At 38.4% G+C, this 57,671-nt stretch carries 44 protein-coding genes, 1 other RNA gene and 1 pseudogene (2 of these 46 cut by a window edge); 23 read left to right on the plus strand and 23 right to left on the minus strand.

All coding sequences use genetic code 11. From position 1 onward, the window contains the following. On the minus strand, positions 1–314 hold the beginning of the coding sequence (locus QMA08_RS05945; RefSeq protein WP_182696038.1) for a GGDEF domain-containing protein. The gene continues 583 nt to the left of window position 1, outside the view; the window shows 314 of its 897 coding nt (coding positions 1–314); it begins with the start codon at positions 312–314; its stop codon lies off the left edge, out of view. 133 nt (positions 315–447) lie between these two features. Here QMA08_RS05945 and QMA08_RS05950 point away from each other — a divergent pair, with 133 nt between their 5' ends. Beyond that, a complete protein-coding gene (locus QMA08_RS05950; RefSeq protein WP_024596261.1) occupies positions 448–2,421 on the plus strand; it encodes a monovalent cation:proton antiporter-2 (CPA2) family protein in 1,974 nt (657 codons plus the stop codon). Between the two features lie 15 nt (positions 2,422–2,436). Here the strand turns inward: QMA08_RS05950 and QMA08_RS05955 are convergent, their stop codons facing one another. Beyond that, positions 2,437–3,582, minus strand: coding sequence for a patatin-like phospholipase family protein (locus tag QMA08_RS05955; protein ID WP_002958292.1), 1,146 nt, complete (start codon positions 3,580–3,582; stop codon positions 2,437–2,439). 239 nt (positions 3,583–3,821) lie between these two features. Between QMA08_RS05955 and QMA08_RS05960 the strand changes: the two genes are divergently transcribed. From QMA08_RS05960 to QMA08_RS05970, 3 genes are all read left to right on the plus strand, one after another. Then, on the plus strand, positions 3,822–4,697 hold the full coding sequence (locus QMA08_RS05960) for a DUF3014 domain-containing protein (RefSeq protein ID WP_290173924.1): 876 nt from the start codon (positions 3,822–3,824) through the stop codon (positions 4,695–4,697). Between the two features lie 139 nt (positions 4,698–4,836). Continuing rightward, an RNA gene (gene ffs / locus QMA08_RS05965) (signal recognition particle sRNA small type) lies at positions 4,837–4,933 on the plus strand. 677 nt (positions 4,934–5,610) lie between these two features. Next, complete coding sequence (locus tag QMA08_RS05970) at positions 5,611–8,370, plus strand: response regulator (protein ID WP_290173926.1); 2,760 nt, start codon at positions 5,611–5,613, stop codon at positions 8,368–8,370. A 26-nt stretch (positions 8,371–8,396) separates the two neighbouring features. Here the strand turns inward: QMA08_RS05970 and QMA08_RS05975 are convergent, their stop codons facing one another. Beyond that, entirely contained in the window at positions 8,397–9,086 is a 690-nt protein-coding gene (locus QMA08_RS05975) for a DUF1826 domain-containing protein (RefSeq protein ID WP_024594779.1), read from the minus strand. Continuing rightward, the gene (gene zigA, locus QMA08_RS05980; protein WP_290173928.1) at positions 9,086–10,285 is read right to left on the minus strand and encodes a zinc metallochaperone GTPase ZigA; all 1,200 of its coding nucleotides are present in this window, start codon (positions 10,283–10,285) and stop codon (positions 9,086–9,088) included. Before zigA ends, QMA08_RS05975 begins: the two co-directional genes overlap by 1 nt. Positions 10,286–10,508: 223 nt before the next feature. Here zigA and QMA08_RS05985 point away from each other — a divergent pair, with 223 nt between their 5' ends. Beyond that, entirely contained in the window at positions 10,509–12,644 is a 2,136-nt protein-coding gene (locus QMA08_RS05985) for a TonB-dependent siderophore receptor (RefSeq protein ID WP_290173930.1), read from the plus strand. A gap of 34 nt (positions 12,645–12,678) precedes the next feature. Here QMA08_RS05985 and QMA08_RS05990 read toward each other — a convergent pair whose 3' ends face one another. The 5 genes from QMA08_RS05990 to QMA08_RS06010 all read right to left on the minus strand — a co-directional run bounded on the left by QMA08_RS05990 (position 12,679) and on the right by QMA08_RS06010 (position 17,752). Further along, positions 12,679–13,773 carry a mechanosensitive ion channel family protein gene (locus tag QMA08_RS05990; protein WP_290173932.1) on the minus strand — a complete coding sequence of 365 codons (1,095 nt, stop codon included), beginning with the start codon at positions 13,771–13,773 and terminating at the stop codon, positions 12,679–12,681. Positions 13,774–13,867: 94 nt separating this feature from the next. Beyond that, complete coding sequence (locus QMA08_RS05995) at positions 13,868–14,269, minus strand: DUF6691 family protein (protein ID WP_002958285.1); 402 nt, start codon at positions 14,267–14,269, stop codon at positions 13,868–13,870. 3 nt (positions 14,270–14,272) lie between these two features. Then, positions 14,273–14,686: a YeeE/YedE thiosulfate transporter family protein gene (locus tag QMA08_RS06000; RefSeq protein ID WP_021032090.1), complete on the minus strand. Its 414-nt coding sequence runs from the start codon at positions 14,684–14,686 to the stop codon at positions 14,273–14,275. A 2-nt stretch (positions 14,687–14,688) separates the two neighbouring features. Beyond that, positions 14,689–15,948 carry an outer membrane protein transport protein gene (locus QMA08_RS06005; RefSeq protein ID WP_290173936.1) on the minus strand — a complete coding sequence of 420 codons (1,260 nt, stop codon included), beginning with the start codon at positions 15,946–15,948 and terminating at the stop codon, positions 14,689–14,691. Between the two features lie 379 nt (positions 15,949–16,327). Then, a complete protein-coding gene (locus QMA08_RS06010) occupies positions 16,328–17,752 on the minus strand; it encodes a sugar porter family MFS transporter (protein ID WP_290173938.1) in 1,425 nt (474 codons plus the stop codon). 410 nt (positions 17,753–18,162) lie between these two features. Between QMA08_RS06010 and QMA08_RS06015 the strand changes: the two genes are divergently transcribed. Beyond that, a complete protein-coding gene (locus QMA08_RS06015; protein WP_290173940.1) occupies positions 18,163–20,703 on the plus strand; it encodes an RNA-binding domain-containing protein in 2,541 nt (846 codons plus the stop codon). 189 nt (positions 20,704–20,892) lie between these two features. Beyond that, positions 20,893–21,186, plus strand: coding sequence for a hypothetical protein (locus tag QMA08_RS06020; protein ID WP_290173942.1), 294 nt, complete (start codon positions 20,893–20,895; stop codon positions 21,184–21,186). Between the two features lie 97 nt (positions 21,187–21,283). Here the strand turns inward: QMA08_RS06020 and QMA08_RS06025 are convergent, their stop codons facing one another. Beyond that, a complete protein-coding gene (locus tag QMA08_RS06025; RefSeq protein ID WP_290173943.1) occupies positions 21,284–21,772 on the minus strand; it encodes a dual specificity protein phosphatase family protein in 489 nt (162 codons plus the stop codon). Between the two features lie 89 nt (positions 21,773–21,861). Here QMA08_RS06025 and QMA08_RS06030 point away from each other — a divergent pair, with 89 nt between their 5' ends. The 3 genes from QMA08_RS06030 (at position 21,862) to QMA08_RS06040 (ending at position 26,097) form a co-directional block, all read left to right on the plus strand. Next, positions 21,862–24,063 (plus strand): exonuclease domain-containing protein, encoded by a 2,202-nt coding sequence (locus tag QMA08_RS06030; RefSeq protein ID WP_290173944.1) that lies wholly within the window; start codon positions 21,862–21,864, stop codon positions 24,061–24,063. A 136-nt stretch (positions 24,064–24,199) separates the two neighbouring features. Further along, positions 24,200–25,081, plus strand: coding sequence for a hypothetical protein (locus QMA08_RS06035; protein ID WP_290173946.1), 882 nt, complete (start codon positions 24,200–24,202; stop codon positions 25,079–25,081). A 62-nt stretch (positions 25,082–25,143) separates the two neighbouring features. Further along, the gene (locus QMA08_RS06040) at positions 25,144–26,097 is read left to right on the plus strand and encodes a hypothetical protein (RefSeq protein ID WP_290173947.1); all 954 of its coding nucleotides are present in this window, start codon (positions 25,144–25,146) and stop codon (positions 26,095–26,097) included. Here the strand turns inward: QMA08_RS06040 and QMA08_RS06045 are convergent. Further along, positions 26,081–27,427: a S8 family serine peptidase gene (locus tag QMA08_RS06045; protein WP_290173949.1), complete on the minus strand. Its 1,347-nt coding sequence runs from the start codon at positions 27,425–27,427 to the stop codon at positions 26,081–26,083. The genes QMA08_RS06040 and QMA08_RS06045 overlap by 17 nt on opposite strands. A 130-nt stretch (positions 27,428–27,557) precedes the next feature. On the opposite strand from QMA08_RS06045, the gene QMA08_RS06050 reads away from it, so the two are divergent. From QMA08_RS06050 to QMA08_RS06060, 3 genes are read left to right on the plus strand one after another with little or no spacing between them, the layout of a single operon-like run. Further along, on the plus strand, positions 27,558–28,049 hold the full coding sequence (locus QMA08_RS06050) for an RNA polymerase sigma factor (protein ID WP_182737156.1): 492 nt from the start codon (positions 27,558–27,560) through the stop codon (positions 28,047–28,049). Beyond that, on the plus strand, positions 28,046–28,786 hold the full coding sequence (locus QMA08_RS06055) for a hypothetical protein (RefSeq protein ID WP_290173951.1): 741 nt from the start codon (positions 28,046–28,048) through the stop codon (positions 28,784–28,786). The genes QMA08_RS06050 and QMA08_RS06055 overlap by 4 nt, the downstream gene beginning before the upstream one ends. 25 nt (positions 28,787–28,811) lie before the next feature. Further along, positions 28,812–29,324, plus strand: a complete 513-nt coding sequence (locus tag QMA08_RS06060; protein ID WP_290173952.1) for a hypothetical protein — start codon at positions 28,812–28,814, stop codon at positions 29,322–29,324. A gap of 32 nt (positions 29,325–29,356) precedes the next feature. On the opposite strand, the gene QMA08_RS06065 is transcribed toward QMA08_RS06060, so the two are convergent. Then, positions 29,357–30,241 (minus strand): DMT family transporter, encoded by an 885-nt coding sequence (locus QMA08_RS06065; RefSeq protein ID WP_290173953.1) that lies wholly within the window; start codon positions 30,239–30,241, stop codon positions 29,357–29,359. Positions 30,242–30,343: 102 nt separating this feature from the next. On the opposite strand from QMA08_RS06065, the gene QMA08_RS06070 reads away from it, so the two are divergent. Both QMA08_RS06070 and QMA08_RS06075 read left to right on the plus strand, forming a co-directional pair. Beyond that, positions 30,344–30,481, plus strand: a complete 138-nt coding sequence (locus QMA08_RS06070; RefSeq protein ID WP_290173954.1) for a hypothetical protein — start codon at positions 30,344–30,346, stop codon at positions 30,479–30,481. A gap of 145 nt (positions 30,482–30,626) precedes the next feature. Continuing rightward, positions 30,627–31,031: pseudogene (locus QMA08_RS06075) on the plus strand (sel1 repeat family protein); the annotation flags it as partial. Between the two features lie 2 nt (positions 31,032–31,033). Here QMA08_RS06075 and QMA08_RS06080 read toward each other — a convergent pair. From QMA08_RS06080 to QMA08_RS06110, 7 genes are all read right to left on the minus strand, one after another. After that, on the minus strand, positions 31,034–31,186 hold the full coding sequence (locus QMA08_RS06080) for a DUF2496 domain-containing protein (RefSeq protein WP_076915489.1): 153 nt from the start codon (positions 31,184–31,186) through the stop codon (positions 31,034–31,036). Continuing rightward, positions 31,170–31,451 (minus strand): late competence development ComFB family protein, encoded by a 282-nt coding sequence (locus QMA08_RS06085; protein WP_002958257.1) that lies wholly within the window; start codon positions 31,449–31,451, stop codon positions 31,170–31,172. Before QMA08_RS06085 ends, QMA08_RS06080 begins: the two co-directional genes overlap by 17 nt. Positions 31,452–31,502: 51 nt before the next feature. Then, a complete protein-coding gene (locus QMA08_RS06090; protein WP_290173956.1) occupies positions 31,503–32,396 on the minus strand; it encodes a histone deacetylase in 894 nt (297 codons plus the stop codon). Positions 32,397–32,409: 13 nt separating this feature from the next. Beyond that, positions 32,410–33,018, minus strand: coding sequence for a primosomal replication protein (locus tag QMA08_RS06095; protein ID WP_002958255.1), 609 nt, complete (start codon positions 33,016–33,018; stop codon positions 32,410–32,412). Between the two features lies 1 nt (position 33,019). Continuing rightward, the gene (locus tag QMA08_RS06100; RefSeq protein WP_002958254.1) at positions 33,020–33,796 is read right to left on the minus strand and encodes a TSUP family transporter; all 777 of its coding nucleotides are present in this window, start codon (positions 33,794–33,796) and stop codon (positions 33,020–33,022) included. Beyond that, the gene (gene dinG / locus QMA08_RS06105; protein ID WP_039484246.1) at positions 33,796–35,871 is read right to left on the minus strand and encodes an ATP-dependent DNA helicase DinG; all 2,076 of its coding nucleotides are present in this window, start codon (positions 35,869–35,871) and stop codon (positions 33,796–33,798) included. The genes QMA08_RS06100 and dinG overlap by 1 nt, the downstream gene beginning before the upstream one ends. 84 nt (positions 35,872–35,955) lie before the next feature. Beyond that, complete coding sequence (locus tag QMA08_RS06110; protein WP_182721042.1) at positions 35,956–37,689, minus strand: tetratricopeptide repeat-containing sulfotransferase family protein; 1,734 nt, start codon at positions 37,687–37,689, stop codon at positions 35,956–35,958. Positions 37,690–37,797: 108 nt separating this feature from the next. On the opposite strand from QMA08_RS06110, the gene QMA08_RS06115 reads away from it, so the two are divergent. From QMA08_RS06115 to QMA08_RS06125, 3 genes are all read left to right on the plus strand, one after another. Further along, positions 37,798–40,137, plus strand: coding sequence for a DNA polymerase II (locus QMA08_RS06115; protein ID WP_182721043.1), 2,340 nt, complete (start codon positions 37,798–37,800; stop codon positions 40,135–40,137). 278 nt (positions 40,138–40,415) lie between these two features. Next, a complete protein-coding gene (locus QMA08_RS06120) occupies positions 40,416–43,280 on the plus strand; it encodes a TonB-dependent receptor (protein WP_182721044.1) in 2,865 nt (954 codons plus the stop codon). A 58-nt stretch (positions 43,281–43,338) separates the two neighbouring features. Then, positions 43,339–44,991 carry a tetratricopeptide repeat-containing sulfotransferase family protein gene (locus QMA08_RS06125; protein ID WP_024597658.1) on the plus strand — a complete coding sequence of 551 codons (1,653 nt, stop codon included), beginning with the start codon at positions 43,339–43,341 and terminating at the stop codon, positions 44,989–44,991. Positions 44,992–45,037: 46 nt separating this feature from the next. On the opposite strand, the gene QMA08_RS06130 is transcribed toward QMA08_RS06125, so the two are convergent. The 3 genes from QMA08_RS06130 to QMA08_RS06140 all read right to left on the minus strand — a co-directional run bounded on the left by QMA08_RS06130 (position 45,038) and on the right by QMA08_RS06140 (position 49,260). After that, complete coding sequence (locus QMA08_RS06130; RefSeq protein WP_139015382.1) at positions 45,038–46,231, minus strand: DUF547 domain-containing protein; 1,194 nt, start codon at positions 46,229–46,231, stop codon at positions 45,038–45,040. A 5-nt stretch (positions 46,232–46,236) separates the two neighbouring features. Next, positions 46,237–48,033, minus strand: a complete 1,797-nt coding sequence (locus QMA08_RS06135) for a putative 2OG-Fe(II) oxygenase (RefSeq protein ID WP_182724943.1) — start codon at positions 48,031–48,033, stop codon at positions 46,237–46,239. A 63-nt stretch (positions 48,034–48,096) separates the two neighbouring features. Next, a complete protein-coding gene (locus tag QMA08_RS06140) occupies positions 48,097–49,260 on the minus strand; it encodes a DUF547 domain-containing protein (protein WP_182721045.1) in 1,164 nt (387 codons plus the stop codon). A gap of 314 nt (positions 49,261–49,574) precedes the next feature. Between QMA08_RS06140 and QMA08_RS06145 the strand changes: the two genes are divergently transcribed. From QMA08_RS06145 to QMA08_RS06155, 3 genes are all read left to right on the plus strand, one after another. Beyond that, positions 49,575–52,391, plus strand: coding sequence for a TonB-dependent receptor (locus QMA08_RS06145; protein WP_024597662.1), 2,817 nt, complete (start codon positions 49,575–49,577; stop codon positions 52,389–52,391). 168 nt (positions 52,392–52,559) lie between these two features. Further along, positions 52,560–52,862, plus strand: coding sequence for an H-NS histone family protein (locus QMA08_RS06150; protein ID WP_002958250.1), 303 nt, complete (start codon positions 52,560–52,562; stop codon positions 52,860–52,862). Between the two features lie 124 nt (positions 52,863–52,986). Then, positions 52,987–54,735 (plus strand): DEAD/DEAH box helicase, encoded by a 1,749-nt coding sequence (locus tag QMA08_RS06155; protein WP_290173958.1) that lies wholly within the window; start codon positions 52,987–52,989, stop codon positions 54,733–54,735. A 44-nt stretch (positions 54,736–54,779) separates the two neighbouring features. On the opposite strand, the gene QMA08_RS06160 is transcribed toward QMA08_RS06155, so the two are convergent. Beyond that, positions 54,780–55,115 carry a ribonuclease E inhibitor RraB gene (locus QMA08_RS06160; RefSeq protein ID WP_007378192.1) on the minus strand — a complete coding sequence of 112 codons (336 nt, stop codon included), beginning with the start codon at positions 55,113–55,115 and terminating at the stop codon, positions 54,780–54,782. A gap of 214 nt (positions 55,116–55,329) precedes the next feature. Between QMA08_RS06160 and QMA08_RS06165 the strand changes: the two genes are divergently transcribed. Both QMA08_RS06165 and QMA08_RS06170 read left to right on the plus strand, forming a co-directional pair. Beyond that, entirely contained in the window at positions 55,330–57,057 is a 1,728-nt protein-coding gene (locus QMA08_RS06165; RefSeq protein ID WP_290173959.1) for an autotransporter assembly complex family protein, read from the plus strand. Beyond that, on the plus strand, positions 57,057–57,671 hold the 5' end (the start) of the coding sequence (locus QMA08_RS06170) for a translocation/assembly module TamB domain-containing protein (protein ID WP_290173960.1). The gene runs 3,075 nt beyond the window's last position; only the first 615 of its 3,690 coding nucleotides appear in the window; its start codon is at positions 57,057–57,059; its stop codon lies beyond the right edge, outside the window. The genes QMA08_RS06165 and QMA08_RS06170 overlap by 1 nt, the downstream gene beginning before the upstream one ends.

A 57,671-nucleotide genomic window follows, 5' to 3' on the forward strand; every position in this document is an offset into this window, starting at 1 on the left:
CTAAAATAAATTAGCTGCCCTAAGTGGTCTTTATTAATCGCTAAATCAAAAATATAGGGTGTACTATTTGTATCACTTTGTGATGTTTGAGCAGTACCTAAAGTTGATTGAAACTGTAATCCAGAAAAATTGAGCAATTGTTTTGCAAATTTAGCGTAAATAGCCAGAACATCCTCGATCACTAAGCTTGTTTGTAGCTCTGCGACGAGTTCATGCGTTTCAGTTATTTCATTTGTAGGTGAGTGTTCAGCCGAAAACGGCAAAAAATCACCGCGACCAGACACACGCTGCGTCAAAATATGGACGTTTTCCATTAAATTCTCCCCCGAGGGTGTTACTTTGCAATAACTAAGCTATTTTTGTGCCATATTTTAAAATTGCATGAAAAACATATGGTTGTTATATTTACTTACAAGCTACTAGTTTAATTTAAACGCGAGGCTGCATTTGCAAAGTATTAATGCTCAAATTTTTGGCTTATTAGTCGCGGCAGTTCTTTTTGTGTGGTTTTTTAAGCGCATTGGCTTGCCGCCTATTTTAGCGTACCTAGCAACGGGGGTTTTAGCCGGTAGTCATGGTATTGGCTGGCTTGCACAATCTCACGAAATAGAGTTTGTAGCTGAATTGGGTATTGTGTTTTTGTTATTTAGTTTAGGGCTAGAATTTTCTATTTCTCGACTAATGGCAATGCGAAACCTAGTATTTGGTTTGGGCTCATTACAAGTAGGTATAACCAGTTTACTCTTCATTATTATTCTATATTGCTTAAACTTTTCATTACTCACCAGTTTTACCATCGGCACAATTATGGCGCTTTCTTCAACCGCTGTAGTAGTTAAGCTATTAAAAGAAACGGGTGAGCTTAATCAGCGCCGTGGGCAATTAGCCGTTGGTGTTCTACTTTTTCAAGATATTGCTGTCGTTCCTCTATTAATAATACTTCCTTTATTTGCATCAAGTGACTCTCAAAGTATTGGCTGGGCTTTAGCGTTTGCCCTAAGTAAAGGCGCATTTGTATGTGTGCTTCTTTGGGCAATTGGTAAATGGGTATTGCCCATTGTGTTTAAAGAAATAGCGCAAGTACGAACCGATGAGTTATTTGTACTTACCACCATATTAGTCGCGTTGTTTGCAGGCTTTTTAACGTATATGTTTGGCTTGTCTATGGCGCTAGGTGCTTTTTTAGCCGGAATGATGTTAGGTGAGAGCCATTACAGGCATCAGTTAGAGGCCGATATACGCCCATTTCGCGATATTTTAATGGGGCTATTTTTTGTTACTGTAGGTATGCAGCTGGATATTTTATTTGTACTGGGGCATATCGTAATAATTATTGGCGCCTTGCTGGGTTTACTGGTGTTAAAAATTGCAGTGGTAGCCTTTAGCGCGCGGCTAATGCATGAGCGAAACCAAGATTCACTCGCCTGTGGCATTATGCTGTGGCAAATGGGGGAGTTTGGCTTTGTACTTATTGCACTTGCTGGCCAGCATCAATTATTAAATTCAGAGCAAGCTTCATTTTTAATTGCCCTTGGTGTGCTTTCAATGGCATTTACCCCATTTTTGATTGATAAAACGCCATTTATTTTAAAGCGTTTAGGCATACTCGATCGCCCAAGTTTGGCGCTCGAGAGTGAGCCACAAAGTAGTACGCTTTATAGTGACCATGTTGTTATTTGTGGTTTTTCGCGAGTTGGGCAAACTATAGCGCGTTTTTTAAAGCCCGAAGCAATAGACTATGTTGCGATTGAAAGTAACCCAATTTTAGTACAAGAAGGCAAAGCGGCGGGTGAGCCTGTCATATTTGGCTATGTTAAACAAAAAGATATTTTAAAGTGCGCAGGAGTAGAGCGAGCTCGCTTGGTTATTATTACTTTTACAGAGTTTGATCATGCACAAGTTGTTATTGATGCCATAAAGCAAATAGCACCCAATGTTAAAATACTCATTCGTACCCGTGACGATAGCCAGCTAGATTATTTAAAAGAGCTAGGTGTAACCGAAGTAGTACCTGAGTCGTTAGAGGCAAGCTTAATGCTCGTGTCGCATGTGTTGTCTATGTCGGGAGTACCGATGACGCGTATTGTACGAAGAGTAAGTAAAGAGCGTCGTAATCGTTATCCGTTAATGCAAAGCTTTTATGCAGGCTATTTTAAAGATAACGAAGATACATCAAGTGACCGGTTAGAGTACTTACATGTGGTTGCTCTGCCTGATAAAGCTTATGCAGTTAATAAAACAATCGAAAATCTAAATTTAGAAAAGCGTCGGGTACTGGTAAAAGCGCTGCGCAGAGAAGGAGCCGAAATAGACACGCCATCAGCACAAACAACCTTATTGGCTAATGACGTTTTAGTGTTACAAGGTAAACCAAGGCGTGTTGAGCGGGTAGAGCACTACCTGCTCGACGGAATAGAATAACGTTTCTGTTTGAGCTTAATCTAGTTCTAAAAACTTGCGTATCTCCGGTAATTTTTTCATACCGTCTTCATAACCAATTTGCATTAAATGTTGGGTGTAGCGTTTTTCAAACAATAGATAACTGGTTAAGCTCGATTGCGAATGTTTTTTAACACCTATGGTACGTAGCAATACTTTAATAGCCCAAGGCATATCGTCGTAATACTGTGCTGCAATAGCATTAAAGTTTTGCGATGGGTTAATTACAAAGGTATCTATTTGTTTAAGTTCTTGATGTTTGTCACGCGCGGGTAATAGCCCTAATGTTCGGTTAACACGAGCCAAACGCTCTAAATCCGATTGCATAGTGTCGGTAAATACACTGTCTAGTAAATGCCCCGCAACAGCAGAGAGTCCAGGATAATGTGGCGAATAACCCGGCGGGTGTAATTCTTTAGGTTGATCGACCCCAATAATAAATATTTTTTCAGCGCCTAAATGAATCGACGGACTCAGCGGAGAAAGTTGATGTATAGAGCCATCACCAAAGTAATGGTTATAAATATTTACACTTGGAAACACCATAGGAATGGCACTTGATGCCATTAAGTGCTCAACATTAATACGAGTTGCGCGGCCTTCGCGTTTAGCACGTTGCCACGATGTTTGCGTATTAGATTGAAAAAATGCAACCGAGTCACCCGTTGTATAACTTGAGGCTGTAATAGACAGCGCATCTAAATAATTACGGTGTAAATTGCGCTCAATGCGGTGTAAATCTAAAATCTCGTTTAATAAACTACGCAGAGGGCGGTTATTTAGTAAGCTCGCTGGTGGGTGGTTAATATGCTCTGACTGAAAGCTCGTTAAGATATTGCGAGCAATATGACCAAACACGCTTAAAAAGTCACTTTTATAGACCATAGAGGTTGAAAAGTTTTTCCAAACTGATTCGAGCTTTCGTACAGCCAAATGCGCACAAGAAGCGTAACATGCCAATGCAGCAGAGTTAATAGCGCCAGCGGAGGTGCCATTTATTACTCTAAATGGCAATGGAGCAGTACGAGGCATACTATGAGCTAGCGCTTTTAGCACACCGACTTGATAAGCAGCTCGTGCGCCACCACCTGTAAGTAATAAGGCAGTTTTAGGTTTTTGTGGGTCAACTTGCTTGATTTTCATATTGGTGGTTAAACTGTTCTACGTCTTTACTTTATTTATTAACTGTAAGTCTTTAAGCTAGAAGAATCAAAGGATAACTGCCCTAATGCTTATTACATTATTTAATCACCCAATTTAGTAGGTAACTTACTTTGCTATAATTGCCGTATTATAAAATGTCATAGTATTTGTGTAAGAATGAATTTAATCCACTTAGCGTACTCTAAGTGATATCGCATTTTAATTTTTATGGAGTTCGTATGTCAGATAAACCAGAAGCATCAGATGTTCAAAAACGTCCACCTAATAACAATATTCTTTTCGCCGTTATTATTTTAATAGTCGTAGCATGTGCGGCTGCCTTCGTATTGCTCACACCAAGTGACGAGCAAGAAACACGCACTGAGGTAGAGCCCGCAGTTAAAGAGCAACCTATGATGGAGCTTAAACCCGAGAACGACCCAGTGGTAGACGCGCCATCTGTAATGCCAGAAAAACCAGCCGAGCTTGAAGTACCAGTACAAAGCCCGAGCGAGCCGGAGCCTGAAGTGGAGCCACTACCAACACTTAACGAAAGTGATACAGTTGTGGTTGCTAAAATGGATGAGTACCTAAGCGACTCAGTAATGAGCCTAATGGTGACCGACGATGTAATTCGCCGTGGTGTTGTATTTGTAGATAACCTAGCTAAAGGTAAGGTAGCTAAAAAGCACACGCCTGTTGTACAGCCAGAAGAGAAATTTAGCGTTAATGAAGGGGATATCCTCACAATTAACCCTAACAGCTACGAGCGTTATACCCCGTATGTGAAAATATTTACCAGTATGAGTGCAGCGCAAGCCGTTCGCATGTACGAAGAGTACAAGCCACTTATAAATAATGCATACAGTGAAATTGGTTATGGAGATGATGAGTTTAATCAAACGCTAACCGATGCAATCGATTTATTACTTGATACGCCAGAGCCTGAAGGTGACTTGCCGTTACTTCGCGATTCAGTGACGTATCAGTATGCGTTTTCGGAGTGGGAGCAATTACCTGCTGCGCAAAAACAGCTTTTACGTATGGGTCCAGAAAACATGAAAAAAGTAAAAGCAGCACTTCGTAATATAAAAGCGCAGTTAGAGAACAATTAATACGCACTAAAACAGCTAAATACGTCGCGATTGTATATGAAGTATGCAATCGCACTTTCTTTTTAGATTATCCCTTGAATAACAGAGCAAAAGTAGAGATAATCCTTCCCGCGCCAACCAAGGCCCTCAATGGTAGTCTTATTGGTCCTCTCGCAACACTAGCAGGCGAACCTGGTCAGGCCCGGAAGGGAGCAGCCACAGTTTGTGACGTGTGTGCCGAGATGTGGCTGGTAAGACTGCCACCCAAATTCCTCATTTGGGTGTTGTTTGAAGTATAAGTTGACATATTTGTACTAAAAGATTGCATAAACCAGAAGCATAAGATGACATAATTTAGCATTAACCAAATTGTTAAATGGCTCACTCATATTTGCACTTCGGCTTTTTGCCTTTTCCAATAACTTGATAAAGGCTACCACTGACTGTTTTGATTAGCTGGTTCTGAGGTGATATTTCCACTATTCTTGATGTGCTAATATAATCGCTTGTTGCGAATCGGTACGTCATGTCATCGACATAGATATCCCATAAAATTTATCCAATCATTTTCTTCACCATCAAAAATTGAAACTTAAGGGTGTTTAAGTCTTAATGAGAAATATCTATTTCTACTAAATTAATCGGAATTTTTTAGCATTAAAAAACTGGCTTTGGTATCAGGAGCTTTTAATTTAAGAAAACCAGTCACTTTATGCCATTTTATGATTCAACTCTATGCCAACTTATACTTCAAGCAACATTGGGTGTATATCGCTAACTCCTTAATTTTTATATTTTTTCACTAAATTAATCCATAATACCTAATAGTTTCCAGCTCCTTTTCTCGCTAGACAACTTTTAACTTGTACGCAATAATGTAGCAATTATATTAATTTAACACTGCGTGTTAACAAAGTACTCTAGGGTTGAAGTAATGCCTCAAAGAAGTAAGTGGACACTCGCTGTTTTATTAGGGTTGCTAGGGGGTTTAGTTAACCTCTCGCCGTTATATTTTTTCGACAGTTCTGAGTTTTTATTTGGGCAAGTATTTGTATTATGTAGCTTAGTGTTTATTGGGCTGCGTTATGCGTGCTTAAGCCTTGCGATTGTATCTGGCTTTTTACTTTATAGGTGGGGGCATTGCTGGCCGAGTATTGTTTATTTACTCGAGCTTTTTTGGCTTTACACTTCTTGTTTACGCCGCTCTAAACCCATACTCCCTCTTGGTACTGTTTTTTGGCTGTTAGTTGGTTTACCTATAATTTGGGGAATAGGGCAGTTTCTTATTGGTCTGCCATGGTTAACGCTAGTTGTTGCAATATCAAAGTACCTCATAAATGCGTTAATTAGCTTAGCTTTAGTTGATTTATTTAGTGTATTTGTACCCCACGCCAGCCGTGCCTATCAGGGCAGGCCTCTTGCTCGCATTCTTAGCTATGTTGTAAGCGTTATTATTATATTGGTTATACTGCTTACCAGTGTAATTTTAGTGAACGATCACCACTCTCGGTTAGAGTATGAGGTAGACGCCCAGCTTGAAGAAAAAGCCAAATATATAAGCACTCAATTAAGTGATTATTTAACGTTTCATAAAAATGCCATTGTAATGAGTAGCGACGCCATAAGCGCGGGCACAGATAGTGAGCAGCAGTTAAAAAGGCTAATGAATCTATTTCCAGGGTTTGCTACAAGCTTGTATGCAAATCCTAGCGGCTACGTCGAAATAACGTCGCCTAATAACCTTATAGCGGGGTTAACTAAGGCGCAGCGTAATGTCACTGATCGCGAGTACTTTAATCAGGCTAAGCAATATCCTCTCGGTTATAGCGGTGGTGTGTTTCAAGGGCGAGGGCTTGGCAATGAAGCCATTGTTGCGCTGTCGGCACCTATTTATCGTGATGGTGAGTTTTTCGGCGTAGTAGAGGGGTCGTTAAAGCTTGGACGATTAGAGCAGTTTATTCCTAATTTATTTGAAAATACTGGCGAGTTAGTTGTACTGGATGATAAACAAAAAGTGGTTTTTAGCTCGCTTGAGCAGTTTAAAATATTAACCGACTTTAACGAAGATGGTTTTAATACGCGTAATATGGGCGATAAAAATTTATTTCGCTCCAATAATAATGAGGTTTACCATAGTTCTAGATATGTTAATCCGCAGAGCAAATGGCAAGTAATCACTTTTTATAATCGTAAACATTTGAGTATGGCTGTAGCCAAAGCATGGCTGCCAAGTATCTTGCTAGGCGCTATGCTAATTATTATGGTGGTGCTGTTTGTACGCCAACTTGCAAACTTATTAGTGCAGCCAATTAGTGGTTTAACTAATTTAATGCAAAGCTTTAATAAATCAAAAAAACATACTTTTAATACAGATTCAAGTTGGCAAGAAGTATTGCAACTACAACAGCAGTTTGAAATGCTAGCCACTGCGCTGCAGCACTCAATAGAAAACCTACAAGCGTCAAATATAAAAAACCAAGACCTAAACAAACAACTCAGTGAGTTTAACCAGCAGCTAGAAAAACAAGTTGCTGAGCAAACTAACAAGCTTAAGCAAGCAGTAGAGCGTGCTAATTTAGCTAATGTGGCTAAATCGCAGTTTTTAGCAAATATGAGTCATGAACTACGCACCCCAATGAACGGTATTTTGGGCATGGGTGAAGTATTGCTGCGTGATAGTTCGTTAACCGACGAGCAAAGAGATCTTTTAGATACGCAACAAAAAAGTGCTCAAAACTTATTAAAAATCTTAAACGATATTTTAGATTTTTCTAAAATTGAGGCTAATGCAATGCAAATTAGCCCGCGCCCAACAAACTTAGCGCCGTTTATCGAAAATATTAAATCGTTGTTTTCACCCATTGTAAGCTCTGACGATGTGCAGTTTATAGTTCAGTGTAGTAACACCTTGCCAGATTGTATTAACGTAGATGATTTACGCTTAAGCCAAGTTATTATTAATTTATTATCTAACGCGTATAAGTTTACTGAGCGCGGGTTTGTGCGTTTATCGTTTGATTACAGTGGCCAGCAATTATTTGTGAGTGTGTCTGATAGCGGCATAGGCATAGAAAAAGATCAGCAATCGTTATTGTTTATCGAGTTTACACAAGCTGATGTAGGTGTTGCACGTAAATACGGTGGTACCGGGCTTGGTTTGGCCATTAGCCAAGGGTTAATTAAAAAAATGCAGGGTGAAATATCTTTAAATAGTCAGCCCGGTAAAGGCAGCATGCTTAAGTTTTACATTAATGCGCCTAAAGCTGAGTTTATAAAGCCCACAGCCGCAGTACAGTCGCAATCAGTACCTAACCTTGGTAGCAAAAAATTACTCTTAGTGGAAGATAACCCCATAAACCGCCAAGTAATTGCAAAAATGTTAGAGCCAACTCATGTACAACTTACAATGGCTAACGATGGAATTGAAGCGTTAAAAGTGCTTAAGGGTAATACCTTTGACTTAATTTTAATGGACTGCCAAATGCCAAATATGGATGGTTACGAATGTACCCAAACCATACGTGCTAACGAAGCAAACACTAAGGCACATGTGCCCATTATTGCAATTACCGCTAATGCCTACGAAGACGATAAACAGCGCTGTTTAAGTGTAGGTATGGATGACTTTGTATCTAAACCTGTAAATACACAAGGTTTGTACGAAGTAATCGCTAGGGTGATAAACGCGCACTAGCTTAGCGTTTATCACCACAACAAATTTTAGATAAAATCGAGCGTAAGTAATAAGCGTTGCTCGTTTGCAGCCACCGCTGGTGAGCGATGTACAAGCCCTGCACCTTCGTTTTCATCCCAGTACTCGCCTTTAAGCAGGGCAACATCACCTTGCTTGAGTTGATTAATATTATTTAGGCTTTTAAATAAGCCAGACTCTTCATCGGGTTTACCTAAATTACCAGTACCTAGCTTTGAGCGGTTTACATCGCTGTGATTTAACCACTGCGTAGCAACACCTTGATAGGTAGTAACTAGCCGGCACGGAATTTTGTCTACATGAAAACGCGGGCACATGGGTTTATCTAATATTTTTAGCCTTAAACCGGCGCGTTTTAAATCAAACAGGCAGCAAAACATTTCAACCAACAGTGCGATATCTTCACACAGCGCTTTAACTTCATCGCGGTTATTATCTTCTGGCTTAAGCGTTTTTATTAATTGATCAAACGCATCATCGGGCGATACCGCAAGCTCTAGTGGCTTTAAAGCATTTGCGCTAATGAGAGTATTAACTGCATTTGTTAATGTTTGCTCAAGGTCTCTTTGCCAAATAACAATGTTAGTGTCTTGGTTATAAATTTGTGGCAATACATCGGCGTCACACTCTTTAGCTGCTTTTCGGTACAGCGGTTCCGCAGGCTTTATTTGCGCAGTTATTGGGGCTAGGGCATTCATTACTCTTCCTCCCAAATAGGAAACGGGTCGTTATAGGTTCTCCAAAAGTCCTTTCCCTTAAGTACCGCATCTTCTGGTAGTAGGCAGTCATCAAGCGCTTTAATCATCGCTTGTTTATTTAATGATTGACCAATAAACACAAGCTCTTGGCGCATGTCACCAAAGGGTTCTACCCATTTATTATTTATGTCAGCAAGCAGTTCAGGCTCTGTAGGCCAGTCTTTTTGGGGGATAGCTTTAAAAAACATACCAGCAAATCCGTAATGAGCTATACCGCCTGCTTGGCTCCACTGCGCGCAAAATAAAGGGCGTGTTGCTAACCAAAAATACCCTTTTGATCGAATAAGTTTGCCAAATTGTTCGGTGCTATGAAGAAAGTTATAAAACTTTTCTGGGTCAAATGGGCGGCGCGCAGTGTAATTAAAGCTGCTAATACCATACTCTTCAGTCTCGGGAATATGTTCACCACGCATTTCTTTAAGCCACCCCGGTGCTTGTTGGGCACGTTCAAAATTAAATAAACCGGTGTTTAGCACTTCGTTAATATTAATATGGCCGTTTGAAATAGGAATAATGTTAGCTTGAGTATTAAGCGTATTTAAAATGGCAGTGAGTTTATTTAATTCATCGTTTGTAATTAAATCAGTTTTACTAATTAAGATTACATCGGCAAATTCAACTTGGTCAACAAGTAGGTCGGCTACGCTTCGCTCGTCGTCTTTTCCTAACGATTCGCCAGTATCTTGTAAATCATTTGCTTGTTCGTAGTCGTTTAAAAAGTTAACGGCATCAACCACCGTTACCATAGTATCAAGGGTGGCAATATCACCCAGTGAGACGCCATTTTCATCGGAAAATGTGAAGGTTTCGGCTACAGGTAATGGCTCAGAAATACCGGTTGATTCAATAACGAGGTAATCAAAACGCCCATCTTTGGCAAGTTTGCCCACTTCAACAAGTAAGTCTTCTCGTAGGGTGCAGCAAATACAACCGTTGCTCATTTCAACGAGCTTTTCGTTACTGTGATTGAGCGATACATCGTTTTTAATAGTGGCTGCATCGATATTTATATCGCTCATATCGTTAACTATAACAGCCACTTTTTTACCTTGTCTGTTATTAAGAATATGGCTAAGTACAGTGGTTTTACCAGCCCCCAAAAAACCTGATAACACTGTGACGGGCAGTTTATTTATCATTTAATAATCTTACTAAATTACAATTAAAGGTATGTTATATTATATCAATTCCGTATTCCAGTAATGCTAATTAATTTTTTTAATGCTGAGCTGCAAATTTAGTGTGTTACTCAAAAACTCTTCATTCGAAAAATAAGGATGAATATGAAATTATTTACATTGCACATGTTAATGATAGTCGTTATCATTCGCAGCGTTTTATAAACCTCTTCTTTGGATCAATATGTTTAACCAAAAATATTTGGCGCTCAGTATTGCTGCGTCTTTTTCTGCTTTTTCTAATGTGGCATTTGCCGAGCAAAATAACGATATTGAAAAAATAGAAGTAACTGGCCGTGCCCAGCAATTTTACCTAGAAACCGAAAGTAAAATTGGTACCAAAACTAATTTAGATCTTATTAAGCTTCCGCAATCGGCTCAGGTGTTAACCGAGCAACTTATTATTGACCAAGCCGCGCGCGACATTACCGATTTATACCGCTCTATTGCGGGTGTGAGTGAATACAGCTACTCAGGTGTAACTTTTCGTGGTTTTAGAGATGACGCCAATGTATTTTATGATGGTGTGCGTGGCGACCCATATTCGGGCTTTGGTGTACCGCAGTTATTTAATGTTGAACGTGTTGAAGTATTAAAAGGGCCTGCCTCTGCTTTGTATGGCGGGGGCGAACCTGGTGGGATGATTAATTACGTAACCAAAAAGCCAAGCTACACACAAAAACGCGAACTAAAGCTTACTTTGGGTAACTACAACACCCGTGGTGCATCACTCGATATGACAGGTGGTTTAAGCGATACAATGGCTTATAGATTGGGTGGTTACTATGAAGAGCAAGACAGCTTTCGTAACAATGCAGACTCAAAAAACACCGAGCTGACAGGCGGATTGTTATTTGATTTAACAGATTCAACAACCTTAACCACAAGTGTTGACTACATTAAACAAGACCTAGGCGGAAACCGCTTACGTGGCGTACCGGTAGATGACAACGGTAACTTTTTAGTTGACCCAAGTTATAACGCCAATGAGACGTTTGATTATCAAAATATGGAAGCTTTGGTGCTTCAAGCAGAACTTAGCCATTATTTTAATGATGATTTTTCGTTAAGTACTACGTTTCGTTACATGGATAACGAGCGAGACCAAGCCTACCATGAGTCGCAAAGCTGGGTAGATGTAAATGGTGATGGCGTTGCCAATATTGACGATGAAACGATTAAGCGTGAATACCGTAAGCAATTTCGTGCCAATAAAGAGGCAAGTGTAACCACCGACTTTGTTTATAACTTTGGACAAGGACAATTAACCCATCAGTTTTTATTTGGTGGTGATTACCACACCGTTGATACCGAATATGACTACTTTCGTGCTCGATATGAGGCCGATGGCGTCGCTAATTTAAATATTTTTAATTTAAACTACGGTGAAACCGATCCAAGTACTTATAACCTTACCGACATGAACCGCGATGGCGTTGATACCGACCGATTTGGTGTATACGCGCAAGACGTAATTAGCATAGGCGAGCAGTGGACAATAATTGCAGGTTTGCGCTATGACCATTTTAAAGAGTTTAATCAAGAAACTGGTTTTAGTTACTCAGATAACGACATAACGCCGCGTGTTGCTGTTACTTATCAGCCAGTAGAAAACACATCGGTATATATTAATTACTCAGAGAGCTTTAACCCTACATCATCAGCGGACCAAGAAGATGTAGCAGGCGAAGGTAATTTAGAACCAGAAACCGGCAAGCAAACCGAGCTAGGTATGAAAAACCAATGGCTCGACGGCAAAATAATGAGCACCTTTGCAATTTACCAAATTAATAAAGAAAACGTGGTAATGAGCAACCCTGACGATACGGGAGCGGGGGATGGCATTGCTGCACTTTTAAATATAGGTGAAGTAGAAAGCCGAGGATTTGAAACAACTTTAGTCGGTGATTTATCAGCGCACTGGACCGTAACGGCTAACTACGCATACAACGATACACAAGTGGTAGACGGCGTAACGGGTGATACGCTTTCAAATACATTTGGAGATGGTTCGCGCTTTGCTAATGCACCACGCCACCAGGCAGGTTTATGGACTCGCTACGCTATTGATTCAATTGACTCATCAATTGCATTTGGTGCAAATTACGTAAGTGAGCAACTGAGTACCAGTGGTCAAAAAGTAAAACCATTTACCGTATTTGATATGAGCTGGACGAGTCGTTTTGACGACGTATTACTGAGTGTAAATATTAATAACCTGTTTGATAAAGAATATGCTGTAAGTGGATTTAGTGAACGAAATGGCCATTTTCCTGGCAGCCCTCGTGAAATTATTGGGCAAATAACCTACAAGTTTTAATACTTATTAGCGCGAGAGTTACTCGCGCTTTTTTTTAAGTGTCGCCTTGCACCTTTTTATCACTATTAAATTTAGCAGCTTCTTGAGTCGTGTTAATAGCCGTAATAGGGAAGGGGATTACAATACCTTCTTTTTTATAGCGTTTATGCAGGGCTTTTATAAAAGCAGATTTAACCCAAAAGCGATTAAAGTATTCTTTAGCTCTAAGCATTACCGTAAAGTTAATGCTTGATCTATCAAAGGTATGAAAAACCACAAAGGTATTGTAATCATCAACGCCCCATTCGTGTGAAATAAGTATTTCACGAGCCACTTCGAGTGTTACTTGCTCAACAAATTCTAAATCTGAATTGTAATGCACGCTTATATCAACAGGTACGCTTAGCTCTTTTTCAGGGTAAAAGTAATTAATAATACGCGATTTAGATAATTGGCTATTAGGTATAATAATCATATTGTTGGGTAGCATTTTAACCCATGTAGATCGCCAGCCTATATGATCAACAAAGCCTTGCTCCTTAGATTCAAGCTCAATAAAATCACCCACCCTTATAGGTTTATCTATTACTAGCTGCACGCCAGAAAAAAAGTTTTCAAGGGTAGGTTGCAAAGCAAGGGCAACAGCTAGTGATGTAATACCTAACGAGGCAATAATAGGTGTAATAGAAATACCTAACGTGCCCATTAATACCAGTAATCCCACTGACGATAATGTAACGCGTATCACGCCTTTAATTATGCTTTTTGAATTAAAAACCACGGCAGATTGTTTACCATAGTAATTAATAGTGCCAATAATAAAGCGGTCTAAAAACATAATAAGTGCAAGCAGCGCTAATACAATATTAATGCTATTAAAAGGGAGCTGTTGAGAAATAGAAGTACTAATAATGAAAGTGTCGTGCTCTAAAATGGTGAGTAGCACAATAATTGTGCACAGTGTTAGCGGCTTAGATATTGACTCTATTAGTAAAGTATCGAATATAAATTTGGTTTTTGAAGTCCATTTTTTTAGCCAGTACATTACAAAAAAACGAATTAAAAACAGTAGTATAGCTATAAGTAAAAGGGAGGACGCTGCGCCTAACCAAGGTGTGTTGTTAGAAAATTCCAGCGCTTTATTTAGCATAACTTAAACCTGTTCAATATAGTTTTATATGTTGCAGCAAGTTATGTACCTTTGTTTGGGTAAAGTAGCTGCCGAGTTTAGTCGGCAGCAAATATTATACTTTTTTGGCTAACCACATACCGCCTAGCACGGCTGCAAAAAATAATAAAAACTCCATTTTAAGAGATACCAATTGAACCAAACCCGGGCCTGGGCATATACCACTTAAACCCCAGCCTAAACCAAAAAGTACCGAGCCGATAATTAAGCGCGCATCAATTTTTTTTAAATCACTTAAATTAAACGTTCCTGAAAGAAGTGGCTTCTCTTTTTTTGCAACCCATAACCATGTAAGCATCATTATTAGCATGGCAACAGCCATCACTATAATTAAGCTTGCGTCCCATTGGTTTCCATAAGTAAGAAAGTTAATCACTTTAGCGGGGTTTGTCATCCCGCTAATAATAAGTCCTAAGCCAAATATAAAGCCTATAACAACCATCATAATTGCTTTCATTATTTATCCTACAAGGTTTGCTGTAATGAAGGCGACAAGCATAAATGTGCATGTTGCAACCCAAGAGCGAGTAGAAAAGCGCGACATGCCGCACACACCATGGCCACTTGTGCACCCATTAGCTAACGTTGTACCAGCGCCAACTAAAAGCCCTGCAACAACAATAAGCCAAGGCGGTAATTGCAATTCGCCTTCTAATAAAGAAGGCGCAAATACCCTTACAGCCACTCCTGCCAACAACAACCCTAAAATAAAGTATAACTGCCAACGAGAGTCTGAATTTGCTTTAGCGAATACAGATTTAACAATGCCTGATATACCCGCAATTTTTCCGTATAAAACCAGTAATAACGTACACGCTATACCTATTAATGCCCCGCCTATTGCAGCCGATACTGGGGTGAATTCTGTTATCATTTTTAAATTTCCCAAACAATAGAAACGCCTAAACCGGTTTGTTTCATTTCGATTGATAATTGTTGATTAGGCGCTAAGTAGTTAGCACCCGTTACTTTTTTTGCTGGCGAATAAAAAACCATAGCGTTTAATTGTACCTTGTTGGTAAAAGAATGGCTAAGGCCAGTTGTAAAATGCCACTCTTGAACACCCGGCGCTAAAATATTTAATATAACTTGAGAAGAAGGAATCGGTTGCTCGGTATAAGACACCCCAAAACGAATTTTTTGTTGCGATGTACGCTGCCACTGATAGCCAAGCTTATAAATAGTCATATCGTTCCAGCCAAACCCAGCTCCTGCATCAGCCCCTAAAGGCGCTGACATCAAGTTATTAACTGGATTTGCAATACTTTTTACTTCGCTGTAATTTATTTTTTGCCAATCAAATACAACTTGATTACTTGGGGTAAGCTTATAGGCAGCACCAAGTTGAAACGAACTTGGCAGATCAAATCCGCCTTGCTCTGCAAACAAACCTTTATAGCTATCAAACTCTTGCATAGACACTGAAGAGCGGTAACTCGCCCCCCAGCTTAATGACGAATTTATATCTTGGCTAATACCTAGTTGAATGCCTAAGCCTGTGCTTGTATCGGTGCCATTATTTGTGAGCGCTTCTGGTGATTGCGAAAAAGGAGCAAAGTTTCCAAGCCCTTGCGCTTCAAACTGTTGCACCACGTAAATAGGGGATACACCAAGGCGTGTTTGTTCATTCAACTCATAGCTTACTGTTGGGCTAATAAAGAGTTGTTTTAAATCAACGCCCGTCGTACCAGCGTAAAAAGTCCCCTCAGGAGAGGATTCTGCGCCGTACTCGGTATTCATACCGCCGTTGCCATACACTAATAAGCCAATATTTACTTTTTCATTTAATTGATGGCCAATAGCAAACTCTGGAATTGCAAATACAGTGTTGTCGCTTTTTTGTGTTTTTGCTTCAAGATAAAATGCGCCAGGGTAAAAAGTATCTACTTTTGATGCAGTATATTTTCGTTCAGGTGAAAAAAGCTCTAAGCCCAGAGATAGCTCTGTTCCGTTAGGTAAAAAGGTTGCTGGATTATTAGCACCAGACATTAACTCTTCTGACAGCGCTACACCTGCGCCAGCCATGCCTTTGTGGGTCATGCCATAGCCGTGAGTAAAATAACCATTAGTAGCAAATGCACTGAACGAACCTAACGTACACGTTAAAGCTAAGCCTGAAATTAACTGTTTTTTCATTTTAGTAAATACATAAAGTTGGAATGGGCGGACAATAGCTAATTTTTGATATTCTAAAAAGGAATTTAAATAGATTAGTTATAATAAAAGGTAATACGGCAATGGTTATAAAGTTAAAATAAATGAGCGTATATTGCTATTCAGCCTTAACTTAAGTTAAAAGTTTCGCTAACGTATTGAGCTGTAGTGATATTTAAGTATGCAATCGGTAGCTATAAACTTTGGTAGTAAAAGCTTGCTGGTAAAAGGAGCGTTTACGTATTAACAGCAGTTTAAAATATATTTATTAATTAACGTTGAGCTCATCCAAACAATCACTCTTAAATAACGCCATTGTATGTAAAAGCAAAGCGGTGATTAATATCACCGCTTTTAAAAATTACATAGATTCGAGCGTTTTACCGCGTGTTTCTTTTATGTATTTAACAACAAAAAATATGCTTATAAGTGCCGATAACGCATAAAAGCCATAAGCACCGGCAAGGCCAATGTTAGCCAGCATAATAGGGAAGGTCATGGTAATGGCAAAGTTAGCAATCCATTGTGCGCTAGCTGCAACAGCAAGGGCTGCACCACGAATACGGTTATTAAACATTTCGCCTAATAATACCCATACAACAGGGCCCCAACTTAAGCCAAAAAATACCACAAATAAGTTAGCCATAATCAGTGCAAACGTACCCATGTTATCGCTAAGGGCAAGTTTGCCTGCTTCATCAAGGCCTGCACTACCAAATATATAAGTAAGCGCGCTTAAGCTGATAAACATACCAATACTGCCTACTAAGAGCAGTGGTTTACGGCCAATTTTGTCAACTAGGGCAATGGCAATAAAGGTCGATACAATATTAGTAGTACCTGCGAGTACATTTATAAATAGCGATTGCGACTCGTCAAACCCAGCGGCTTGCCAAAGCTCAGAGCCGTAATAAAACACCACGTTAATACCCACAAATTGCTGAAATACACTCAGCGCAACACCCACCCAAACAATTGGGTGTACTTTTTTACTGCCATCAATAAATAAATCGCGAATACTTGGCTTTGTATCGCTATGCAATGAGCGTTTAACATCGCTTATTTGCGCATCAACGTTGTCGTTCGAAATTTTACTAAATACCGCTTTAGCATCGCCTACTTTACCTTGCGCCACTAAATAACGAGGTGACTCAGGAATAAACAAAACACCGACTAAAAACAACACAGCAGGCACAAGCTCAGCCCAAAACATCCAGCGCCAAGCCGCTATATCAAGCATTAAAATATTTTGCGCGCTGCCTGCAGCATCAGCAATTAAGTAGTTACTTAAAAACGCAGCAAATAAACCCAATACAATAGCGAGTTGTTGTAATGTAGCCAAACGACCACGTAGTGCTGGTGGCGCAACTTCTGCAATGTAAGCTGGCGCTAATACTGACGCAGCACCAATACCTAAACCACCAAATAAACGGTAAAAAATAAACTCCGCAGAGCTTTCGCTAATGCCCGACCCAAATGCACTAATGGCAAAAATAATCGCGGTGATGATCATAATTGCACGGCGACCAAACTTATCAGCCAGCGGCCCCGCAGCAAGCGCACCTAGGGCGCACCCTAATAACACAGACGCTACATTAAAGCCCGTAGCTACACTGCTAGAATTAAATGCATTACCGAGTGCCGACACTGTGCCGTTAATAACGCCCGAGTCAAAACCAAATAAAAAGCCACCAATAGCAGCCACAGCCGATATAAATATTACGTAAAAAAGAGAGGTGTTTTCAGCTGTGTTGGCTGAGTGGGAAGGCGGTGTGTGCGTTGTCATTATATGCCCTGAAAGTTAATTTAAATATAAAGGGGCATAATATCGTAAAGCGTTATGGTTGAATACATTTGTGCAGGTATAACGATTTAGCGGGTATAAATTAAGCCGTTTAAAGGTTTTAGTTTAAAGGCTTTAAAACTAGGTAATCGCTCTTTTAAATAACACAGACTGAATTTCAATAAACAATGTGCTTTGTATGGAAAGTGCCTGTTTTTCAATATGACTGATTTCTACCTCTAGTTTTTTGTAATTACATAATTTGTTCTGAAGTTAGGTAATTGTTTACAGGTGGTTATTTGGTGGTTAAAGTGAAGACATTATAAAATAGGGACATCTATCGGTCTAAAGCGACAGATGTCGTAGACTAAGTTGTTGCGTGTTAATAATTCAGAGTGTATCTAGAGACCTATATGGATGTAATTAAAATTAAGCAGGAAATATACGAGTCAATACTGTGTGGTGATGTTTCCGCATCAGTAATTGAAAAACTTGTAAAGAGCGACGGCACATGTCTTCCGAAAGAATGCGAGCTTTGGGATTATAAAAAGACATTTGAGGACTCCAAAGATGCATACCTAAAAACACTGAAATCAATTATCAGTTTCCACAATACTTTTGGTGGGTATATGATTTTTGGTGTAGACGAGGTTGAGAAAGATACAACGTTTATTCTTACTGGAGTCGAAAAGAACTTAATTGACCAGCAAAAGCTAAGGGGGCAGTTTGACCGACACTTTAACCAAAGACTCGATCTTACATACGTAGAGTTACTTATTCCTTCGCCAGAAAATGATGTCCTCGTTGGTTTGCTACATATTCCTAAAAGAGAAAAACGAATTCATTCAATAGCAGCTATCAATGATGGTTCCAACTCTAAAGGTAAGGTGATATTAGAAAAAGATGCTGTTTATATAAGAAAAATGGATGAGTGTAAAAAAGTTGTTTCTCAATCTGATTTTGAATTCCTAGTGTCTGAAAGAGGCTTTAATGTTGAAGAAACTGAATCTAAGAATATAAGAAAAAATATAATCGAACATAACCTACCTGATAAAAACTTCATATGTCCACATTTTATCGGGAGATTTGAAATAATTCAGGAGTTATGGTCTTGGCTCTCAGATGATTTTCAATACACCAAGGTTTTAGCCGCAGATGGTGGTAAGGGGAAAACATCAATTGCGTATGAGTTTTCTCAGCTGATAATCAAGTCAGGAACTGAGCTGTTCGAACAAGTTATCTGGCTAACTGCAAAGAGACAGCAGTTTAAAGCCGCATATGATCAATACGTTGGTACACCAGAAACACACTATAAAGATCTTGAATCACTTCTTAAAGAAGTTTGTTTAAGAACAGGTTTTTTGCCTGAAGAAGTAAAAGAGTTTACTTTGCAACAATTGCAAAGATCTGCCAGAGATGGCTTACATTTAATTCCATCGTTTATTGTTGTAGACGACATTGACTCAAACTCTCCCGAAGAGCAAAAGCGTATCATGGAGATCGCTCGTTCTATATCAAATACGTCATCTAGAGTTTTGATGACAACACGAGCCAACAATATTTATTCAAACGATTCTTCAATCATAGTGCCAGGACTAACTGGAGGTGAATATAAAGATCTTGTTGAATCTATGTGTGATTCTATTGGCCTTCAAATATTTAATGATAAAAATACTGAGAAGCTAAATATAGCTTCTGAGGGGTCACCATTATTTACCGAATCAATTCTAAGATTATGCAAGTTAGGACTTTCAGTAGATAACGCAATTATTGATTGGTCGGGAAAGAGTGGGGATGCGGTACGAGAAGCAGCATTGAGGAAAGAAGTTACTGAATTATCACCTGAGGCAATAAAAATTCTACTAACTATTAGTTATGTTGGCTCCTTGTCACGCAGCGAACTGCATCAGTATACTGATTTTGAAAATGCAGAAATCAATACATCAATTGAGCAACTAGGGAATCTCTTTCTTATTAGTAGTATAGAGTTTATCGAAGAAGAACCAAGATTTGAGAGTACCTCATCTATAAGTAAATTAGTTCTTTCTATAGCAAATGATATAGTGCCAAATGCAGATGAATACATCGGTAGAATTAGAGAGATTTGTGAGGGTTTAGAGGCAAATTCACAGACTCACATACCAGAGGTTGGAGCAGCGGTTAGGCAATGCAACTCTCTTTTAAATGAAAAAAGGTATGATGATTCAAGAAATACGGCACGTTCACTGATAAGAAAACCACGATACAAAGAAAATAGTGACCTTTTCTTTATTCTTGCAAAGACTGACTATGAAGATCCTAGCGTTACTAATGAGGTTGCTAGAAAATCATTCTCTGGTGCATTCATTAAGGGCCAAAGAAAGCTCGCATTTTTTGAAATGTGGTATCAAACAGAAGTTAATTATGGAAGTAGTAGCGCAATATTAGATGTTTGTAAAAATGCTCTTCATAGTTTAGGTAAATTTGATGCTCAATGGGGAGAGCGGTATGTGTATGCAAGTTACAATCAAGCGAATAATGCTACAAGTTATGAAAATAAAATTCGCCATTTTGTTACCTGTTATGATCATCTGTCAAAGTTAATAAAGATATCTAAAAAAGAAAAATGGGAGCAGTTTAAAGATCTGAGTATTGAGGTTGTTGATGCTATATGGGAAGAGTCTGTTAATAATTCTATGTATGAGGTCGCTGGTCGAGCAATCATAAATTCTGTAAACGGTGGAGATATTAGAAGTATAAACTTTAATAGAATGATTGAGGTATCTGAATTTTTTATGGACGATAAGTTAGTTTCAGAAGAGGCGTTTCGAGAACTTAGGGACAATCTTGAATGGGCATCTAAACTTATACGTGGCGGCTCTGGGAGCCGTGAGACACTGGCTTTAAAGTTGGAGCAAACATATCGAAAAATTATAGCGTCGACACGTAACAAGAAAATGCGGGTGTCAGCGTAGCTGCACCTGATTTTGGCATTCAGGCTGTAGAATTACTCTTTTCAAAAAAAACAGTCTGTTTTATGGATTCCAAAGAATGCATAACTTAATGTTTTGAAAACGTTTTGAGTTAATTACAGAAACGCATTATTTAATTGAATTTGGCTGTTGGAGTTATTCTACGGCTTCGTTATGTTTAGGTGACACTACGTGAGAATAATTGATGAAAAACCTTGGAGTTGGACTCTATATAAGCATAATGATGAGTATTTCTTATCTGTGATGTGTGGTTCTGTCGGGTTATATAGTCGAGATATCATTTTAAGCATTGATGAAACTGAGCGTTATCTAACCCGAGGAATTGACGAGATAATTAAAATGGCAAAGTTAATTTCTTTTAGCCCCCAAAAGTTTAAATCCAGGCATATTGTTGGTTTTCATGAAAAACTCGCTGCTATAGTTGCAGATGAAAAACTTCGAAATTATTTTGAAAATAAAACCTAATAAGTTGTTCGCTTATCAATCGCTAATCCATAGCTAGCTTAAAAGTATTTTTAGCACTATTTATAGTGCTAAATCCTCCCCAGCCTCTCCCTCACACTTAAAAGTTATTAAAGTACTCTTTTTGCAATTCTATAGTAAGCGCTTTAGGGCGAATGCATTGTACTAGGCTGTATACTTCTTCTTTTGTGTAACCTGCCGAATTTAAAATAAGCGCAGCGACCAACCCTGTGCGGCCTGTACCGCCTTTGCAATGTATGGCAATGGTTTGTTTGTGTTGTATGGCCTGTAATATGTCGGTTTTGTGGGTGTTCCAGCTTGATGTAAAAGGCTGTTTGGGTGCTTCGTCGTCATTTATAGGTAAATGAAACCAGGTTATATCGTGCTTATTGCACTCACTATTAATTGTTTGTACGTTGTTTTTTTCAAGCTCTTTTTGCGGCATAAGCGACAGCAGCACGTTAGCGCCAGCTGCTTTTAATGTATTGATTGAATCCGCTAGGTTTTGCGTTTTTGTACCAGGGCAGGGCGTAAAAATAATATTTGCGCCGTTATTGAGTGATAAAACATCGTACGGATGCGCGCTCATGGTAAGTCCTTTATTTTTAATGAATTTGCTTTAATAAGCTCACTATAGCGTGTTTTAGTTACAAGTTTAAGATTGAATAATAAGCATAAATGCTGGATACTGTTTTTATATACAGTTATGGCGATATTATGAAAAAAGAATTACCAGCAAAATACTATTTAGCGCATTTTAGAGAGCTTATTGAGTTTGTAACTAGTAAATGTATGCATTTACTTGAGCCCAAACACAGCGAATTTATTAGTAAAATTAACCAGCTAGATGAGCAAAGCCAATGCATGTTGGCGCGTGTGTACTCGCGAAAGCCTTATTTAGTGCAGGCGCAATCGCTTAATTATGAAGAAATAACCTCGCCGCATCAGGCTATTTATACGCTAAAAAAAGCCGGTATTTTATTTGAGCCAAACGAGCAGCATTATTCGCAGCTTTTAGCGCACTTAACTAAGCCTTCTTTGGTTGAGTTGCTAAGTAATTACAGTGAGCAAATAAGTTTTAAAAAGAGTGCCGCTAAAGGCGCGCTGGTGGATATTGCGCGTGAGTTTTTTAAAGCACGCCCACAAGAGCTTGCGCCACTTTATAGCCAGTATGTAATTAATAACCGCAGTGATTACTACGAGTATTTTGAGTTTTTATTTGCAGGTAAACTAAGCAGTGGAGATGTGAATCATCAAAACCGTTTTGTAATGCGAGACTTAGGCTTAACCGTTACGCGCGAAGGACACAGCGAGAGCTTGTCGCGTTTTGAAACACTTGACGAAGCGCAATCAAACTATTTATTAAACCGTTACCGGTTAGCATTTAAAAATATTACAGATGAGAGCGACTATGTTGCTTTAGCGTCGCAGGTTTTAGTGCAAGCTGCACATGGTGCAATTGCCGTTGTATTAAAAAACAAACTATTAGTTAGGCTTTATAGGCAGCTAAAAACAGTTGATAGCGAACTTGCTTTTAGTTTACTTGAAGGGTGCGTGGATGATAGCGAAGCACAAGAAATTCAAATAAGAGAGCAATACAGGCTTGGCAATAAAGAGTGGGTAAAAGCTCGATTAGAAGCCATTATCGAAAACCCACTTACTGATGATTTACTTTATTTTGCTGACGATTTTTTAATGCGTAAGTTTAATAAAAAAACACGTTCGCGTTTAAGTGCCATGCTTGCCGACACTCAGTGCGTGCTAGAAATAGATGAACTGTACCGAGGTGAAGTAGAGCAGGGCGTAAACGATTATTATACTCGCGAAGGTATGGCTGTATTTAATACCGAAAACACGCTTTGGCAAAGTTTGTTTGGTTTAGTATTTTGGCACGAGTTATTTGTGGAGTCGCCTTATCCGCCATGCAATGAGTTTGATATTTATCCGCAAGTATTAAGGCTTGGTAATTTTTATGAAGCGCAGCAAACACAGATAAACGAGCGCTTAGCTCAGTGCCAAACGTCGCAAGCATTACTTAATTTAGTATGCAAAAATGCAGCGCAATATTTTGATCAGCCCAATGGATTATTTAGATGGCGCAGCAATTTATTAGAGCCACTAGAAGCGCTTATTTTAAACAGCCCACTTGAGGCATTAATTACTCATTTAACGGCTATGAGTAAACATTATTTACAGCTAAAAGACGGCTACCCCGACTTAATGGTTATTAATAATGGCCAAGTACATTTTGAAGAAGTAAAAGCCCCTGGCGATAAGCTTAGGCGCAACCAACTTACAACTATTGATAATTTAAAAAATGTGGGCTTTACAGTACACATTGCTGCAGTTAAGTGGTTTGTAGACCCAAACCGTGTTTACAGCGTAGTTGATATAGAAACCACGGGTGGCTTAAAAGGCGGCAACCGAATTACCGAAATTGGCATTGTTAAAGTGCAGCACGGTAAAGTAATTGATACTTGGACAAGCTTAGTTAACCCCGAGCGCCATATACCTGGCTTTATTACGTCATTAACCGGTATTAGCGACAGTATGGTTTACAACGCGCCTGTATTTGCCAATATAGTTAAGCCGCTATTAGATATACTCGCAGGCAGTATTTTTGTAGCCCATAACGTTAATTTTGACTACGGCTTTATTAAAAAAGAGTGCGAGATGGCAGGGCACTTTTTTAAAATGCCAAAAATGTGCACCGTGGTTGAATCGCGCAGAGCGTTTAAAGGGCTAAAGTCGTATTCGCTTGGTAACCTTAGTGCGCATTTTAATTTAAATTTAACCAGCCATCACCGCGCATTGGCTGATGCAACTGCCACTGCCGAGCTGTTACTGCTGATCCAAAACAGTGAAACGCTTACGCAGTAAACGAGTAATTTATATTTAAGAGTATGAAACTTAAATAATTAAGTAACGTTATTATAATTTTTTAATTTATTTTGGAATAAAGTGTTTTTGTAAATCGTCTTCTTTATGTCAATCCGACAAACTAGAGGACAAAACAATGACTAAATTAAATAAAATTGTAAGCGTAATGATGTTAAGCGGTGTGTGTACTTTTACAGGTGCAGTGCACGCCGCTGATATTGAAATATCCCAGTCAACGTCGGCGCAGCAACAAACATCTACATCTATTGCGCTTTCACAAAATGGTTTAACAGCCAGTGGTAGCAACGAGTCAAACGTATCTAACGATACACAGGTAACGGCTGATGATTCGCAAAACACAGATTCAACGGCGAATAACACGCAAACTCCAGCGCAAGAAAGCAGTGAGGCCGCAGAGCCTGCAAATTCATTAGTTGCATCTGCCAGCTCATCTTTAAATAACTCATTGAACGCATCGGCCTCGTCTTTAAATGCCACAGGTAATACCACAGTCAATACAGCGCTTGATGCAACCGCGCAGTTAACCTCATCGGCGGATAATTTAACGACTGCAGTGAGCCAATCGTCATTACTTTCTGTTAGCTCTGAGCAAGGCGCTCAGCCTGATACTACTGATACACCAACAGATGCCTCTTTACTTTCAAATGTGAGTAGCGCAACCGATTCAGTAACACAAGCTGATGCAGCGAGTGCGCTTAATGCGGGTGAGCTTACAAACCAATTAGCAATTACTAATACGGCTGCAAACTCAGTGAGTTCTGCACTGCAGGTAGGTGATGCAATTAATACCAGTAATGAAATTGTAAGTAGTGTTCAGCAATCTTTAATTGCCAGTGTGCAAGATAGTACGGTTAGCAGTTTACAAAGCACGGTACAACAAAGTGTTAGCGGGCAGGTGAGTGCAGCGGTTACTGATCAAATTAGTAACGATGTAGCACTTAGCACCGCAAGTGAAGTAGTAACCAACATTACTAACGACTTAGACCTAGGCCTTTAATACGCCGCGTGTTTGCACAAATGCCGAATAGGGAAACCTATTCGGCCTGTTGGAGAATAAATATGAAAGCAGTTATAACCGCCACATTGTGTGTTTTTAGTGCCCAAGCGGTGCTTGCACAAACCAACCACGTTAAAACACCTGAGCAAAATAAACCCTTTAAAAGTAGCTTTGAGCTAAATGCAGATGCAGAAGTTGGGGTATTGAGCAATTCAGCGCTCTCTGTTCAGGAGCTTGACGATATTTCGTCACAAAGCGACAGTGGCATAAAAACCGCAGCCGGTGTTAATGCAAAATGGCAATTAACCAAAGGCGCCAAATTAACCTCAAGCTATCGGTTTGAACAACAAGACTACGATGAATTTGATCAATACGATTTAGACCTTCATCAATATGGTTTAGATGGCAGCTACAGCTTTAATAGCCATGAGCTAGGGGTTCGTTACGATGGCGCAAAAGCAAATGTAGATGGCGAAACATTTTTACATTTTAATCAAGCTAGTGCTTACTATGGCCACTTTTTAAACCCACATACGTATTTGCGTATGAGCATAAAAACCAAAGCTAAACGTTTTGCTACTGCAAAAGCACGTAATGCCGATGGTTTAGGCGGCGATGTAGCGCTTTATCATTTTATAAATAATGGGCAAACCATGCTAATGGCAACGCTAAGTGCTGATAAAGAAAACGCCGACGACAACCAATACGACTTTAACGGCTACGGCTTTACTACTAAAGTTACGCACAAATTTACGGCCTTTAATGTGGCTAACAAAGTAGGGGCTGGCTGGCGTTATCAAAATAAAGATTACGATGAGCAAACAACGGATGATTTTTTTGAGCAAATACCGTCGCGAGATGAGCACCGAAATGTAGTTAATGCGTTTTATAACGTAGATGTGTTTGAGCACGTAACGCTAATAGCCGAGGCTGAATATGGCGATTATCAATCAAAGCTTAGTAGTAATACCTATACGCAATCGGTTTTATCGGCGTCAGTTAAAGTGCACTTTTAGGTGGGTAAATGGCGCCATAACCAAAGGTGGTGTCTTTGCCTTGCTCGCCTAAATCGACGACCAGCGATGTAAGCTCGTTAAGTGCTTTGGTTTTATTATTCCCATGCTTTAACAATAAACAACTTAATGCCGCGCTTACATGCGGCGCCGCCATTGACGTACCCGACTCCCTCCCAAATTTTCCATTGCCTTGGCTTGTAACAACATTTACACCAAGGGCTGCAAAGTCTATGTAATCGCCTTTATTTGACCATCTATAAATGTGGTTTTTTGAATCAATAGCACTTACCGCTATCACGCTTTTATACGCGCCTGGGTATAACGGCTGCGACGCCGGCCCTTGGTTACCCGCAGCAGCTACAATTAATACGTTTTGTTTTATTGCTGCAGTAATACTTGCTTCTAAAATTGCGTTATTTGGCCCCGTTAGGCTCATATTTATTACGGGTATTTTATTACTAACTAGCCAGTTAAGTGCCTCTACTATGGCAAATAATGTAGCCCCTTGTGCATATTCAGATTGTCTATAAAACACCTCGGCACTGTATAGCTCTGCACTGCTTAAAAGCGGGCTGAGCGTTGCTCCTTTACCTGTAATTAACCCCGCTATGGCGGTGCCGTGTAAATTTGGCGAGCTTAACCCTTTAGGTAAAAAGCTTTGCGTGGTGATATTGGCGCCTTTAAAAGCGTTGTGTTTGGTATTAATGGCGCTGTCGATCATGCCAATTTTTACGCTTTGTGTGCAGTAAGGAGCAACAGGCTTATTTGGTGTTACTTTTGCGGTAGGTTCGCCTGTTTGCGCTTGGTAAATGTGGTTTCGGTCAAGTATTGCAGACTCATCTAAGTTAAGTGCTTTTAATAACTCACTTTTAGAGTTAACACCTTGGGGTACATTAAAGCGCACTAAGCTCATGTTAAGTGCGTTGTAATTTTTTACCGATACAATGGTTACATTTTGCTGCTTTAGGGTATTAAGTTGTTGGCTATTTGCCATTAATAACCATTGGCGCTCTATTGCTCTAAAGCCGTTTTCAAGCTCTACTTCAACAAATGCGGTGTTTTGGCTATTTATATTAATGTTAAGCACATTGGGTAAGCTGCTAATTGGCTCACTAATTTGCGCTTTTAGTTCATCAATCGATATTTGTGGAACAGGCACCGGAAGCGGCAGGCGCTGTGCTCGCTCTATAGTTTGCTCAATACGCTGCTCTATTGGGTTTAGCTGCCCAAGCACCTGATCGACTCTTACTATGTTGGCTGAACTCGTTGCGCTAAATATACAAAGCGAAGCGGTTATTATGTGTTTAACGCGTGTGTTTTTAATATTCATAGTGGGTTACTCTATTAAATTTATCATACTGGTTAGTTAACGTTTAACACATAGAAATATTTCATTATTTAAATTATTTGGGAATAAATGTTTTTTTGAATCGTCTTCTTTATAAAAGGGGTAAAAATTAATGAACGAAACTATAAAAACCTTATTGCCCATACTTAGGCGTTTTGCCTATTCGCTAACGGGTAGTAAAGCAGATGCAGACGATGTAGTGCAAATAACAATTGAAAAACTATTAGTAAAAGGCATTCCGGATGACGTTGAGCCTGCTAAATGGGCATTTAAAATTTGCCGTAATGTGTGGATAGACGAATACCGCTCACGCAAGGTAAGGCAAAATACGGCTCAGGCCGATATTTTACCAGAGCCAATTACAAGCAATGAACACCAAACACTCGAAAATAAACAAATGCTTAAAAATGTAAATACAGCACTTGGGCAATTACCCGAAGAGCAACGCGCCATAGTATCGCTGGTGGCAGTGCAGGGCATGGCTTATAAAGAGGTAGCACATACACTCGATATACCTATAGGCAGTGTAATGAGTAAATTATCGCGCGCACGCAGTACACTTTATAATTTAATAAAACCCGACTTTAAAAAGGAGCAAGTATGAACATTAACGACGAAACACTTAGCGCCTTTTTAGACTCAGAACTAAGCGAGCACGAAATGGAGCAAGTGCGTAAAGCCCTTGAAACCGATGATGAGCTAGTAATGCGACTTGCAGAGCTAAGCGAAGTAGACATGTTAGTAAAAGAGCACGCAGCAAGTATTGACGACGCACCACTTAGTGACTCATTAGCTAAAACGGTTGTAAAGCTTGATACAGCAACGACAAAAAACACGTTAAACAGTAATGTAGTAACCTTAACGCCTTGGCAAAAGGTTAAGCAATCGGCTAATAAAAGTATAGCAATAGCAGCAAGCGTAGCTGTGGTATTTGGTATTGCAATGACGAGCTATTTACAACCCAGTGAGGCGCAAAACTTAGTAGCCAGCAATACAGCTTCAGCCCTTAACACGCAGCTAAGTAGTGGTGTGTTTGAGCAAAGTGATGGCTCAGTATTTAGCGCACAGCTAAGTTTTAAAAATCAGCAAGGTGAGCTTTGTAGGCAGTATGCACTAAGCTCAAATAATACGACGCAAACAAGCATTGCTTGTAAAACGCAAAGCGGTTGGCAAATTAAAGCGCAAACAGCCGTGCAGCAAAGTAACAGTGGCGCGCAATATCAAACGGCGTCTAATAACAATGAGTTAGATGCTGTTATAGATAGCATGATCAGCGGCGCACCACTCGATAGAGCGCAAGAGCAGCAAGCAATTAGCGCAAAGTGGCAGTTAAACAAATAATAATGTGTATAAAACGAGGTGAACTATGAAAACATCTATTTTAATTATCAGTATTTTACTTATGGCGGGCTGTGCATCTAAACCTGATTACCGCGCCGCAAATAATGGCTCACAAGGTTACAGCGAGCAAAAAATTAGCGACGATCAATACCGAGTAGAGTTTAAAAGCGTATCAAATAATGTAGCCGATGCCGGTGACTATGCATTATTGCGCGCGGCTGAGCTTACACAAGCACAAGGCTACGACTGGTTTGTTGTAACCAACAAAGAAACCTTTGTTGAGTCTAAATCGCAAGCTCCCGCGTCATCTATTAGTGCATCACAAAGCCAGCAATATGAGCGAAGCTGCGGTTTATTAACCTGCGAAACACGCGTACGTCCGACAAGCAGCGTAGGCGTACAAGTGAGCAACAATGATAAACGCAAAGAAGTGCACACCTTAATTGATATTAAAATGGGCAAAGGTATAAAGCCAAGCGACAACAGTTTTAGCGCCCAAGACTTAATTGAAAACTTAAGCAAAAAAGCACAAAAGTAAGCTTTTTTGGTAAAAGTGCTTGATATAAGCACTTAGCTTGTTTTAGCTAAGTGCTTTTTTCGTGGTAAAAATCCAGTAACCAGCATAGTGCCCACAATGACAAATAATGCGCCTAATAATGTATTTGGCCCAACTTGCTCATCTAAAATTAAATGCCCCCAAAAAATGCCAAATAGCGGAATTAAAAAAGTGACTGTTAACGCCGAGGTAGGGCCTATATCTTCGATTAATTTAAAAAATAAAATATAAGCAAGTGCGGTGCACATTACTCCTAATACGAGTACACCTAGCATAACGTTGGTGCTTGGTATTTCTCGTATTGGCATAAATAAGATAAGCGGTAATACCATAAAGCTTGAAGCCCACATTGAGCCATGGGCGTTATCGAATGGGGGCAGTTTAGGCGCGTTTTTAGTGTAATGCGATGCAATGGCATAGCAAAGTGATGCGCTTAATGCTGCTACTATGGCCAAAATTGATTGGCTATTTAACACAAAATGATTTTGCCCAACCAAAATAACTACGCCAATTAAACCCAGTAGTAAACCAATCACCATACTTTTATTGGGCTTTGTTTTTGTCCATAAAATTCCAACAACAACACCCCATATTGGTGTTGTAGAATTTAAAATTGAGAGTGTGGATGCGCTAATAGTTTGGGCTGCGTAAGCAAAAAATAAAAACGGCAGAGCAGAGTTCAACGCGCCTATTATAAAAAAGTGTTTTGTGTGCTCAGTAAACGCCAAGCGGCGTTTTAAGTACAGCGCCACAATAAAGAGGGTGAGTGCGGCAAAGCCAACTCTAAATTCTATTAACACCGCTGGGCCTAAGCTGTTAGCTGCCATTCGCATAAATAAAAATGACGCGCCCCAAATTGCAGCCAGGAAAAATAACCGAAGTAAACTTGCTAAGCTCATGATAGTATTTTAATTATACAAACAGGATTACACAATAGCAGGCTTTGCAAAGAGTGTAAGCCAGATTCGGTACTCGCATATAAAAATAATAAAGGACTAGTTATGGCTAAATGTATATCGGTTGCAGCGATTTTGGCTGTAGGTTTATTAGGTGGGTGTGGGTCGAACCCTGTTAGCCTATACAGCGACAATACAATGAAGAAAAAAGAATACAATGGTATTAATACCAATCCGCAATAATACTTAATCATTTTGCGGGGCTAAACGTGTCGCTACCTGCGTTAAAAAATTTTCATTTAGAACAACTAAATAGCGAATTTTTTGCCTAGCTATCAACAAGTTTCTCCATCCTCAAAATAGATTACTTAATTAAGCGAATTGGTATAAAGCGTATAAAAAGGGGCTGTACGAGCAAGCTTTTTATGATTTAAAAGAGCCGGCAGAACTTGGCTATGAAAGTGCACAATATACGTTGGCATTCATGTTTTTAAAAGGCCAATACTTGGAGCAATCTACTAAACTCGGAATGGGCTGGCTAGGTGTTGCAAAAGAAGCGGGGGTTGAGAATTGGTCTGCGCAATACGATGCATTTTACAATGCAGCGACTACGCAGCAAAAACAACAAATAGACGAAACAGTTGAGTTGTATATAACGCAATTTGGCGTTAAAGCACAAAATATGACCTGTCGGCGTTCAACTTCGCCTAGGCGTACATTTGGTGAAGTTAAAATTGATTGCACTAAGCACGAAGGTAGCGTTACCGAGCACGACATACAGATAATAGAATAGAGTTATGACTTTTCTAGCTTCTTTTCAAAGTCGCTTTTAACTATTTCAAGTGCTTTAAGTACTTCTTCTGGAGCAACATCGTGTTGCTCTAGTATCATAATTAAATCTACTGCAAGTTTAATATGTGTAGGGGCCTGATCAAGTGGACTTGTCATTTAACTCTTTCTTTTTTGATATTTGGCTAATGGCAACATTTATTGCTGTTTGTACACGTTGTTCCATATGTATGCGTTCTGATTGCGGTAAATAAAACGCCATATCTACATCGTAGCGAATATATCGTGGCGGGAGCTGATTTAGTACCGTACAACAAAAGTCAGCCATTACATCTTCATCATATTTTTCATCAAGTTTAAGTTTGATAACTTCCTCGACTACAATCTTTTCGTAATAGTTGTGTATGTCTTCGTGTAATCGCATATTCCCACCGCTTTAAAATAATCCGTTTAACTGAGTCTATACTAAGGCTTACTATAAATCGATAGCGGCTTTAAATAGTTGTTTATGAACATTAATTAGTGAACTCAAATTACGCTGATAACCGCCACCTAAAGCGCACATTAGTGGGATTTGATGTTGCTTACAGAAGTTGAGAACAAACAAGTCGCGCTCATATACGCCATTGAGAGATACATCAAACAAGCCTAACTCGTCTTTTGTGTAAATATCAGCACCTGCATTATACAAAATAATATCGGGGTTATGAATACGCACGCAAAAATCGAGTGCTTGCTCTAATGTAGCAAGGTACTTAGCGTCGGTTGTTTTAGCGGGCAATGCAAAATCGTAGGTGGACTCTTGCTTATTACGAGGAAAATTTTGTTCACAATGAATTGAGCAGGTAATAATTTGGTCATGGTTTTGAGTGATTTGTGCTGTGCCATCGCCTTGGTGTACGTCGCAATCAAAAATTAAAACAGTGTCGGCTTGCTCTGTATTTATTAAATGTGCTGCTGCAATAGCTAGATCGTTAAAAATACAAAAACCGCTACCGTAATCACCGTATGCATGATGATAGCCACCACTTAAATTAGCCGAAAAACCATGTTTTAGCGCGTGTTCACTACTTTGGATGCTTGCCCCAACTGATAGTAATGTGCGCTCTACCAATTCATTTGAATAAGGGAAGCCCATTTTTTTTATGGCTTTATTGCTAAGAGTCCCATTTAAAAAGTTATTTATATAAGTTTGATTATGACATAGTGAAAGTTGAGATTTGGTTGCTTTTTTAGGCTCTTGAAAGTGAATAGCCGAAACACCTAGGTTTTCTATTTCGGTTTTAAGTAACTTATACTTTTGAATAGGGAATCGATGACGTTCTGGGAGTATAAGGTCTGAATACAATGGATGATAATAAAGCTGCATAGTAAAGTGCGCCTTAACGCAGCTGCTGTTTTTCTACTTGTTGAATTTTATCTTCGGTGGCAGAAATTGCTTTTCTGCAGCGGCCTAATCGAGCGTGTGTGCTTAATATTTCAAGGTTAAGCTTTTGTGCTTTAGCAGGCGAGGCTTTATCCATTTGCATTTTTCGCTCTTCAATCATGAGCACTAAACGGCGTTCAAACTCATGGTTTTGTTTTAATTCGTCGTAAAGCTCATGGGATGATTGCATTATTTTTTGCACAGCTTGCTTATAAACGGTTTGCTTAGGGCGTGGTTTATAATGGCTTTTGTTTTCTTTAACCCAAATAGGGGTAGATTTAATAACATTGAATACAGCTTGTATTTGAGCTGCAATACGTTCAAGCGCGTAGGTATAAGCATGGCGATGCTCGCTTGGCGGTAACCTCGAAACTTCATCTTCTATTTCTATTACGTAATCGACTAGGTTCATACTTTTGGTACTAAAAACTGCGCGGTCAAACAAGCTAGGTTGTGCTTGCATGTAACGATTTTTAGAAAAAAGTTTAGCTTTATCAAATTGCTCAGCTTGTTGTTTTAGCGTTGCAACTTGTTGACGTAGTTTATCTAAAGCCATTGAATGCATATTAAAAGTAAGCCTCGTAAATTAGTTTTAATGCTAAAAGTATAACCATAGTATTAAATACTGGGCGAATAAATTTGCTACCAAAGCGTATTGCTGAATGCGCCCCAAACCATGCGCCTAGCATAATAAAAAAGCCCATTGTTATGCCAAGTAAAAAGTTTACATGGCCGAGTGCAACAAAGGTAATTAAAGATATAAAGTTAGACACAAAGTTCATTGAACGCGCTAAGCCACAGTTGAGTAGCAGGTTCATTTTGTAAAGCATGCCATTAGAAGCAGTCCAAAAAGTACCCGTACCTGGGCCTGCTAAACCATCAAAAAAGCCTAATGCTAAACCTTGTAGCCATTGTTTTATTTTCATCGCTTTGTTTAGTTTAGGAAGTTCATCGCCTTCGGTAGTACTTAAATTACCAAATAAGCTATAGCCAGCAACTAAAATAATAATAATCGGGAGTAGTTTGTTTAAAAAATCGATACTTAAATGATCAACAATAACAGTACCTATCAATGCACCTATTGCGGTAGCAATAATAGAGGCAGCCCAAAACTTAGGACTAAATAAGTTCTTTTTATAGTATGTATAGCTTGCCGTTAACGAGCCAAAGCTAGCCGCTAATTTATTGGTGCCTAATGTTAAATGTGGAGGTAAGCCAGCAGTTAATAAAGCGGGTACAGTTAACATGCCACCGCCACCGGCGATAGCGTCTATAAAACCTGCGGCAAGTGCAACAGCACATAAAACAGCCCAGGTTGTTGGATCGAGTGCGAGTTCAAACATTAATAATCTATTTGTCTTTTAAAAGGTGGTAGGGTGTCGAGCATGGCTTTACCGTATCGCTTAGTAACTAAGCGTCTATCGAGAATAGTAATACAGCCTTCATCACTCTCTTTTCGCAGCAGTCTACCACAGCTTTGTACCAATTTCTTTGCGGCATCTGGCACGGTAATCGTTAAAAACGGGTTACCACCTTTGCTTTGTACAAATTCTGCTTGCGCTTCTTCTATTGGCGAAGTAGGTACAGCAAACGGAATTTTAGTAATTATTAGGTTCTCTAAATATTTACCTGGTAAATCAAGACCTTCCGAAAGGCTCTGGGTTCCAAATAAAATACTGCCTTTGCCTTCGTCTACATTTTTAGTGTGTAATTTAAGCAATGCTTCTCGCGACATCTCACCTTGTACTAATAAGTTAAAACCTTTTGTTCTAAGAAACTTTGTTACGTGGTCCATTTGCCAGTAAGAAGCGAATAGTACAAGGTTCGCTTTTTTATCATTTAGGTACTCAGGTAAAGTTTTAGCTAGGTGATCACTAAAGTCTTTATCGGTAGGTTCTACTTTAGATACCGGAATACGTAAAGTGGCTTGTTTTGGGTAATCAAAAGGAGAAGGTACTTTAATAAATTTAACGCCTTCTTCTTTAGCAAGCCCTGTTTCGTAAGCAAAGTGATCAAACGAGCCCAGTGCACTTAATGTCGCAGAGCACAAAACAGCGCCCGCGCATTCTCGCCACAATTTATCTTTTAGGTAATAACCGACCTCGATAGGGCAGTCGCTTAATAAGTGGTCGTGATGGCTTTTATATTCAAGACGTTTTATCCACCGTGCATGGGGAGCACCTTCGCCTTTTTTTGCGTAACTAAACCATAGTTTGTTTAGTTGCTCTAACCGGTTTATATATTGCCCGCTTTCGCCTAGTATTGGGTCGGCAACGTAAGGTTTTATATCGCCGTCGCTTACATCTTGGGTAAGGGTGTCGTGCATTTTGTTTAAACAGCGCAGCGCATCTTGCGTGGCTTCGCTTATGTCTTTTGCTTTACTGTGCAGCGATTGTGGAATTTCACCGTGCTCAAAGCGATAAGTATCGTCTTTCGAATATTCAAAGTCAGCATTATCGAGAATATCGCGAACTACTTTTAAATCTTTATTCGCGTCATTAATACTGTCGCAAAGTTTAAAGTTTTGGCCAATGGCTCTTTGCCCCACTAAAACCTTTGCCATTTTTCCGCTAAACTTGGTGAGCTTATCAAGCCATTCTATTGTACCTTTAATTGTTGCTGCGGCCGATGAAAAGTCGCGTGTTATATGTGCTAAATGATGCGCTTCATCAATTACATAAATGGTGTTGTCGGGCTCGGGTAAAATTTTACCGCCGCCTAGGTCTAAATCGGCAAGTAATAAAGAGTGATTAATTACCAGCACATCCATTTGCATTAATTGATTACGAGCAAGCTGAAACGGACACGTTTGATGGGCCTTCATTTGGCGTTGGCATGAATGTTTATCGCACGCTATTAAGTTCCACACTCTATCGGGTACGGTATCGGCCCAGCTGTCTCTATCGCCTTGCCATTTTTTATTCACATATGCGTTATATAGCTCATTCAAACACTTGGTTTCCATTGCGCTCAATGGTGAAGTAAGCGTTGGCATAAAGTCCATTTGTGTTTGACTATCGCCGTTTACAGCATTATGTAATTTGTGAGCGCAAATATAACGATGGCGACCTTTTACCAAATCAAATTTAAAGTCGAGGCCTGAATGCTTTTTAAAAAATGGGAGCTCTTTTGCTATTAATTGTTCTTGCAGTGCAACGGTTGCGGTAGAAATAACTAGCTTCTTTTTTTGCGCTAAGGCAAGAGGCAACGCGCCTAAACAATAGGCAAGAGACTTACCGGTACCGGTGCCTGCTTCAATTACGCAAATGCGCTGCTTTTTATGGTATTCGCCAGCAAGTGTTTTTGCTATTTCGGCTACAAGATAATTTTGACTGCTACGAGGGCGATAATCTTTTAGGTTACTAGCCACATGCTGGTGTACTTGCCTAATTGTTTTTTTTAGTGAGTCAGAAAGCATGGGATGATTTACCTAAAGTATGTATATAATTACAGTGCTATGGATTTTAGAGTTATAAGAGTGTAACTACAAGCAGCTTGTTTACTAATTTAGCCTATTAAGCAGTGGCGTTAGATGATTTGCATATTTTTTCCAGTCAGTCAGCGCTTCTTTGTAAATTGGCTTACGTACTTGTTCTGAACTGGGAGTTAAAACAGGGCGTTGGTTATTATAAAACTCATAACACGCTTGCTCTACTACTAAATTGCAATGTTCAAATAAATCATTAACCGTTTCAGTGAAGTTGTTTATTAAGCTTTCATAATTAATTGTATATATTTCGTCAGGATATACGCTATGCCAATGTGTCATCAGCTTATAATATTCATTCATGTAGTGAGCTAAATCTTCCTGATCGTAGCTATAACTATGGCCTTGTGAAAATGAGTGCTTATAAAGGCTCCATGCAGTCGCTTTTTTATCTCGTTGTACATCGATTATTTTTGCATTAGGGAATAAAGTTTTGATAAGAGCAATATGTTGAAAGTTGACTGGTTGTTTATCAATAAAGTAAGGCTTGTTATTGCGAAAAGGTTCAATGAATTTTAAGTAGCGTTTGGCTAATGTTGCCAAGTGCTCTTGAGTCAAACTATTTAGCTTATAAGGTACGTTGCTTTTTATCTGAAGGTTTTCTAACTCTACTGCAATAGAATTGATTTCTGATAATTCATAGCTAGCGTCAACATGGCTATGCGATGCCAGTATTTGCTCAATAAGTGTAGAGCCACTTCTAGGCAAGCTTACAATAAATATCAGCTGGACTTCATTTTCGGTTGAGGAATGTACTGTATTGGCTACTTTTTTGGTTAGGTATTTTTTACAGCGCTCATTAAAGTCATTAGTAATGTAAGGGGTAAGTGACTTTTGTAAATCGTTACTTATTCTTAGCTGCAAAAAGGCATCTTCGTATCTGCTATGTTGTTCATATGCTTTAGCTAAAGCAAAGTGAAGTTGTGCTCTATTTAATTTATTTGAGTCTATTGTTATCTGCTGTTCTAAATTAGCTATATTGAGCTGAGTGAAAGTATATGTTTTTAAGTTTGCTAAGTTCCAATAGGCTTCGCCGATATGGGGAGCTAGTTTTATTGTTTTGCAATAGTACGCAATAGCACTTTGGTTATTGCCAATTATCTTTTCTATGTTTCCAAGTCTTAAATTGCAATATGCGGGGTAATAATTTTTATTTAACAAAGATTGGTAATTTAGAGATGCATTTTTGAAGTCCATCATTTTTACATAGGCAGCAGCGAGTAAACTTTGGGATTTTGGTAGTAAAGTAACTAATGTGGTCGACCTATTATAAAAGGAGATTAGTTCTAAATATTGCTTTGTATTAAATAATGCTTCAATGTGCGCATCATAAGCGGCTGATTTTGTGCTATTTATATTTATATTATGAGAAGTAATAGCCAAATACGTTTTTAAGTCGTTTGCCTGAAAAGCTATTTTACTTAATAACACTAAAACACGGTATTCATTCGCTACAAGCTTGAGCAACTCATGGGCAATGTTTTCTGCTGGTTTTAATTCTTTGTTTAATAGATGCTGATTCGCTTTATCTAAACGTTGGTTAAACCAAGCAATCATCTCATATTGTTTAATGGCTTGTTGGTATTGCTCTTGCTCTTTTAACTGTCGATGTACTTGGGCTAATACTTGCCAAGCTTGATGGTGCTCTGGTGCAGTTTGAATTAAAGATAATATTATTTTTTTGGCTTGTTGAAGCTTGTTTTGTTGAAGGAGATTATTAGCGTGTTGGATAATTTCAGAAGGGCTCATTGAATGCTCATATTATTTTTTCTTAAGACTAACTTAGAAAGAAATAAAATATAACCTGCTTTACAAATTTTATTTTTGTCGTTTTTTATTACAAGGCTTATTTCATTAATGCACTTAGACTCGGGGTTTATTCTCTCTACAGAAACAGTTGATTCACCTTTGGGCGTAAGTTTTGTTATTTGGCTTTTAACAGAAAAAGGGCCATTAAAAGCAATTAGCTTACCAGAGTCAGTTGTTTTTTTTATCAAGTTAAAGGATAAAGCGACGGTAGAAAAAGTACTGCGGCTCTCAGATGTTTCTTTTGAAATTGTCCCTGTAGAATTAAAAGATTTTCAGCAGGGGACTGTGGCTGGTTGCTACTTTAAATCACTTAAACATTACTACAATGCGTTAAAAGCTCTAAGCGCAGAGGGCATTGTGACATACGAAGATGACATACGCCCTATAGATCGCTTTTTAATGGAGCGATTTATTAAAGGCTCCACATGGGTGAGAGGAGATATTACACATAAAGACGGATATAGGCTGTTAACCAATTGCCAATTTAAAAATAACCCAGATGTAAATCCTAAGTTTAAAACAGTTTCTTTAGACATCGAGTGCAATGGAGAAGGGGTATTATTTTCCATTGGTTTGGTCGGTCATGGCATTGATTGTGTATTAATGATTGGCAGTCCTATTAAATATAGTGATGCAATTGAAATAATATGGTGTGTTGATGAAATCGATCTTTTACAAAAATTACAGCACTTTATAGCAAAAACAGATCCAGATCTTATTATTGGTTGGAACGTCATTGAGTTTGATTTTTCTGTTCTTCACTCCAGAGCTGAAACTCTAGGTATAGAATTGCGTCTTGGACGTAATAACGAAAAAATAAAATTACGAGTAGGCCATTATACTCGATTAACTATACCAGGAAGAGTTGTTATAGACGGTATAGACACGTTAAAAAATGCGACCTACCACTATGATAGCTTTAGCCTGTCAAATGTAGCTGCTAAGGAGCTTGGTGAGAAAAAGTACATCAGTTCAAGTGACCAGCTAGCAGAAATTGAACGCCAATTTAATGATAATAAGTTATCCCTTGCGAAATACAATAGACAAGATTGCGTACTGGTTCTACGTATTTTTAACAAATTAAATTTACTTGATTTTGCTGTTGTTAGGAGTCAATTAACGGGGCTTGAACTTCATAGAATGGGCGGTTCAGTCGCTTCATTTGTTAACCTTTATCTGCCCTTACTTCACCGAAGTGGTTATGTTGCACCTAATTTAGGAGATCATGGCTTAAGTTTTGATAGTCCTGGAGGGTATGTAATGTCTTCAAAACCGGGGTTTTATAAAAATGTACTTGTACTCGACTTTAAAAGCTTATATCCATCAATTATGCGTACTTTTTGTATAGACCCTCTTGGTTTAATTGAGGGGTTGCTCAATCCAAAAGATGCAATTCCAGGATATAATAATGCACTTTTTTCAAGACATAAAAATCATTTACCAGCCCTTATAAAAACTCTATCAATAACAAGACAAGAAGCAAAAGATAGCCAAAAACCTATGTTATCGCAGGCTATAAAAATTATTATGAATAGCTTATATGGAGTGCTTGGTTCTCGGGGATGTCGCTTTTACGATCCACGTCTTTCAAGTTCAATCACACTACGTGGGCACGATATAATGCAAACCACAAAAAAATGGATAGAGGAGTGTGGGTACAATGTAATTTATGGCGATACAGATTCAATATTCATTACTTTGGATGACGGTTTGAATACGCTTCAATGCGATGAAATCGGTAAACAATTAGCTATTAATATCAATCAACAGTGGGTACAAGAAATTAGTCAGAAACACGACTTAGAGAGCTTTTTGGAGATTGAATTTGAAACCTTATACAGTCCTTTTTTTATGCCTACAATTAGGGGGAAAACGATGGGCTCTAAAAAACGATATGTAGGTCAAAAAATTAATAAAAATCACAATGAGCTAGTATTTAAAGGTGTTGAAGCAGTTCGAAGTGATTGGACTGAGTTCGCTCAAGAATTTCAAGTAGAGTTGTTTGAAACTTTGTTCAGTAGTGACTATAAAATAAGCCTTTTAGAGGAGTTAGTTAATTCTTACTCTAGGCGTTTACAAAATGGAGAATTTGACGATAAATTAATTTATAGAAAAAGGTTAGGACAAAATTTAACTGAATATAAAAAGAATATTCCACCACATGTCCAAGCAGTTAAAAAATATAAAGCCCAGAACCCAAACTTTGAGGTGAAACGAGGGCAAATTATAGAGTATGTTTACACATTTGATGGACCAGAGCTCAGTGATACAAATAAAAGACTGAATTATCCTTTGTATATAAAAAAACAATTAGACCCAATAGCCGAAATGATTTTTAGTGCTATGGAAGTGACGCTATCAAAGAGCACTCAAACCTCTCTCTTTTAAGTTACCGTAAGCTAAAAGTTAACCTTTGTGAATTCAATCCCCCCTTTTTTATAATTTCCCTTAATGCAGTAATGGCGCTATTTAATAATACCAATGTAAATTTTTTGATTTTAAAATTGTAATGCTTTAGCTTTGAAAGTGTTGGTAATTAACAATAAGTTAATTTTATGTTGACCGCATTGTATTGCTGGTATTATCATAACGTATGATTACCATTTATTAACAAATGGTAATCAAGCAAAAAATATAAAAAATATAAAGTATTCTGGGAGAATCGAATGTTAAATAATAAAGTTTCAAAAGCAGTTCGCTTAGCGATAGCTTTCGGTACAGCTTCAACAGCTGCTTTTTCAGCAAGTTCGTTTGCTGCTGATGAAGAAAAAGTTGATAAGGTTGAACGAATTGAAGTTACTGGTTCACGTATCAAACGTACAGATATGGAAACAGCTAGCCCAGTGCAAGTAACAACTGCTGAAGAAATTGCTGTTGCAGGTTTTACTCGTGTTGAAGACATGATGAATAGCTTACCGCAACTAGAAGCGTCTAATACTTCTTTCCAATCAAATGGTGCTTCGGGAACTGCAACTCTTGATTTACGTGGTATGGGTCCTCAGCGTACTCTTGTTCTTGTAAACGGTCGTCGTATGCAAGCTGGTGGTATTTACACACAATCAGCGGATATTAACCAAATTCCTGCCGCGCTAATTAAACGCGTAGATGTAATGACTGGTGGTGGTTCATCTACTTACGGTGCAGACGCTGTTGCTGGTGTTGTAAACTTTGTAATGAACGATCAGTTTGAAGGTTTTGAAGTTAATGTAGGTACAACTGCTTACCAACATAATAACGATAATGAATACATGCAAGGCCTAATGGATGATGCTGGCTTTGAATATGAAGAAGGTAATACGGGTCTTGATGGCGCGTCATTTGATTTTGCAGCGACCCTAGGTGGTGCATTTGATAGTGGTAGGGGTCATGCAGTAGCTTACTTTACTTACAACAGACAAAATGAATTACGCCAAGGTGCACGTGACTACTCATCTTGTGCTCTAAATGCTGCTGGTACAGCTTGTGGTGGTTCAGGTAATGCTGTTAACCCTAACTTTTATATCTCAGCTCCTAACGCTGACGGTGTTGTAGACTTTGGTGAAGGCCAGTACGAATACTGGACTCTAGGTCAAGATAGCAGCTTTATTCCTTCAGTTGGTAATACATATAACTACGCGCCAATTAACCACTTTATGCGTCCTGATGAACGTCATACATTAGGTATGTTTGCTAACTACGAAATCAATGATAGCTTCCGTCCGTTCATGGAAGCAATGTTTATGCGTAACCGCACTACAGCGCAGATTGCTGAGTCTGGTACGTTCTTTAATGATAATTACTCAATTGATTTTGATAGCCCATTATTAAATGATACACAACGTGCACAACTAACTGAGCGCTTTGGATTGACTTCTGGTGATCAGTTTGCAACTTATATTGGTAAGCGTAACGTTGAAGGTGGCCCTCGTGCAGACAGCCTTGAACATAACTCTTTCCGTTTAGTATTAGGTAGTAAAGGCGAAATTAACGACCTTTGGTCTTACGAAGCATTTGCTCAATACGGTTCAACTTCATCTTCTTCAGCATATGAAAATGATTTCTTTGGTCCGCGTATAATCACCGCTTTATCAGCAAATGGTGAAGATTGTAGCGCGACTTCTGGTTGTATTCCGTACGATGTTTTTCAGTTTGATGGTGTAACAGAAGAAGCTGCACAGTCACTTACTGGTACGGCAATCTTGAACGGTGTTACTGAGCAATTGATTGTAAGTGGTTTTGTTACTGGCGAATTCGATTTCTCACTTCCATCTTCAGAGTACCCAGTTGCTGCAGTATTTGGTGCAGAGTATCGTGAAGAAACATTCAGTAGAACAGCTGATGAAGTATATGCACAAGGTCTATTACTAGGCCAAGGTGGTACTACTAAGAGTTTAAATGGTGGTTATCAAGTACGTGAAGTGTTTGGTGAGCTTAGCCTACCAATCGTTGAAGATTTACCATTAGTTGAAAGTTTACTTGTTGAATTAGGCTACCGTTGGTCAGACTATAGCACTTCAGGTGCTGAGCCGACTTATAAAGTGGCAATGAACTGGGATGTAACTAGCGATTGGAAAATTCGTTCAAGCTACAATCGTGCAGTTCGTGCAGCAAACAATGGTGAGTTATTTGCTCAACAAAGCACTGGTTTATGGGCCGGTACTGATCCATGTGCTGGTACACCAAGCCTAACAGCTGCTGAGTGTGCAAATACAGGTGTTTCTGCAAGTCAGTATGGCAATGTAGGTAAGAGCCCTGCGGATCAATATAATGCTCTGTTTGGTGGTAATCCAGATTTATCTCCAGAAATTGCTGATACTATTACTTTAGGTGTTGTTGGTAACCCATTTGAAAACTTCAACTTCTCAATCGATTACTGGGATATTGAACTTGAAGACGCGATTGGTAATATTGACCCAGAAATTCTAGTTACACAATGTGGTAAAAGCGGCGCGGCTGTATTTTGTGATAACGTAGACCGTACACCTGGTAGTGGTAGCCTTTGGATAGGTTCTGGCCAAGTTGTTGCTACAAATACTAACTTAGGTAATATCCATTACGAAGGTATCGATTTAAGCGCAAACTACGATATGGAAATTGCTGAAGGTACATTAAAAACTAGTATCATTGGTACCTACATGTTAACTAAGGAATTTGATAATATTCCTGGTGTAAGTGAAGTATATGACTGTGTTGACTCATTAGATAACGGTTGTTTCCCTCAACCAGAATGGCGTCATGTTGTATCTGCTAGCTACGACACGGGCAGCTGGTGGAGAGCTACTGCTAAATGGCGTTTCTTCAGCGGTGTAAACGATTACACTGGTGCTGATACATTAGTACAAGACGACGGTATTAGCTCACAAAGCTATATTGACCTTAAAGGTACATTTACTATTAATGATTACACGTCTTTATTAGTAGGTGTTAACAACGTTATGGATAAAGAGGCACCTCTAGTTGGTGGTTCATTATCAACAAACGCAAATGCTATTGCTGGTTACTACGATTCGTTAGGTCGTTACTTCCATGCGAGCCTTTCATTAAAATTCTAATTTGAATTAATTAATGTATATTAAGCGAGCTTAGGCTCGCTTTTTTTATGGGGAAAAAATGAAATCGGTAAAAGAAAGTTTACTGTTTGCAATACAGCAATTGAATAGTGGAAAGATTGTGGCAGGAAAAGCAACCCTAGAAGGTTTATGCGACAACCCTGAAGTTAATGAGCAAGCTTTAGCTGTATTGTTTAAAGTAGCTATGAATGAAGGAGATTTACTAAAAAGTAAGGAAGTTTGTAGAAGACTCATTTCAATAGTCCCCAAAAAATTCGATTATGTAAATACTCTTTGTCAGTTATATGCCGCCAGTAATGAATTCTCTTTAGCAATAGACTTACTTAAAAAATACACTGAAATAGTACCGGATAGCGCAATGTCGTATTTTCAATTGGGTGAAATGGCAAAAAAAGATGGCAATGGTATTCTTGCAAGTACATCTTTCTTAGCAGCTATCGAGCTTGGTTACCACGACATATATACCGCTTATGTGGAGTTAGCATCCGTCTACTCTGAGCTTTTAATTGATTATGGGACTGCGACTAATTATTTACAGCAGGCAATTACAGTTGAACCAAATAAAATTAATGCCTATTTTAATCTTGCTAATATATATGAGCAGCTTGGTGATAAGCAAAACTGTTTAAAGAGCTTTAATCAGGTATTAAAGATAAATCCTTTATATGGTCTGGCGCATGCGAGAATTGCTGATATACAAACATTTAATAAAAAAGAAGCGTTAGAATACGAACTAAAAAGCCTATCTATTTTAGAAGCTACAGAAGATGATGTATTAAAAGCTGATATGTATTATGCGCTTGGGAAAGCCTTTGACGATAGCAAAGATTATGAAAAATCATGGTCTTATTATACTAAAGCCAATAGTTTTAATCGAAAATATATCCCGCAATACAACAGGGTTGATATCGAACATCAAGTAAGTAACACACTAGCAAGAGAGCTTAGTAACGTAAAAAGTAAGACTGGCGATATTTTTCCAATTATTATTTGTGGCATGTTTAGGTCTGGTTCAACCTTAATAGAACAAATAATTTGCACTTCTGAGGTGATTAGCAATGGAGGAGAGATTGATTACTTGCATAAGCAACTATTCAATCTAATTGATAAGCCTAAAGTGCTGTCAAGCACGGTTAACTCAACATTATTTCAGCAAGGTTATGAGAAAGAATTAAAGTTAAGAGCGGGAAAAAGTAGTCTTGTTACTGATAAACGGCCTGAGAACTACTTATACATTGATATAATTAAAATGATGTACCCTGAAGCAAAAGTTATTTGGACACAGCGCGATATTAGAGATAACAGTTTATCAGCTTACTTTCAACATTTAGGCCCAAGTTTGAATTATGCGACCGCACTGAATGATACAGTGCACTATCATAAAGCGCAGCAGCGTGTTAAAGCACATTGGCTAAAAAAGTATCCTAATGATATTTTTACAGTCAATTATGATGAACTTGTTTCAAAGCCCGAGGGGGTATTATTGCCTCTGTTCGAATTTTTAGGCGTAAAATATCAAGGTGAAAGCGGTTTATTTCATCAACAAAAAAATATTGTAAGTACTGCTAGTGTTTGGCAGGTGAGAAAGCCTCTTTATACATCTTCATCGGGAAGATATAAAAATTTCAGTAGATATATTAAAGAAAGCTTATCTATTTCTGATTTTGAAGAGTTTAATAATGTATTAGATTAATCACTGAGAGTATTCAGCACTCAATAGAGCGCTGAATACAATTTAATTATTTAGTGGGTAAGTCTTTTATTTTAACACTACTACTATTGATTTTTTTCTTGAGACGAAGCTGATTAATTTTGTCTAATACAGCAGGTGAAAAGCGAGATTGAGAGCTAACTTTAGAGGATAACATATCGCTTAGGAAGCTAAGATTCATAGCGCCTGCACCAGGCACGTTACTATTGCCTACTACAGCATTTAGTAAGGCCGCTTTGTTGGTGGCATTACCCTCACCAAATGAGCGCTCAGTGCCGTATATGTCGGTTACATTCCAGTCCTCAATAGCTAGAATTAATTCTTCCGAATCTTCTACTTGTGAGTTAATAGAAGAATCAGAATAGTTTAAAATATGCTTTAGTAGATCGTTCTCAAAGTCAGGAAATAAAATTTTTGCTTGATCATAAAAAATAGAAACGTTTAGACGATTTCTTTTAACTTGAACGCCTCGGTTGGAGTTTACAAACTCTTCAGCATTACCTGAAAGTTGTTTATATACCTTATCAGCTGTGTAAGCTTCGTTACGTAAATTCGGACTTCCGATTATCCCTTGATAGAAGCCATACATTACTATTTTCTTATTCCCAAATTTCTTAAAAACGATATCATGTTGAATATTATTAAGTGACAAGGTATGGCCTGAAACATTTATAAATTTATCGTTTAGTATTGAGCTTTCACCTTCGAGTAATTTTTTTGCATTTCGAACTGGGTAATGTTCAATTAACTTTTCAATAATGGCTGTATTATATAAGTTTAGCCAATAAGCTAATTGCTCATCTAAGGTTAATGCGTTTAAAGGGACTTCTTCAGGTACTTTTTCTAGGCTTTGGCGAATTACTTTAAAACCTAGCTTAATATCCGATTTTACAACTTCTTCGAAATAAAAGCGGTTAGCCTCTAAAGCCGTATCTCTGTCTCTATTAGACCGTAACCTTGTGCCATTACCTACTATTGGTTTTAGAATAGTCCTATCAGATAAGCCCATGTCAATAACGGTTAACTCTAGAAGTTGGTCTAGGTCTTCATAAGATATGCTTATATCCCTATTTAAGCCAAAATCTGAAAACTCTTCGGGTAAAGAGAATTCTTCAGCTTTCACTGGAATAAAAACAATAGCGATTATAAGTAGCAAGCATTTTATCATGATCAATCCTTTGTTTTTGTTTATTTTTATAGCACTAGTTTGAATTTCAATCAACTAGATTAACCAATTGGCATAATATCGCTAGGTATTGTTAAGCGAGGTCTATCGCTTTTAAGCTCATTTGTGCCATGCCAAATATAGCTAGGAAAAATGATAATTTGTCCACTTTCAGGGCATATCTCGCGATCTATTGATTCTCTTTTTCCTAGATCAAGACATGTTTCTCCTAACTTTAACCAGCCATTTTTAAGTGGATCATTTTTACTCATTTCATCAGGTATAGAAATATAGCTGGGTGCTGACAACCAACCGTGAGGATGAATATGATTGGCATGATATCCTCCATTTTCTAGTTTTACTGACCAGCTGCCTTTGGCAGTAAAGTTTAGGCTATTTCTTGCCGTTAATGGGTGCATACTATCTGCTGGTAAATCATTTAAGTAAGTAGATATACATGACTCCATTGACTGCTTAAATAATGAGAGTAACGTATTTGAGCGATAGAGTAAGTGTCCTTCAGTTTGACTTCCTCTTCTAACACTTTGGTCAAGCGGGTCTTGTTCTTTAGTGTGTAGAGTAAGTAATAGTTCCTTGAGTTCCTTCCCAAAAGAGTCAAACGACTTGTAGCCTTTAGGCGTAGGTAGAGCCATTGTTTTAACAAACATATCGTAATTAGTTAACCAATGATATTTATCGTCTTTAGCTAAGCGCCAAGCTGTGGATAAATAAGCCCAGATTTCTTGATTAAAAGGGTTGTGTTTAACTGCAGTGTTTAAGTGCAATATTGCTTTTTTATATTCAAAATTTTCAATACAGTAGTTTGCCAAATCTACACTATATCTTGCTGATTGGGGAGCCTGTGATACAAGCTCATCTAATATAATGAATGCTTTATCACTTTGCCCATGCTTACCTAAAATGATGCCATGAGCATGTTTTATGTCTAAGTTATCAGGGAAGAGCCTAATTGCTTGTGAAGATACATCAAGGGCTTGATTAAAATCTTTAAAATGTAAAAGCTGAGCTAGTTGTGATTGAACTAGTTGTGGGTTTTTAGCATGATTTAAGAATGTACTATTGTAGGAGCTCATAAGGGCTGATTTGTTTGCACGATCCCAGTATAATTTATTTAAACACTCATGTGCAGGTATATAGTTAGGAGCCTGTTCAAGACATCGTTTTAAATACTGCTCTGAGAGCTCAAACTTTAGTAAATCATAGTAAGTACAGCCAATCAAAAAGTTAACCTCGGGGCTATACTTGTTCTGCTTATCGCTTAGCATTAAAAATATATCTAAAGCATTGTCAAATTTACCCATATTGCGAAAATTACAAGCACGTTTATATTTAAATAAAAATTGATTTTTTAAATCGGCAGGTAAAGACAGATAATAGCTTTCAACTAATTCTAAGTCACCCAAACGTTCTAGTAATTCAAGCTTTAACCAGTGATATCTCTCTTTTAAGGTTTCATCAGATACGGTTTTAGAAAGTTCCTTTTTTGCTTGTAACAACTGGTTGGTTTTGATCAAGCTTTCTATAAAATTCAGAGATACCTTTTTGCTTAATGCCAAATATCTTGTGTTTTTTAAAAAGTTTAAACATAACGAATGTTTAGCAGTTCTGCACAGCAAGTTTGTATAGTTTTCAATTAGAGGGAGGGATGAAGGAAACTTATTTACTGCGTAAGAATATGTTTGTTCGGCATTTTCATTTTGGTTAAGTGCGCTATATGTAGCGGCAAGTAAAATATACCAATCAACAGTTTTAATATCACATTTGTTTAAAAAAAGAATAGCTTGGTTATATTGGCGTGAATTATAAGCAGCGAGCGCAGAGTTAAGAAAGTTAGACATAAAACACCCTATTTTTCGTACCATGTTAACAGGGTGTTTTTTAAAGTTAAATAATAAAATTTATTAAAGGTCTTTTATTTTTACAGAGCCACTATTATCAGTTTCTTTTAGCTTGAGAGCTCTAATTTTTTCGAGCATTTCTGGAGAAAAGCGGCCAAAGTCCATCGTTTTCTCCGAAATAGAATTAGATAAAAAGCTTATGTTAACAGCACCTAGTCCTGAACCTGCGCCATCAGCTCCTATTGGTTTTGATGAGTTATTTGCAACAGCATTGAGCATGGCGGCAGGATTTGTTGACGCTGCGCCACCAAACTTTCGCTCTGTGCCATAAATATCAGTGATTCTCCAATCTTCAATACCTATTTTAAAGCTCTTAGCATATTTTATATCAGAGCTCATTGGCGGGTTTGCATAGTCTTTTAGGTGCTCTCGTAAATCTTTCTCGAAGTTTTCGAATAATGGTTTAACTTGCTCATAGTACTTAGAAGCATAAAGGCGATTTTTTCGCTTGATACTAGTTCCTCTATTTGAATTGACGAATTCTTCAGCGTTTTCAACTAATTGATGATAAACCTTGTTTCCTTTATATGCTTCGGCACGAATGTTAGGACTTCCTATATTTCCTTGATAAAACCCATACATAACTATTGGTTTTTTTATACCAAACTTTTTAAAAACAATATTTTGTTGTATATCGTTTAAAGAAAGTTTATGGCCAGCAACATTTAAAAACTCATCCTCTAAAATTGAATTGCTGCCAAAGAGTAAATCTTCTGTATCGCGAATAGGATAGTGTGTGATTAGTTTTTCTAACATGGCTGTATTGTAAAGGTTTAACCAATAAGCAAGTTGCTCATCAAGGCTGAGTTCGTTAAGTGAGATTTCATTTGGCAGACTTTCTAGGCTAACTCTGATCTTATAAAAACCGTCTTTAATCTCTGATTTTGTTACTTCTTCAAAGAAGAAACGATTTGCTTCTAATGCTGTGTCGTTATTTTTATGCGACTTCATTCTTGTACCGATGGAGGCTTGAGAATTTAGTTTGGAACGATCTGATGCTCCAGTATCAATTACAGTAAAACTTAGAAGAGTATCTAAGTCATCATATGAGACAGTAATATCTCTATTTAAACTAAAATCTGAAAATTCTTCCGGAAGCTCTTTTAAGTCAGCGAAAGCCGAGAATGAGATAGTGAGTATTAAAATACATACGAGGCGAGTTTTCATAGCAATTCCTTTGTTTGTTAGGAACACCATAATCTACAAATGTTAATTCACTTTCAAGTTTTGCTTACATTTAATTTCATTTTATTAGCATAGCACCAAAAAGTGGAATATTGCTCTTTGGTTAATGGTGATGATATCGCAATGTGTTAGTTTTTTGTTTCTTTAAGTTGTTGTAAATTAATGTGTTTTTTCGTTGTCAAAGTGTTGACCTTTTGCTTGAGTTGGGCCTACTATTCAAACCGAAATAGGTACTGTGATGAATTGCAGACCGTTTTGAAAACAAAATAATTAAAAAATATTCTAGGGAGAATCCAATGTTAAATAATCAAGTTTCAAAAGCTGTTCGCTTAGCGATAGCTTTTGGCGCGGCATCTACAGCTGTATTTTCTGCAAACTCGATAGCTGCTGACGAAGGTGTAGAAAAAGTAGAGCGTATTCAAGTTACTGGTTCACGCATAAAGCGAACTGATATTGAAACAACTGTACCAATTACATCAATTGGCCGAAGCGATATTATTCAAATGGGCGCATTGAATGTAGCCGATGTTTTGAATCAATCTCCGGTCACTATCGCTGGTTCAAATCAATCAAATAGTGCATTCGGTACTACAGGTGTTGGTCTTAACACTACGTCTTTACGCAACTTAGGTTCCTCAAGAACTTTAGTGTTAGTGAATGGTCGTCGCTTTGTATCAGGTGTTTCTCCTTCAAGCGGTTATGCGGTTGACTTAAATGCAATACCAGCATCAATGATTGAACGTATTGATATTCTTAAAAGTGCTTCTTCAGCAGTTTATGGTTCAGATGCTGTTGCTGGTGTTGTGAACATAATTACGCGAAGCGATTTTGAAGGTGTTGAAGTTAACGCTCAAACAGGTGTTTCAGATGAATCTGATCGCGAAAAATATTCTTTAAACCTTACTGCTGGTAATAGCTGGGATTCAGGTAGTGTAACAATTGCTGCTGGATATGATGATGATAAGGGTTTGAAGTCATCCGATCGAGACTTCTCAAGGTATGATGAAGCTATATTTTTGAATGATGAAGGTGGTGAATATGTAGGTGTTCAAAACTCTTCATACCCACCTCAAGGCCGTGTTGGCGGATATAATGCAGATGGTACACCATATGTAGGTGATGAGAATTCATTCAATCGTGCATCTTACAGACAGTTAGTGACTCCGCTTGAGCGTAAATACGCAGCAGTTAACTTTAAACAAGATATTTCAGATAGTGTTCACTCTTTCACGGAAGTAAACTGGAATTCATCTAAAACATACAACTCGACTATTGAACCGACTCCTTTCACTACGGATGATGTATATCTACCTTCACGTGGTGGCGTTGGTGGTATTAAGCTGGGAAGCCCTTTAGTTCCAGATCTTTTACGCCAAAATTTAATGTCTGATAATCCTGATTTGACAATGGATGATAATATCCCAACGCTAGTTCGCCGTATGGTTGAGTTTGGTGCTCGCTCAACAGATTTAGAGCGTGATACTATTCGTATTGCGACAGGTATAGATTGGGAAATTAATGACAACTGGCTTTTAAACTCTTATATCTCATGGGGTAAAACTGACCAGCGCCAAGAAAATGGTGGTCAAATAAATGTTGAACGTGCTGCAAATGCATTAGATGTATATACTAATGCAGAAGGTAACGTTCAATGTTCTAATGATTTAGCAGTACTTCAAGGGTGTGTGCCTTTAGATTTGTTCGGTGCAGGAACTTTGTCTGATGAAGCCGTTGCATATGTAAGATCACCTGCAAAATCTCAAGGTCAAGTTGAGCAGTTTATATTTTCAACAACCCTTTCTGGTGAATTACCAATTGAGTTAGAAGGTGGTATGGTTGGGCTAGCTGTTGGTGCAGAACATCGTCTTGAAAAAGGTTCATACTCTCCAGGTGATTTAGCGCAAACTGGTGCTTCAAGTACAAATAAATCTGAGCCTACAAATGGTAGCTTCTACACTAACGACGTTTTTGTTGAAACTGTTTTACCAGTTCTAGAAAATGTTGAACTAGATTTAGCCGCTCGCTATTCGGACCATGAAATTGTTGGCGGACAAACAACATGGAATGCAGGTGTACAATACTCTCCTACAGATACAGTAAAATTAAGAGCATCAGCAGCACGAGCTATTAGAACTCCAAATATTGCTGACTTATTCGGTGGTAGAGGCGAAACTTTTTCAGGTGTTGCAGATCCTTGTGATGCAATTACTGCATCATCTACAGGAAATGTAGCTGCTAATTGTCTTTCTATCGCTGAAGTGGCTAATAGAGTTGCTGCTGAAGGCGCATTCAATTTGACAACTATTGAACGTCAGAGCACTGGTGGTTATATTGGTGGTAATGAAGATGTAAAAGAAGAAACATCTGATTCATTTAGCGTTGGCGCTATTTGGCAAGTAACAGATGAATTTTCATTAACGCTTGACTACTACGATATTGCTGTAGATGACGCTATTGCTACTACTGCTAGAACAACTGTATTGAACCGATGCTATGGTGTTGATCCATCTGACTTTGATGCTACATGTGGTGGGGCAATACGTGATACAAGAGGTGCCTTGACAGAAGTTAGCTCAGGGACTAGCAATGAAAATGATTTAAGCACAAAAGGTTTAGATATAGAATTAAGTTATAAGCAAGAATTTGCTTTCGGGCAATTATCAGCGGACTTGATATGGAATCATTTGTATGAGTATGTTGAAACATCAATTGAATCTGGTGAAGAGATTGATTACAGAGGTGAGGTATTAACTCCTACTAATCGTGCAAATTTAAATTTAGGCTATACAGTTGATGACTTTGCAGTATCATGGCGCATGAAGTATTGGGCAAGCTCAAATGATAGTAATATTGAAGGGAATCAAAATTTTTCAACGGGAGCCCCTTTAGACAAGTTTAATCGCTTCCCGACTGTTATTTATCACGATCTATCAGGTACTTATAACATCACTGCTGGAACAGACGTTACTTTGTCAGTTCGGAATGTTTTCGATAAGCAACCTCCTGTAGCAAACCAAAGTTCAGTAAGTGGAGCATCAGGTATAAACACTGTTGGTGAAGCTTATGACGTAACTGGTCGTTACTTCCAATTGAGTTTTACTACTAAATTCTAATTGTTATTTATATAAGAACGATAAAAACCGCGATTTTAATCGCGGTTTTTTTATGAATAAATTTTATATACATTAATAAATTATGTGCCGTAGTTATTTTTGAAAAATAGCCTTATACTAAAAAAGAATATTTAAATAATTCCAATCACACAATTTAGCGAGATATAGATGAAAGAAGTCCGATCTTTTATTAAAACAGCATCATTAACAGAGCTTGAAAAAGCCCAACAGCTTATCAATGATGCAATTTCAAAATATACCCAGCAGCAAAAAGCGAAACAGGAAGTTTTGGATCTTTTAAAAGAAAAAGGACTTACGCTAGAAGATTTACAAGATGGAGCATCAGACAAGCGCACTAAAGTTAAGCCTAAGTACCGTATGGAACTTAATGGTGAGACTATTGAATGGACTGGCCGTGGCCGTCGTCCTAAAGCGTTTGAAGGTGTTGAGCTTGAGAAATTTTTAGCCTAAAGCTAAATATAAGAGAAGCTTCGGCTTCTCTTTTTTGTTTACCTCTCAATAAAATATAATCAAAGTCTAAATATCATAGCAGTAATTTGCTAAAATCCCCTTATTAAAATCTATTTGTTTTCCCATGAGCTATAAACTAAGACCTTACCAACAAGAAGCTGTAGAACGCACCGTTTTACACTTTAGAAAGAGTAATGATCCTGCCGTTATTGTACTACCAACCGGCGCAGGTAAGAGTTTGGTTATTGCTGAACTTGCGCGTATAGCTAAGCAAAAAATATTAGTGCTTGCTCATGTAAAAGAGCTGGTAGAGCAAAATTCACAAAAATATAAAAGTTTTGGTTTAGAGGCGAGTATATTTTCAGCAGGCTTAAAAGAAAAATCATTAAACCATCAAGTAACCTTTGCCAGTGTGCAATCACTTTCTCGTAATTTAAACAAATTAAATGAGCATTATTCATTACTTATTATTGATGAATGCCACAGGGTAAATGGGGATAAAAAAAGTCAGTACGGTAAAGTAATAAACAGTTTAAAAGAGTATAACCCTCAGTTAAAAGTATTGGGTTTAACAGCAACACCTTATCGGTTAGGAATGGGGTGGATATACCACCACCATTATCATGGTTTTGTTAAGGGTACTCAAGAAAGTCCGTTTAAAAGTTGTATTTTTGAATTGCCGCTCAGGTATATGATCAAACATAATTATTTAACGCCGCCTAACGAAGTTGATGCAGCAATTAGCCATTATGATTTTTCGTCCTTAGATAGCAATGCATTTGGGCAATATACGACTGATGACATGAATGCGCTTTTAAAAAACAGTGAGCGCGCAACGCAGGCTATATTACAGCAAGTAATTCAATACAGTGAAGAGCGCGAAGGGGTTATGGTTTTTGCCGCCACGGTAATGCATGCCCAGGAAATATTAAGCTATTTGCCAGCTTATCAAAGTGCACTTATAACAGGTGATACGCCAAACACTGAGCGCGATAAAATCATTAAGCAATTTAAAGCTAAGCAATTAAAGTATCTAGTTAATATATCGGTACTAACAACCGGCTTTGATGCGCCACATGTCGACTTTATAGCTATTTTAAGACCTACAGAATCAGTTAGTTTATATCAACAAATTGTGGGGCGAGGTTTAAGGTTATCTGAATCAAAAACGGATTGCTTAGTAATAGATTATGCTGGCAATGGTTTTAATTTATTTCACCCAGAAGTAGGTGATAAAAAAGGCGATAGTGATAATGAACCTGTGCAGGTACTTTGCCCAGGTTGTGGGTTTGCGAATATATTTTGGGGTAAAACAGACTCTACTGGCAAAGTAATAGAGCACTTTGGCAGGCGTTGCCAAGGCCTGTTAGAAGATGATGGGCATAAAGAGCAGTGCGATTATCGTTTTAGGTTTAAAGAATGTGAGCAGTGCGGCGCCCAAAATGACATTGCTGCACGTAAATGCCATGATTGCGGCGCGGTAATGGCCGACCCTGATGATAAGTTACGTAATGCATTAAACTTAAAAGACGCACTTGTGCTTCGATGTAGTGGGTTATCGGTTACTCAAATTAAAGATGAACTTATTAAAGTAACGTATTTTGATGAAGATGGCGCAAGTTGCGATGAGGTATATAACCTCGCAAATAAAGGTGGGCAATTTATATTTAATAAGCAATTTGGTCTACGAGTAGGGCTTGGACAAACACCTATTAATTTTAAAACTGCAGCGCAAGTACTAAGCGCACAATTTGAATTAGTACCACCAGATTTTGTTATTGCACGAAAAAGCAAAAAGTATGGTTGGAAAGTGGCTGATAAGCTATTTGACTATAAAGGCAATTTTAGGAAGGCAAATCAGTTAAGCCGCTAAGCTTAACTGATAGAGTACATTGAACTAATACAATTAAAAGGCAACTAAGCTTCGTCACCGTCCATTAATCCCCAGCCGTCACCGTATCCATTAAAGCTATTAGCAATGCTTTCAATGTATTGCTCAGCTTGGCCTAAAAGGGTGTGCTCTGGCACCATTTGTACTTGAGTGATTACTTCCCAAACGCCAGTGTCTTTACATTTTTCAAGTTCAGCATTTTGAACTAATGCATCAGAGACTATTTCTTTAGCAAATTTTTCAGCATCGGCTTCTTGTTCAAATAAAATAAAAAAATCGACTTGGTGCATTTTATTTAAATCAATGCCAGCAGCGGCTATTTCGGCTAAAAGTTGGCCGTTATCATCATCAGGGAATTGCATTAAAAACTCATTTAAAATTAATTTTTTATTCGTAGGCACTATTGTAACTAAAATATTGTCTTAACGCGTACTAATTTTAATTATGCTGATACTTATTCAAAGTTAAATTTACGCGTTAGATTGTCATTAAGTTAATGTGTTGCTCATTATGGCTATGCTAATATGCGCGTAATCAGCCAGTTTTATGTAAGATATTAAAAGTAAGGATATTTACTTGTTTATTAAGTTTTTACGTTGCATATGTGTTGTGAGCGCTTTAATTGCGACAAATAGCTATGCGGCAGAAAAAGTCATAGAAGATTACGAAATTAAAGGGTTAAGTGGTGATTTAGAAAATAACGTAGCCCTTTATCTCAAGCAATTAATTGGTGAAAAACCAACCCGTACACTTCGTCGTTATGCCCAAAAGCAAGTACAAAATAGCATTAAAGCACTTGGTTATTATAGCCCGACCGTCGAGGTTATTTATGATAAAGACGACAGCGAGCTAATTGTTAAAGTTGAGCGAGGTCCTGCAACTCGCATAGAAGCAATTAATATTACGCTAAACGGCGATGGCCAAAATGATACTCAATTACAGGCATTAATTAAAAATACCAACTTAAAACAAGGTGATGTTTTAAATCATGGTAGATATGACTCTGCTCATAAAAAAATAGAATCTATGCTATTGGAGCTTGGCTATTTTGATGCAAAGTGGCCAGCGCGCAAATTAGAAGTGTCACTTAAGAAAAATAGTGCTGTTATTATTTTTGTAATTGATACTGGGGTTAGATATCAGTTTGGTGATATAAAAATAGCTAGTAATACGCCTGCTGAAAAATACATACGCTCGCTTGCGCCTTTTACTCAGGGTCAACCTTATAAATCAACACATATTGCTGACTATAATTTGGATTTATCAAGCACCCCTTATTTTGCAAGCGTGCGCGTTTACGCCGATATTGCTGCGCGTAAAAATAGCCAAGTACCTATTAAGGTAGATGTGTTGCATAAGCCTGCAAATAGCTATGAAATTGGCGGCGGTTTTAGTACTGACTTAGGGCCCAAAGTGCGTTTTAAATGGAGTAAACCGTGGATCACAGAAGACGGCCATTATCTCGAAACTAATTTAAATGTGGCGCAAAAGCAGCAAGATATTTCCATGGCTTATACCATTCCAGTTGATGATCCGAATGATGATTTATGGCGTTTTTCTGCTGGATATAAATTAGAGGATGAACTAACAAACGATACCTACAGTGAAATACTCACGGGGCAAATTCAGCGCCAATGGTTAACCGAAAATAAGTGGGTGCGTACTGCATTTTTACGCCGCGACCAAGAAACCTACCGCATCGGTGATGAAGAGGAAGAAAGCACCGAAATGTTAATGCCGGGCATTAGCTACGCCCGCAAAAAATCAAAAGGCGGCACGACTCCATACTGGGGAGAGCAGTGGCTTATATCTGCTGAGTTTGGTTTAGATGATGTGCTTTCGAGTACTAATCTGATTAGGGTGCAAATGCAACATGCGTGGTTACGTACATACTTAGATAAGCATTTAGTGTTTTTAAAAGCAAATGTTGGTGCAATGCTTGTTGATGATATTGAAAACGTACCTTACTCACTGCGTTTTTACGCAGGTGGCGATCAAAGTGTTCGTGGTTTTGCGTACCAATCAATATCGCCAGAAAATGATGATGGCGACCTCATCGGTGGTAAATACTTACTAACCAGTACAATAGAGTACAACTATCAGTTTGCTCAAAACTGGCGCGCAGCTTTATTTGTTGACGGTGGTACAGCAACGAATGATTTTTCTGATGACTTTGAAGTAGGCGCTGGTTTTGGTTTTCGCTATTTAACACCCGTTGGCCCAGTGCGTATAGACCACGCTTGGGGATTAACAAAAGAAAGTAAAAGCACACGTTTAAGTATTACCATAGGGCCAGAAATTTAATGTCAGTATTAAAAAAGATAACAGCCGCCGTAAGTGCTATTTTTGTCACGTTAGTTGTTGCACTATTTTGTTTGTTATTTACCGCACCCGGTAATCAATTTATTGCTTATAGTGCAAACAAAGCGGTAGATGGACTACATATCGTAATTAAAGATGGCCGTTTTATTTATAATGATGCCTTTAATGTGCGCTTTACTAGCAATGGCTTGGATTTTAATGCACAACAATTGAAAATTGATTTGTTTTGGTGGCAGTGCGATGGAATTTGTATAGATAACTTAAGTGCTAAATCTATAAATTTAACATTACCAAAAACTGCAGAGTCACAAGAAGAAGCCGCTGCAGAGCCGCTTGAAAAAATCAGCTTACCTTTTAATATTGCTGTAAAAAACATTGCGATCAATAAATTTACTCTAGAGCACCCAAGTGCAAACGTAAGCGTTAATCACTTTAAACTCTCAGCAAAAGCAGAGGGTTCAAAGCTGACGGTTAAAAGCCTGAATATTCCCACCATACTTGTTGCTTTAAAAGAGCAAGAACAAGATGCGAAAACACAAACGGCGCAAAATACTCAAGCGCCTTTAACGCACCTACCCGCATTACCTAATATAGAA

Origin of the sequence: Pseudoalteromonas sp. APC 3355 (genome assembly GCF_030407615.1) — a bacterium.
Classification (GTDB): domain Bacteria; phylum Pseudomonadota; class Gammaproteobacteria; order Enterobacterales; family Alteromonadaceae; genus Pseudoalteromonas; species Pseudoalteromonas distincta.

What these genes read in the sequence shown, in the direction of transcription:
- QMA08_RS05985 (WP_290173930.1), top strand. Translation starts at nt 10,509, where the DNA reads ATGTTTAACCAAAAATATTTGGCGCTCAGTATTGCTGCGTCTTTTTCT.
- QMA08_RS06015 (WP_290173940.1), top strand. Translation starts at nt 18,163, where the DNA reads ATGGATGTAATTAAAATTAAGCAGGAAATATACGAGTCAATACTGTGT.
- QMA08_RS05995 (WP_002958285.1), bottom strand. Translation starts at nt 14,269, where the DNA reads ATGAAAGCAATTATGATGGTTGTTATAGGCTTTATATTTGGCTTAGGA.
- QMA08_RS06090 (WP_290173956.1), bottom strand. Translation starts at nt 32,396, where the DNA reads ATGCAGCTTTATTATCATCCATTGTATTCAGACCTTATACTCCCAGAA.
- QMA08_RS06050 (WP_182737156.1), top strand. Translation starts at nt 27,558, where the DNA reads ATGAACGAAACTATAAAAACCTTATTGCCCATACTTAGGCGTTTTGCC.
- QMA08_RS06065 (WP_290173953.1), bottom strand. Translation starts at nt 30,241, where the DNA reads ATGAGCTTAGCAAGTTTACTTCGGTTATTTTTCCTGGCTGCAATTTGG.
- QMA08_RS06095 (WP_002958255.1), bottom strand. Translation starts at nt 33,018, where the DNA reads ATGCATTCAATGGCTTTAGATAAACTACGTCAACAAGTTGCAACGCTA.
- QMA08_RS06115 (WP_182721043.1), top strand. Translation starts at nt 37,798, where the DNA reads ATGCACTTAGACTCGGGGTTTATTCTCTCTACAGAAACAGTTGATTCA.
- QMA08_RS06025 (WP_290173943.1), bottom strand. Translation starts at nt 21,772, where the DNA reads ATGAGCGCGCATCCGTACGATGTTTTATCACTCAATAACGGCGCAAAT.
- QMA08_RS05975 (WP_024594779.1), bottom strand. Translation starts at nt 9,086, where the DNA reads ATGAATGCCCTAGCCCCAATAACTGCGCAAATAAAGCCTGCGGAACCG.
- QMA08_RS06035 (WP_290173946.1), top strand. Translation starts at nt 24,200, where the DNA reads ATGACTAAATTAAATAAAATTGTAAGCGTAATGATGTTAAGCGGTGTG.
- QMA08_RS06145 (WP_024597662.1), top strand. Translation starts at nt 49,575, where the DNA reads ATGTTAAATAATCAAGTTTCAAAAGCTGTTCGCTTAGCGATAGCTTTT.
- QMA08_RS06160 (WP_007378192.1), bottom strand. Translation starts at nt 55,115, where the DNA reads ATGCAATTCCCTGATGATGATAACGGCCAACTTTTAGCCGAAATAGCC.
- QMA08_RS05960 (WP_290173924.1), top strand. Translation starts at nt 3,822, where the DNA reads ATGTCAGATAAACCAGAAGCATCAGATGTTCAAAAACGTCCACCTAAT.
- QMA08_RS06060 (WP_290173952.1), top strand. Translation starts at nt 28,812, where the DNA reads ATGAAAACATCTATTTTAATTATCAGTATTTTACTTATGGCGGGCTGT.
- QMA08_RS06120 (WP_182721044.1), top strand. Translation starts at nt 40,416, where the DNA reads ATGTTAAATAATAAAGTTTCAAAAGCAGTTCGCTTAGCGATAGCTTTC.
- QMA08_RS06005 (WP_290173936.1), bottom strand. Translation starts at nt 15,948, where the DNA reads ATGAAAAAACAGTTAATTTCAGGCTTAGCTTTAACGTGTACGTTAGGT.
- QMA08_RS06085 (WP_002958257.1), bottom strand. Translation starts at nt 31,451, where the DNA reads ATGCGATTACACGAAGACATACACAACTATTACGAAAAGATTGTAGTC.
- QMA08_RS06000 (WP_021032090.1), bottom strand. Translation starts at nt 14,686, where the DNA reads ATGATAACAGAATTCACCCCAGTATCGGCTGCAATAGGCGGGGCATTA.
- QMA08_RS06100 (WP_002958254.1), bottom strand. Translation starts at nt 33,796, where the DNA reads ATGTTTGAACTCGCACTCGATCCAACAACCTGGGCTGTTTTATGTGCT.
- QMA08_RS06040 (WP_290173947.1), top strand. Translation starts at nt 25,144, where the DNA reads ATGAAAGCAGTTATAACCGCCACATTGTGTGTTTTTAGTGCCCAAGCG.
- QMA08_RS06140 (WP_182721045.1), bottom strand. Translation starts at nt 49,260, where the DNA reads ATGAAAACTCGCCTCGTATGTATTTTAATACTCACTATCTCATTCTCG.
- QMA08_RS06080 (WP_076915489.1), bottom strand. Translation starts at nt 31,186, where the DNA reads ATGACAAGTCCACTTGATCAGGCCCCTACACATATTAAACTTGCAGTA.
- QMA08_RS05970 (WP_290173926.1), top strand. Translation starts at nt 5,611, where the DNA reads ATGCCTCAAAGAAGTAAGTGGACACTCGCTGTTTTATTAGGGTTGCTA.
- QMA08_RS06030 (WP_290173944.1), top strand. Translation starts at nt 21,862, where the DNA reads ATGCTGGATACTGTTTTTATATACAGTTATGGCGATATTATGAAAAAA.
- QMA08_RS06135 (WP_182724943.1), bottom strand. Translation starts at nt 48,033, where the DNA reads ATGTCTAACTTTCTTAACTCTGCGCTCGCTGCTTATAATTCACGCCAA.
- QMA08_RS06150 (WP_002958250.1), top strand. Translation starts at nt 52,560, where the DNA reads ATGAAAGAAGTCCGATCTTTTATTAAAACAGCATCATTAACAGAGCTT.
- QMA08_RS06055 (WP_290173951.1), top strand. Translation starts at nt 28,046, where the DNA reads ATGAACATTAACGACGAAACACTTAGCGCCTTTTTAGACTCAGAACTA.
- zigA (WP_290173928.1), bottom strand. Translation starts at nt 10,285, where the DNA reads ATGATAAATAAACTGCCCGTCACAGTGTTATCAGGTTTTTTGGGGGCT.
- QMA08_RS06110 (WP_182721042.1), bottom strand. Translation starts at nt 37,689, where the DNA reads ATGAGCCCTTCTGAAATTATCCAACACGCTAATAATCTCCTTCAACAA.
- QMA08_RS06070 (WP_290173954.1), top strand. Translation starts at nt 30,344, where the DNA reads ATGGCTAAATGTATATCGGTTGCAGCGATTTTGGCTGTAGGTTTATTA.
- QMA08_RS06125 (WP_024597658.1), top strand. Translation starts at nt 43,339, where the DNA reads ATGAAATCGGTAAAAGAAAGTTTACTGTTTGCAATACAGCAATTGAAT.
- QMA08_RS06155 (WP_290173958.1), top strand. Translation starts at nt 52,987, where the DNA reads ATGAGCTATAAACTAAGACCTTACCAACAAGAAGCTGTAGAACGCACC.
- QMA08_RS06045 (WP_290173949.1), bottom strand. Translation starts at nt 27,427, where the DNA reads ATGAATATTAAAAACACACGCGTTAAACACATAATAACCGCTTCGCTT.
- dinG (WP_039484246.1), bottom strand. Translation starts at nt 35,871, where the DNA reads ATGCTTTCTGACTCACTAAAAAAAACAATTAGGCAAGTACACCAGCAT.
- QMA08_RS06010 (WP_290173938.1), bottom strand. Translation starts at nt 17,752, where the DNA reads ATGACAACGCACACACCGCCTTCCCACTCAGCCAACACAGCTGAAAAC.
- QMA08_RS05990 (WP_290173932.1), bottom strand. Translation starts at nt 13,773, where the DNA reads ATGCTAAATAAAGCGCTGGAATTTTCTAACAACACACCTTGGTTAGGC.
- QMA08_RS05955 (WP_002958292.1), bottom strand. Translation starts at nt 3,582, where the DNA reads ATGAAAATCAAGCAAGTTGACCCACAAAAACCTAAAACTGCCTTATTA.